Origin of the sequence: Streptomyces sp. HUAS CB01, from assembly GCF_030406905.1 — a bacterium.
Taxonomy (GTDB): domain Bacteria; phylum Actinomycetota; class Actinomycetes; order Streptomycetales; family Streptomycetaceae; genus Streptomyces; species Streptomyces chengbuensis.
Genome location: NZ_CP129137.1, coordinates 7,515,391 through 7,572,563 on the forward strand (window position 1 = coordinate 7,515,391; position 57,173 = coordinate 7,572,563).

Annotated in this window: 46 protein-coding genes and 3 pseudogenes (2 of these 49 only partly in view); 30 read left to right on the forward strand and 19 right to left on the reverse strand. The window is 73.8% G+C overall.

All coding sequences use genetic code 11. The features are described 5' to 3' along the window. A pseudogene (locus QRN89_RS32960) lies at positions 1-392 on the reverse strand (ABC transporter ATP-binding protein) (its annotated part extends 1,624 nt beyond the left edge of the window); the annotation flags it as partial. A 138-nt stretch (positions 393-530) separates the two neighbouring features. Here QRN89_RS32960 and QRN89_RS32965 point away from each other — a divergent pair. Continuing rightward, entirely contained in the window at positions 531-1,928 is a 1,398-nt protein-coding gene (locus tag QRN89_RS32965; protein WP_290353067.1) for a S1 family peptidase, read from the forward strand. 100 nt (positions 1,929-2,028) lie between these two features. Then, positions 2,029-3,429 carry an amidase gene (locus QRN89_RS32970; protein ID WP_290353068.1) on the forward strand — a complete coding sequence of 467 codons (1,401 nt, stop codon included), beginning with the start codon at positions 2,029-2,031 and terminating at the stop codon, positions 3,427-3,429. A gap of 201 nt (positions 3,430-3,630) precedes the next feature. Here the strand turns inward: QRN89_RS32970 and QRN89_RS32975 are convergent, their stop codons facing one another. Next, positions 3,631-6,732 (reverse strand): SpoIIE family protein phosphatase, encoded by a 3,102-nt coding sequence (locus tag QRN89_RS32975; protein ID WP_290353069.1) that lies wholly within the window; start codon positions 6,730-6,732, stop codon positions 3,631-3,633. Positions 6,733-6,988: 256 nt separating this feature from the next. Here QRN89_RS32975 and QRN89_RS32980 point away from each other — a divergent pair, with 256 nt between their 5' ends. The 3 genes from QRN89_RS32980 to QRN89_RS32990 all read left to right on the forward strand — a co-directional run bounded on the left by QRN89_RS32980 (position 6,989) and on the right by QRN89_RS32990 (position 10,146). Continuing rightward, positions 6,989-8,302, forward strand: coding sequence for an MFS transporter (locus tag QRN89_RS32980; RefSeq protein WP_290353070.1), 1,314 nt, complete (start codon positions 6,989-6,991; stop codon positions 8,300-8,302). Further along, positions 8,299-9,528 (forward strand): anhydro-N-acetylmuramic acid kinase, encoded by a 1,230-nt coding sequence (locus tag QRN89_RS32985; protein WP_290353071.1) that lies wholly within the window; start codon positions 8,299-8,301, stop codon positions 9,526-9,528. The genes QRN89_RS32980 and QRN89_RS32985 overlap by 4 nt, the downstream gene beginning before the upstream one ends. 108 nt (positions 9,529-9,636) lie before the next feature. Beyond that, on the forward strand, positions 9,637-10,146 hold the full coding sequence (locus QRN89_RS32990) for a SixA phosphatase family protein (RefSeq protein ID WP_290353072.1): 510 nt from the start codon (positions 9,637-9,639) through the stop codon (positions 10,144-10,146). A 367-nt stretch (positions 10,147-10,513) separates the two neighbouring features. Here QRN89_RS32990 and QRN89_RS32995 read toward each other — a convergent pair whose 3' ends face one another. After that, a complete protein-coding gene (locus tag QRN89_RS32995; RefSeq protein ID WP_290353073.1) occupies positions 10,514-11,350 on the reverse strand; it encodes a hypothetical protein in 837 nt (278 codons plus the stop codon). A gap of 429 nt (positions 11,351-11,779) precedes the next feature. Between QRN89_RS32995 and QRN89_RS33000 the strand changes: the two genes are divergently transcribed. The 5 genes from QRN89_RS33000 to meaB all read left to right on the forward strand — a co-directional run bounded on the left by QRN89_RS33000 (position 11,780) and on the right by meaB (position 18,405). After that, positions 11,780-12,469 (forward strand): acetate uptake transporter family protein, encoded by a 690-nt coding sequence (locus QRN89_RS33000; protein WP_290353074.1) that lies wholly within the window; start codon positions 11,780-11,782, stop codon positions 12,467-12,469. A gap of 120 nt (positions 12,470-12,589) precedes the next feature. After that, the gene (locus QRN89_RS33005; protein WP_290353075.1) at positions 12,590-13,135 is read left to right on the forward strand and encodes a hypothetical protein; all 546 of its coding nucleotides are present in this window, start codon (positions 12,590-12,592) and stop codon (positions 13,133-13,135) included. 174 nt (positions 13,136-13,309) lie between these two features. Further along, positions 13,310-15,163, forward strand: coding sequence for a methylmalonyl-CoA mutase small subunit (gene mutA / locus QRN89_RS33010; RefSeq protein ID WP_290353076.1), 1,854 nt, complete (start codon positions 13,310-13,312; stop codon positions 15,161-15,163). After that, the gene (gene scpA / locus QRN89_RS33015; protein ID WP_290353077.1) at positions 15,160-17,370 is read left to right on the forward strand and encodes a methylmalonyl-CoA mutase; all 2,211 of its coding nucleotides are present in this window, start codon (positions 15,160-15,162) and stop codon (positions 17,368-17,370) included. Before mutA ends, scpA begins: the two co-directional genes overlap by 4 nt. 6 nt (positions 17,371-17,376) lie before the next feature. Continuing rightward, entirely contained in the window at positions 17,377-18,405 is a 1,029-nt protein-coding gene (gene meaB, locus QRN89_RS33020; RefSeq protein WP_290353078.1) for a methylmalonyl Co-A mutase-associated GTPase MeaB, read from the forward strand. Positions 18,406-18,789: 384 nt separating this feature from the next. Here the strand turns inward: meaB and QRN89_RS33025 are convergent, their stop codons facing one another. Further along, a complete protein-coding gene (locus tag QRN89_RS33025; RefSeq protein ID WP_290353079.1) occupies positions 18,790-20,100 on the reverse strand; it encodes a diacylglycerol/lipid kinase family protein in 1,311 nt (436 codons plus the stop codon). An 863-nt stretch (positions 20,101-20,963) separates the two neighbouring features. Between QRN89_RS33025 and QRN89_RS33030 the strand changes: the two genes are divergently transcribed. Both QRN89_RS33030 and QRN89_RS33035 read left to right on the forward strand, forming a co-directional pair. After that, the gene (locus QRN89_RS33030) at positions 20,964-23,780 is read left to right on the forward strand and encodes a winged helix-turn-helix domain-containing protein (RefSeq protein ID WP_290353080.1); all 2,817 of its coding nucleotides are present in this window, start codon (positions 20,964-20,966) and stop codon (positions 23,778-23,780) included. A gap of 144 nt (positions 23,781-23,924) precedes the next feature. Continuing rightward, the gene (locus QRN89_RS33035) at positions 23,925-24,122 is read left to right on the forward strand and encodes a DUF8691 family protein (protein WP_290353081.1); all 198 of its coding nucleotides are present in this window, start codon (positions 23,925-23,927) and stop codon (positions 24,120-24,122) included. Positions 24,123-24,299: 177 nt separating this feature from the next. Here QRN89_RS33035 and QRN89_RS33040 read toward each other — a convergent pair whose 3' ends face one another. Next, positions 24,300-25,607 carry a cation:proton antiporter domain-containing protein gene (locus QRN89_RS33040; RefSeq protein ID WP_290353082.1) on the reverse strand — a complete coding sequence of 436 codons (1,308 nt, stop codon included), beginning with the start codon at positions 25,605-25,607 and terminating at the stop codon, positions 24,300-24,302. A 202-nt stretch (positions 25,608-25,809) separates the two neighbouring features. On the opposite strand from QRN89_RS33040, the gene QRN89_RS33045 reads away from it, so the two are divergent. Together QRN89_RS33045 and QRN89_RS33050 are read left to right on the forward strand one after the other, a co-directional pair. Then, positions 25,810-26,217, forward strand: coding sequence for an SHOCT domain-containing protein (locus tag QRN89_RS33045; protein ID WP_290353083.1), 408 nt, complete (start codon positions 25,810-25,812; stop codon positions 26,215-26,217). Positions 26,218-26,232: 15 nt separating this feature from the next. Continuing rightward, positions 26,233-26,649, forward strand: coding sequence for a DUF7144 family membrane protein (locus QRN89_RS33050; RefSeq protein ID WP_093654915.1), 417 nt, complete (start codon positions 26,233-26,235; stop codon positions 26,647-26,649). A gap of 21 nt (positions 26,650-26,670) precedes the next feature. Here QRN89_RS33050 and QRN89_RS33055 read toward each other — a convergent pair whose 3' ends face one another. Beyond that, positions 26,671-27,282, reverse strand: a complete 612-nt coding sequence (locus QRN89_RS33055) for a TetR/AcrR family transcriptional regulator (RefSeq protein WP_290353084.1) — start codon at positions 27,280-27,282, stop codon at positions 26,671-26,673. A gap of 85 nt (positions 27,283-27,367) precedes the next feature. On the opposite strand from QRN89_RS33055, the pseudogene QRN89_RS33060 reads away from it, so the two are divergent. The 4 genes and pseudogenes from QRN89_RS33060 to QRN89_RS33075 all read left to right on the forward strand — a co-directional run. Further along, positions 27,368-27,769 (forward strand): annotated as a pseudogene (locus tag QRN89_RS33060) (VOC family protein); the annotation flags it as partial. Positions 27,770-27,861: 92 nt separating this feature from the next. Next, a complete protein-coding gene (locus QRN89_RS33065; RefSeq protein WP_290353085.1) occupies positions 27,862-28,539 on the forward strand; it encodes an ABC transporter permease in 678 nt (225 codons plus the stop codon). Next, positions 28,536-29,210 (forward strand): ABC transporter permease, encoded by a 675-nt coding sequence (locus tag QRN89_RS33070; protein WP_290353086.1) that lies wholly within the window; start codon positions 28,536-28,538, stop codon positions 29,208-29,210. Before QRN89_RS33065 ends, QRN89_RS33070 begins: the two co-directional genes overlap by 4 nt. After that, positions 29,207-30,154 (forward strand): ABC transporter substrate-binding protein, encoded by a 948-nt coding sequence (locus tag QRN89_RS33075; RefSeq protein WP_290353087.1) that lies wholly within the window; start codon positions 29,207-29,209, stop codon positions 30,152-30,154. The genes QRN89_RS33070 and QRN89_RS33075 overlap by 4 nt, the downstream gene beginning before the upstream one ends. Positions 30,155-30,290: 136 nt before the next feature. Here QRN89_RS33075 and QRN89_RS33080 read toward each other — a convergent pair whose 3' ends face one another. After that, a complete protein-coding gene (locus tag QRN89_RS33080; RefSeq protein ID WP_290353088.1) occupies positions 30,291-31,454 on the reverse strand; it encodes a betaine/proline/choline family ABC transporter ATP-binding protein in 1,164 nt (387 codons plus the stop codon). 188 nt (positions 31,455-31,642) lie between these two features. Here QRN89_RS33080 and QRN89_RS33085 point away from each other — a divergent pair, with 188 nt between their 5' ends. The 4 genes from QRN89_RS33085 to QRN89_RS33100 all read left to right on the forward strand — a co-directional run bounded on the left by QRN89_RS33085 (position 31,643) and on the right by QRN89_RS33100 (position 36,640). Next, complete coding sequence (locus QRN89_RS33085) at positions 31,643-32,707, forward strand: glycoside hydrolase family 5 protein (protein WP_290353089.1); 1,065 nt, start codon at positions 31,643-31,645, stop codon at positions 32,705-32,707. A gap of 85 nt (positions 32,708-32,792) precedes the next feature. Continuing rightward, a complete protein-coding gene (locus QRN89_RS33090) occupies positions 32,793-34,091 on the forward strand; it encodes an alpha/beta fold hydrolase (RefSeq protein ID WP_290353090.1) in 1,299 nt (432 codons plus the stop codon). Between the two features lie 115 nt (positions 34,092-34,206). Continuing rightward, positions 34,207-34,962, forward strand: a complete 756-nt coding sequence (locus QRN89_RS33095) for a PIG-L deacetylase family protein (protein ID WP_290353091.1) — start codon at positions 34,207-34,209, stop codon at positions 34,960-34,962. A 160-nt stretch (positions 34,963-35,122) separates the two neighbouring features. After that, the gene (locus QRN89_RS33100) at positions 35,123-36,640 is read left to right on the forward strand and encodes an MFS transporter (RefSeq protein ID WP_290353092.1); all 1,518 of its coding nucleotides are present in this window, start codon (positions 35,123-35,125) and stop codon (positions 36,638-36,640) included. 157 nt (positions 36,641-36,797) lie between these two features. On the opposite strand, the gene QRN89_RS33105 is transcribed toward QRN89_RS33100, so the two are convergent. Both QRN89_RS33105 and QRN89_RS33110 read right to left on the reverse strand, forming a co-directional pair. Beyond that, entirely contained in the window at positions 36,798-38,246 is a 1,449-nt protein-coding gene (locus QRN89_RS33105; protein ID WP_290353093.1) for a carotenoid oxygenase family protein, read from the reverse strand. 79 nt (positions 38,247-38,325) lie between these two features. Continuing rightward, positions 38,326-39,159, reverse strand: coding sequence for a hypothetical protein (locus tag QRN89_RS33110; RefSeq protein ID WP_290353094.1), 834 nt, complete (start codon positions 39,157-39,159; stop codon positions 38,326-38,328). Positions 39,160-39,466: 307 nt separating this feature from the next. Between QRN89_RS33110 and QRN89_RS33115 the strand changes: the two genes are divergently transcribed. The 7 genes and pseudogenes from QRN89_RS33115 (at position 39,467) to QRN89_RS33145 (ending at position 46,581) form a co-directional block, all read left to right on the forward strand. Then, the gene (locus QRN89_RS33115) at positions 39,467-40,435 is read left to right on the forward strand and encodes an NADPH:quinone oxidoreductase family protein (protein WP_290353095.1); all 969 of its coding nucleotides are present in this window, start codon (positions 39,467-39,469) and stop codon (positions 40,433-40,435) included. Beyond that, positions 40,432-41,619: an acyl-CoA dehydrogenase family protein gene (locus QRN89_RS33120; protein WP_290353096.1), complete on the forward strand. Its 1,188-nt coding sequence runs from the start codon at positions 40,432-40,434 to the stop codon at positions 41,617-41,619. The genes QRN89_RS33115 and QRN89_RS33120 overlap by 4 nt, the downstream gene beginning before the upstream one ends. Continuing rightward, on the forward strand, positions 41,616-42,707 hold the full coding sequence (locus QRN89_RS33125) for an acyl-CoA dehydrogenase family protein (protein WP_290353097.1): 1,092 nt from the start codon (positions 41,616-41,618) through the stop codon (positions 42,705-42,707). Before QRN89_RS33120 ends, QRN89_RS33125 begins: the two co-directional genes overlap by 4 nt. 229 nt (positions 42,708-42,936) lie before the next feature. Beyond that, a pseudogene (locus QRN89_RS33130) lies at positions 42,937-43,381 on the forward strand (ATP-binding cassette domain-containing protein); the annotation flags it as partial. Between the two features lie 150 nt (positions 43,382-43,531). Then, positions 43,532-44,410 (forward strand): phosphatidylinositol-specific phospholipase C/glycerophosphodiester phosphodiesterase family protein, encoded by an 879-nt coding sequence (locus tag QRN89_RS33135; RefSeq protein ID WP_290353098.1) that lies wholly within the window; start codon positions 43,532-43,534, stop codon positions 44,408-44,410. Between the two features lie 141 nt (positions 44,411-44,551). Next, positions 44,552-44,746 carry a hypothetical protein gene (locus tag QRN89_RS33140; RefSeq protein ID WP_093654887.1) on the forward strand — a complete coding sequence of 65 codons (195 nt, stop codon included), beginning with the start codon at positions 44,552-44,554 and terminating at the stop codon, positions 44,744-44,746. Between the two features lie 182 nt (positions 44,747-44,928). Continuing rightward, positions 44,929-46,581 (forward strand): serine hydrolase, encoded by a 1,653-nt coding sequence (locus QRN89_RS33145; RefSeq protein ID WP_290353099.1) that lies wholly within the window; start codon positions 44,929-44,931, stop codon positions 46,579-46,581. Between the two features lie 573 nt (positions 46,582-47,154). Here QRN89_RS33145 and QRN89_RS33150 read toward each other — a convergent pair. Next, on the reverse strand, positions 47,155-47,946 hold the full coding sequence (locus tag QRN89_RS33150) for a VOC family protein (RefSeq protein ID WP_290353100.1): 792 nt from the start codon (positions 47,944-47,946) through the stop codon (positions 47,155-47,157). Between the two features lie 191 nt (positions 47,947-48,137). Then, positions 48,138-48,476: a DUF779 domain-containing protein gene (locus QRN89_RS33155; RefSeq protein ID WP_290353101.1), complete on the reverse strand. Its 339-nt coding sequence runs from the start codon at positions 48,474-48,476 to the stop codon at positions 48,138-48,140. Between the two features lie 689 nt (positions 48,477-49,165). Between QRN89_RS33155 and QRN89_RS33160 the strand changes: the two genes are divergently transcribed. Continuing rightward, positions 49,166-49,324 carry a response regulator transcription factor gene (locus tag QRN89_RS33160; RefSeq protein ID WP_290353102.1) on the forward strand — a complete coding sequence of 53 codons (159 nt, stop codon included), beginning with the start codon at positions 49,166-49,168 and terminating at the stop codon, positions 49,322-49,324. Positions 49,325-49,346: 22 nt separating this feature from the next. On the opposite strand, the gene QRN89_RS33165 is transcribed toward QRN89_RS33160, so the two are convergent. From QRN89_RS33165 to QRN89_RS33200, 8 genes are all read right to left on the reverse strand, one after another. Then, entirely contained in the window at positions 49,347-49,766 is a 420-nt protein-coding gene (locus QRN89_RS33165; protein ID WP_290353103.1) for a hypothetical protein, read from the reverse strand. Then, a complete protein-coding gene (locus QRN89_RS33170) occupies positions 49,763-50,776 on the reverse strand; it encodes an NAD-dependent epimerase/dehydratase family protein (protein ID WP_290353104.1) in 1,014 nt (337 codons plus the stop codon). The genes QRN89_RS33165 and QRN89_RS33170 overlap by 4 nt, the downstream gene beginning before the upstream one ends. A gap of 408 nt (positions 50,777-51,184) precedes the next feature. Beyond that, the gene (locus QRN89_RS33175) at positions 51,185-51,979 is read right to left on the reverse strand and encodes an HAD-IIA family hydrolase (RefSeq protein ID WP_290353105.1); all 795 of its coding nucleotides are present in this window, start codon (positions 51,977-51,979) and stop codon (positions 51,185-51,187) included. 109 nt (positions 51,980-52,088) lie between these two features. Continuing rightward, positions 52,089-53,327 carry a cytochrome P450 family protein gene (locus tag QRN89_RS33180; protein WP_290353106.1) on the reverse strand — a complete coding sequence of 413 codons (1,239 nt, stop codon included), beginning with the start codon at positions 53,325-53,327 and terminating at the stop codon, positions 52,089-52,091. Then, positions 53,324-54,346, reverse strand: coding sequence for an amidohydrolase family protein (locus tag QRN89_RS33185; protein ID WP_290353107.1), 1,023 nt, complete (start codon positions 54,344-54,346; stop codon positions 53,324-53,326). Before QRN89_RS33185 ends, QRN89_RS33180 begins: the two co-directional genes overlap by 4 nt. Beyond that, positions 54,343-55,230: an NAD(P)-dependent oxidoreductase gene (locus QRN89_RS33190; RefSeq protein ID WP_290353108.1), complete on the reverse strand. Its 888-nt coding sequence runs from the start codon at positions 55,228-55,230 to the stop codon at positions 54,343-54,345. Before QRN89_RS33190 ends, QRN89_RS33185 begins: the two co-directional genes overlap by 4 nt. Beyond that, positions 55,227-55,565 carry an antibiotic biosynthesis monooxygenase family protein gene (locus QRN89_RS33195; RefSeq protein ID WP_269727021.1) on the reverse strand — a complete coding sequence of 113 codons (339 nt, stop codon included), beginning with the start codon at positions 55,563-55,565 and terminating at the stop codon, positions 55,227-55,229. The genes QRN89_RS33190 and QRN89_RS33195 overlap by 4 nt, the downstream gene beginning before the upstream one ends. 509 nt (positions 55,566-56,074) lie before the next feature. Beyond that, positions 56,075-57,173, reverse strand: partial view of a low temperature requirement protein A gene (locus tag QRN89_RS33200; protein WP_290353109.1) — the 3' portion only. Its footprint extends 68 nt past the window's final position; 1,099 of the gene's 1,167 nt are visible here — the last part of the coding sequence; its start codon lies off the right edge, out of view — the gene reads right to left on this strand; its stop codon occupies positions 56,075-56,077.

Below are 57,173 nucleotides of genomic sequence, written 5' to 3' on the forward strand. Positions count from 1 at the left end.
CAGCACGCGAGCCCCGCGTTCACCACACCGACGACGCCCACGGTGACCAGCGCGGGCAGTGCCGCGTACAGCCGGTCGACCGGCGCGCCGCCGCTCAGCAGGGCGTGCATCACCGCGTTCACCGCCAGCAGTCCCACGGCGGCGGCGATGCCCTGCCCGATCTCGCTGACCGCGACCGCGACCAGCGCCGGTCGGTCCGCGCGCCAGGCCCGGCGCAGCGTTCCGCCGACCAGCCGCGGCATCGCCCGCACCGCGGACAGCGTCGACAGCTCCAGCCGCGCCCGTTCGTGCTCCGCCCAGCCCGTGTCGTACCGCAGCGGCCCGCCGAACAGCTCCCGCTCGCTCGCGGAAACCGCGGCCCCGGCCGCCCTCACCCGTCCGAACACCCTCATGGCGCCCCCTCCCGTGAGGCCATGGATACCCCGCTTGAACGGCGCCGCGCCGGGCCGCGTATAGACGGTGGGGCCCAGGCCGCTTCCTGGGCCCCGCACACCTGGTGACACCGTGTCGGTACGAACTTGGGGCCGCGGATGAGGCACGCACGACGAAACCTTCAGCGGATCGCCCGGCTGGCGGCGGTCGGCGGGCTGGTCTGCGGCTCGCTGATGGTCTCCGACGCCATGGCCGGGGAGACGAGAGCGCCGGGGACGGCCGCCGCCCCCACCACGCGCGCCGCGGACCCCGGTGGGGGAGTGGTCGGACGGCTCGGCACGTCCCGGACCGCCGGGAGCTGGATCGGGGACGACGGCCGCCCGGTGGTCGCCGTGACCGACCAGGGCGCCGCGGCCGAGGTGCGCCGTGCCGGTGCGAACCCCAAGGTCGTGCGCCACAGCATGGACGACCTCCGCTCGGCCACCGAGACCCTGAGCGGCGCACCCCGGGTGTCGGGCACCGCATGGGCGGTGAACTACCGCACCAACGAGGTCGTGGTGCGTGCCGACCGCACCGTCTCCGCCTCCGACTGGTCGCGGCTCACGGAACTCGCCGAGGACATCGGCGGCTTCGTCCGTATGGAACGGAACCCCGGCACCTTCACCACCCGGCTGAACGGCGCCTCGCCGATGTTCGGCGGGAACAGCCGCTGCTCCGCCGGCTTCAACGTCACCGACGGGCAGCAGTCGTTCATCCTCACGGCCGGGCACTGCGGGCCCGTGGGCACCACCTGGTTCGGCGACCGCGGCCGGAACGACCGGCTCGGCAGCACGGTCGCCGGCAGCTTCCCGGGGGCCGACTTCTCCCTGGTGCGGTACGACGACGGCGCCGCACCCGACCCGGCAGGCGCCGACATCGTGGCCATCGGAGAGGACCGGGGCGTACGGATCACCGGGGCCGCCGACCCCGCCGTCGGCCAGGAGGTCTTCCGCAGCGGCAGCACCACCGGGCTGCGCTCGGGTCAGGTGACCGCGCTCAACGCGACCGTCAACTATCCGGAGGGCACGGTCGGCGGGCTGATCGAGACGACCGTCTGCGCCGAATCCGGGGACAGCGGCGGCCCGTTGTTCGCCCAGGGCATCGCGCTCGGCGTCACCTCCGGTGGCACCGGCGACTGCGACAGCGGCGGCACGACGTACTTCCAGCCGGTCACCAGCGCCATGGCGTCGCTCGGGGTGGCACTCAGCGGCCAGGCTCCCGGAGCGCAGGGCGGCACGGGCGCGCAGCCCGCGGCGCCGGCCGACCCGTCGGCACCCGCCACCGACGGCCCCGCACCGGGTGCGGGAGCCGGAGGCGGTGCCGCGCCGCCGTGGGGCGGTACGTCGGGGCCGGGAATCGTCACCGACATCGCCGCCGAACTCGGCCCTCTCGGCGCCGTCGCCCCCGGCATCGGCGTCATCGGGGCGAGCCTCGTCCTGCTGGTCGTGAGCCGCTGGATCCAGACGGCCCAGGGCCGCAGGAACTACCGGGAGTACTACTCGCAGACCTGGGCCTGACCCCGCCGTCCACCCCACCTCCCTTGACGCGACGATGTGACGGGCATCACCTGCCGTGCGCGCTTCTTCGGCAGTGGCGCCGGGAGGTACGTTCCCCGTCATGACGGACGATCTTGCGTACGCGGGTGTCGCCGGACAGGCCGCGGCCGTGCGCTCCGGTGAGGTGTCGGCACGGGAGCTCACCCGACTGCTGCTCGACCGCATCGAACGGTACGACGGCGCCCTCAACGCCTTCACCGCCGTCATGGTGGAGGAGGCGCTGGCGGAGGCGGGCCGCAGGGACGCCGCCGCCCCGGACGAGCGCGGCCCACTGCACGGCGTACCGGTGGCGATCAAGGAGGAGAACGACGTCGAAGGCCGTGTGACGACCTTCGGTACCGCCGCCAACACCCGTCCCGCGCCGGCGGATTCCGAGGTCGTGCGCCGACTGCGCGCCGCGGGCGCGGTGATCATCGGCAAGACGAACATGCCCGAGTTCGGCCTGTTCCCGTTCACCGAGTCGTCGGCGCACGGCAGTACCCGCAACCCCTGGGCCCCGGACCGCTCCCCCGGCGGCTCCAGCGGCGGATCGGCCGCCGCGGTCGCGGCCGGACTGGTCCCGACCGCCATCGGTGGCGACGGCGGCGGCTCCATCCGGATCCCGGCGGCATGCTGCGGCCTGTTCGGTCTGAAGCCCACGCGCGGGCGGGTGAGCACCGCGCCGCAGCCGCACCTGTGGTGGGGGCTCGGCGTACTCGGTCCGCTGACACGCTCGGTGCTGGACTCCGCCGTCGTCCACGACGCGATCCGCGGCTCCCTGCCCGGGGACATGTTCCGCGCCGGCGAACCGGCCGGCCCCTTCGCGGCCGCCGCGACCGCCGAATCGCCCCGGCTGCGGATCGGCTGGTCCACCCGGCCCGTCGCGCGAGGAGTACGCCCCGCGCCGGAGGTCGTCGAGGCCGTGACGGCGACGGCGGGCGTGCTGGCCGAACTGGGCCACCACGTCGAGGAGATCGATCCTCGCTACCCGGACCCCACCGCCGCGTTCGTGCCGCAGTTCTTCGCCGGGCTGCGCACCGAGGCGTTCGCGATGGACGACTACGCCCGGCTGGAGCGCCGCACCCGCGAGACCGTCCGCCTCGGCGCCTGGGTCCGGCCCGGTGTCACACGCTGGGCCATCCGCCAGGGGGAGAGGACGGCGGTCAGGGCGAACCGCGTGTTCGACCGGGTCGACGTGCTGCTCACCCCGACGATCGCCGGACTCCCGCCCGGGGAAGGCAGGTTGACGGGTACCGGCACGGTGCGGGCGGCCCTGAGGTCCATGCCGATGATCGCGTACTGCGCGCTGTGGAACGTCACCGGGAACCCGGCGGCCTCGGTTCCCGCCGGGTTCACCGCCGGCGGCCTGCCCCTCGCCGTCCAGCTCGTCGGCCGCCGCGACGACGAGACCACCCTGCTGTCCCTGGCCGCCGAGCTGGAGAAGGCCCGCCCCTGGGCAGCTCGCAGGCCGCTGCCGGCCTGATCCGCCGGCACCGTTCCGCGTCGGTGTTGTTCGGCGTCGGCACCGTCGCCGCCGGGTGCCGTGCCGTGCCGCGTCGGTCCGTTCGGCGCCTGTGCCGATCCTTGCCGGGACCGCTCGCCGGCGACGAACGGGGACGGGCGGGTCGGCCGAGGCGTCCCCGTCCGGCGCGCCGGGCGCTTCGGAACACGGGAAGCCCACACGTCAAGTGACGTTCTGTTCGGCCCAGATGGTCTTGCCGTCCTCCGTGTAGCGCGTGCCCCAGCGTTCGGAGCACTGCGCCACGAGCAGCAGCCCCCTGCCGCCCTCGTCGGTCGTACGGGCGTGGCGCAGCCGGGGCGAGGTGCTGCTGCCGTCGGACACCTCGCAGGTCAGGACGTGGTCGCGGATCAGACGCAGCCGTACCGGCGCCCTCGCGTACCGGATCGCGTTGGTGACGAGCTCACTCGCGATCAGCTCGGTGGCGAACGCGGCTTCGTCGAGCGCCCACGCGGACAGCTGGCGGGTGACGAGCGAGCGGGCGGTGGAGACCACCGCCGGATCGCTCGGCAGGTCCCAGCAGGCGACCCTGCCGGGCCCCAGGGCGTGCGTGCGGGCCACCAGCAGGGCCGCGTCCTGCCGCGGATGGGCGGGGACCAGCGCCTCGAGCAGCATGCGGCACGTCTCGCGGACGGATCCCGGGGCGCGCGCGAGCGCGCCCAGGAGCCGTGCCCGGGCCGCCTCACGGCCGTCACCCGCGGCCACGCCGCCCTCGCCCGCGTTCCCGTCGTCACCGCCCTCACCCGCGTTCCCGCCCTCGCCCGCGTTCCCGCCCTCGCCCGCGTTCCCGCCGGACCCGTGCGCCGGGCCCGGTGCTTCCGCCTCTGCCGGCAAGGCGTCCGCCCCGGGCGCGACTCCTTCCGACGGGCGGCCGTCGTCGGCCTGTCCGGCCGTGCCGGTGGGCGAGCCGTCGTGTCCGTCGGCCTGTTCGGCCGTAGCGGTGGCCGAGACGCCGTGTCCGGGACCGTCGGCGCGGCCCGGCGCCTGCGCGGCCGGGGTCTGCGTGCCGGGAGCGCGTTCTCCCGAGTCGCCGTGGGCCTGTTCGGTCCGCCTTCGGGTCGATCCGTCCTCTCCGTACCCCTGTTCTCCCGACCGGCCGCGCTCGTCGGCCTGTTCGGCCTGTTCGGCCTGTTGGGCCTGTTCGGCCTGTTGGGCCTGTTGGGCCTCTTCGGACGCCCCCGCGGCCGGCTCTTCCTCTCCGTGGACCCGTTCCCCCGACGCGCCCGCCCCGGGTGTCCCCTCCGCGGCCTCGGGCGTCGCGCCACCCCGGGCCTGCAGCAGCCCCGGGGTGTACAGCACGAGCACCGCGTTCTCCGGCAGGTCCACCTCCGTTCCGCGGAACGGGGGCCCCGGGCGGCCCAGAGGTGCGCCCGCCGGGACGTCGAGGAACCGGACCGTGCCGTCCGGGTGCGCCACGGCCGGGGCCGGATGGCCGGCGCTCGCCATGGCGCAGCGCTGTGAGATCGGGTCGTAGATCAGGTACAGGCAGGTGCAGCCGGCCTCCTCGCCCGTGGCCGGGGCTCCGGCCGCCAGGGCGGCCGGTATCGCGTGCTCCTCGCTGCCGTCGGACCGCCGCCCGCCGAGGGGGTCCTCCGGGCCGTCGCGCCCGTCGAGGCGGCGCACCAGGTCGTCCATGCGCGCCAGCAGTTCCTCCGGTTCCAGGTCCAGGTCCGACAACGTGTGCACCGCCGCTCGCAGGCGCCCCATGGCGGCGGCGGTGGCGACGCCCCGGCCGGGGACGCTGCCGGCCACGAGCGCGACCCGCGCCCCCGACAGCGGGACGACGTCGACCCAGTCGCCGCCCGCGCCCGCGTGCACGTACTCGTGTGCCACCTCCACCCCGTGGTGGTGGGGGAGTTCCCCGGGCAGCAGACTGCGCTGCACCGCCATGAGCGAATTGCGCTCGCGCAGATATCGGCGCGTGTTGTCCAGGCACACCGCCGTGCGCCCGGCGAGCTCCGTCGCAAGGGTCAGATCGTCGTCCCGGAACGGTCCCTGCGCGCCCCAGCGGTAGAACGTGGCGAGGCCGAGGACCCGGTCCTGGGTGACGAGCGGTACGACCATCAGCGAGTGGATCTTGTCCTCGATGATCCGAGAACCGCGCACGGGGTCCTGGAGCACCCAGGCACTGTCGGCTTCCACGGAATCGACCAGCCGCGGCCGGAGATCGGTGAGCGCGTCGAGGGACGGGGCGGCGGGCGGAAACGTGCTGATCTCACCGTCGGCGTACACACCCGCCGGCTCCGCGGGACTGCTCGCGAGGGACGCGGCACGGCGGAGCACGGCCCCGGGGCGCACCGGCCCGGGAAAGAGCTCTTCTCCGGCCAGCACCTCCTCCAGGACCTCCACCGCCATGCTGTCGGCGAACCGCGGCACCGCCACCTCCGCCAACTCCTGCGCCGTGCGCATGACCTCCAGGCTCGTCCCGATCCGGGCCCCGCCCTCCGCGAGCAGCATGAGCCGCTCCTGAGCCCGCTGGCGTTCGGTCACGTCGATCGCGGCGTCGGCGACCCCGAGGACCCGGCCGGCGGCGTCCTCCAGCCGGAAGGAGGAGCTCGAGTAGACGTGCTCGTGGTCGGGGTCCCCGGGCGGCCTGCCGTGCTTCTCCCAGCCGATCACCGGCCGGCCGGTGCGGAGCACCTGCCCCATCACCCGCTCGGCGAGTTCCGCGCTGAACTCGGGCCACGCCTCCCCGGGCCGCTTTCCCAGGGCCTCCTCGACGGCCAGTCCCTGCATTCCCTCGGCCGCCGGATTGATACGGATGAGGCGGAGCTCGGTGTCCACGACGAACAGGCCCACCGGGGAGCGGCTGAACAGCGCCTCCAGCAGTGCCTTGTCGAGCTCGGTCTCGGGCGCCGGTCCCGCCGTTGCGGGACCGAGCAGCACCTCCCAGGCCGTGTTGGGCCCGCCGGCCGCCCGGGGACGGATGCCCACGCGGCAGGCGAGCAGCCCGCCGTCCCGGTGCCGCAGGAGTGCGGAACCGACGTCGGTGCCGGCCTCGGTGCCGGAGGCCTCGGGAGCGCCGGCGGGGGACGGGCGGGCGCCGGACGCCGGGGCCGCTCCGTGGGCGGCGGTCTCGTGCGCCCCGGCCAGCAGTTCCACGGCGGGGCGGCCCAGGACCTGGTGCGCCGGGTAGCCGAGCAGCTGCTGTGCCGCCGAACTCCACCCGGTCACCACACCCCGCGCGTTCACCACGACCTTGGCCCAGCCCTGCGCCGCGGCCTGCTCGCGCCCGTCACTGCGCCGGGTGACGCCGCTTGTGCCCATCGCAACCAGCCTCGCCTGAGTCGAAGGCCCGTCCGCTCCCGGTCTCTCGTCCCAGTCTCCTCCACGAAGGGGACGTCACCACTGGGGACGGGGCGGTCACACCGCGGCGCCGCGCGGGGGCCGGAAGCCGCCGCCGGACCGGTTCGCCGCCCCGGCCGACGGCCCCGCCCGGAGGCGTTCCCGTCCCGCGCCGGGCCGGGCCGGCACCGACCGGAAGAGACGATTCCGGGGGTGTTGTCGTGGGCACGTAGGAAGGATGACCGAACCCGCCCTGCGGCATCCCGCGCCGCCGCCGCCGCCGCCCGCCCGCTCCCGCCGTGCCCTGCTCGCGGGATCCGTCGGCAATTTCGTCGAGTGGTACGAGTTCGGCGTCTACGGCTACTTCGCCACCGTGATCGCCGCCAACTTCTTCACACCCGAGGGCGGCAGCGACGTCGAGGCCCTCGTCAAGACGTACGCCTCCTTCGCGCTGGCGTTCTTCTTCCGGCCGATCGGGGCCGTGCTCTTCGGCCGGCTCGGCGACCGCATCGGCAGGCGCCCCACACTGATCCTGGTCATCGGTCTGATGACGCTGGCCACCACGCTGATCGGTCTCCTGCCGACCTACGCCACCGCCGGTGCGGCGGCCCCCTGGCTGCTGACCCTGCTGCGGGTCGTCCAGGGCCTGTCCGCGGGCGGTGAGTTCGGCGGGGCCGTATCCCTGATGACGGAGTTCGCCCCGCCCGGCAGGCGGGGCCTGTACGGCTCCTGGCAGTCCTTCACCGTCGCCCTCGGCCTGCTCGGCGGCGCCGGTGCGGCCGCCCTGCTCGCCACCGTGCTCTCCGACGCGGCCCTGAACGACTGGGGCTGGCGGGTCCCGTTCCTGCTGACCCTCCCGCTCGGCCTCGTCGCCCTCTGGCTGAGGCTGCGGCTGGAGGAGACGCCCAGCTTCCGCGGCGCGGAGGCGGACGCCGCCGGAACGCCCCCGCCGTCCCGGGGCGAAGTGGCGCGCGCGATTGTGCTGGGCGCCGGGCGGATCATGGGCTGGGCGGCGGCCGGGTACACGTTCCTCGTCGTCCTCCCCTCCTACCTGCAGTCCACCCTCGGTGCCTCGTTCCGCGAGGCGCTGGTCGCCACCGTCCTCGCGAATCTCGGCTTCGCCGCCTCGATCATCCCCGCGGGGCTCCTCAGCGACCGCTTCGGCCGCCGGGCCGTGATGCTCACCGGCGCGGGCCTCGTCGTCCTGCTGGCCCTGCCGCTGGTCGACCTCCTGCAGGACCCGGGCGCCTCGACCGCCGCGAAGGGCGGGGCGGTGCTGGTCGCGGGAGCCGTCGTCGGGCTCATGGCCGGCCCCGGTCCGGCGATGCTGGCGGAGATGTTCCCGACCAGGGTCCGCTGCACCGGACTGGGCGTGGCCTATGCCTTGTCCAACGCGGTGTTCTCCGGATGCGCCGGGCTCGTCATCACCGAACTCGTCAAACGCACCGGCGACGCCGACATCCCCGCTTACTACGCGGCGGGCGCGTGCGCCGTCAGCGTCCTCGCCCTGCTCACCCTGCGCGGCGACGACCACCGGCGGCCGCTGCGATGAGGGTCGTCGGACTGATGTCGGGCACGTCGTACGACGCGATCGACGCGGCCGCCGCCGATCTCACGGTCGAGGACGGCGCCCTGGTCCTCGCCCCGCTGGGCATGGTGAGCGAGCCGTACGGCGACGAGGTGCGGGCACTGCTCGCCGGAGCCCTGCCGCCGTCCGCGACGACCCTGGCGGACGTGTGCCGGCTGGACACGCTCGTCGGGCGGGCCTTCGCGGACGTCGCCGTACGCGCCGACCGCGAACTCTGCGGCGGGACCGCGGAACTGTTCGCCTCCCACGGGCAGACCGTCTTCCACTGGGCGGAGGACGGCCGGGTGCACGGCACGCTGCAGATCGGCGAACCGGCGTGGATCGCCGAAGCCACCGGCCGGCCCGTCGTGTCCGGCTTCCGGACCCGGGACGTCGCCGCCGGTGGCCAGGGCGCCCCGCTGGTGAGCCTCGTCGACCTCATGTGGCTGCGCGGGCGGCCCGGCGTGCCCGCCGCACTGAACATCGGCGGCATCGCGAACGTGACCGTCCTGCCCGGCGGCGGACCGCCGGTCGCGTTCGACACCGGGCCCGGCAACGCGCTCATCGACGCCGCGGTCCACGAGCTGACGCACGGGCGGCTCGCCTACGACGCCGACGGGGCGCTCGCGGGCGCCGGCCGCGTCCACGAGCCCCTGCTGCTCAGCCTGCTCGACGAGCCGTACTACCGCAGGCCCGCCCCCAGGACCACCGGCAAGGAGCTCTTCCACCGCGGCTACCTGCACTCCGCGCTGGAGGGCTTCGGCGGGCTCGCGGTCGAGGACGTCGTCGCGACCGTGACCCGGCTGACCGCGCGGACCGTCGCCGGCGCCGTCCGGCCGCTGGGCGCGACCGAGCTGATCGTCTCCGGCGGAGGCACCCGCAATCCCGTGCTGGCGGCGATGCTCCGGGACGAGCTGACGGGAATCACCCTGCGGACGTCGGACGAACTCGGCCTGCCCTCGTCCGCCAAGGAGGCGTGCGCCTTCGCCGTCCTCGGCTGGCTCACCCTGCACGGCCTGCCCGGCAACGCGCCGTCCTGCACCGGGGCCCTCGGGGCCCGGGTCCTCGGTTCGATCACCCCGGGGAGCCGCCCCCTCCGGCTGCCCCGGACACCCGCCGAGGCGCCCGTCTCGCTGGTGGTGCGGGCGGAGCCGGCCCGCGATGACGGACCGCCCGGGAAGCACGTGAGCGCGTTCCCGGCGGCCGATTAGCGGCAACCGCGTGCGTGCACTGGCCCGGGCCGCCGGCTGGTGGAAAGCTGGCGGCCCACAGACTGTCGCCGCTCACCGACGGGTGGAGGCCCGACGGGTGGAGGCCCCATGACTCTCCGACGACTGGTCGTGCTCAGGCATGCGAAGTCCGCCCGGCCGCCGGGCGTGGCCGACGCGGAACGGCCACTGGCCGAGCGCGGGCTGCGCGACGCGCCGGCAGCGGGCCGCTGGCTGAGGGACGCCGACTGCGTCCCGGACCTGGTGCTGTGCTCACCCGCCGTCCGGGCCCGCGAGACCTGGGACCTCGCCGCCGGGGAGCTCCCCACCGGCCCCCGGACCCGCCATGACCCGCGGCTCTACGGCGCGGACGCCGAGGATCTGCTCGCCGTCGTGCGGGAAACCCCGGACGACGTGGCCACGTTGCTGGTCGTCGGCCACAACCCCGCCCTCGAGGAGTTCGTGCTGCTGCTCGCGTCGGAAGGGCTCGGCGACACCCTCCAGCGCGTCGAGGAGAAGTTCCCGACCTCGGCCATCGCGGTGCTCACCCAGCAGAAGGCGTGGCCCGAGGCGGCCCCGGGGGGCTCCCTGCTCACCGACGTCGCCGTGCCGCGCGGGTGACCCGCCGCGGCGCGGAGGTCCGACCGCGGCGAGGGTGACCGGCTCGGTGCGGGTGTCGGGCCTCGGTGCGGGTGACCGGCTCGGTGCGGGTGACCGGCTCGGTACGGGTGTCGGGCCTCGGTGCGGGTGACCGGCTCGGTACGGGTGTCGGGCCTCGGTGCGGGTGACCGGCTCGGTACGGCAGTCGGGCCTTGGTACGGGTGTCGGGCCTCGGTCCGGATGGCTGACTGCGGCGCGGGTGGGCGACCCCGGTACGGGTCACCGACCGCGGCACACGCGCCGCGCGTCCGCTCGGAGCCCTGCGGCGGCGGCCGAGAAGGCGGCTCCGGGAGACGCCGCCGGCAACCGTGCCGGCCGCCGCCGGCCGCTACGGCCGCTCGAACGCCTGGAGCACCCCGCCGACGCAGAAGCAGACGGCGCCGGTGAGCGTTCCCCAGTCGGCGATGTCCGTGTTCACCAGGGCGCCGGTGGCGGGCACGGTGAAGTCCGCCAGGGCCGCGATCATGAACAGCGCGGAGCCGAGCTGGTTGACGGCGACGATCCACCAGCCGAGGTCGTGCGGCAGGACTCTCGGCGACCCGTGGCTGACCTCCATCAGGGCCAGCCGGCCGGAGACGAGGAAGAGCAGACAGCCGATCATGTCGGGGGCCCAGATCAGCCGGTTCGCCTGCTGGGCCGTCAGCCCGTGCAGGAACGAGTCCAGCAGGTTGACGCCGAACACCAGCGTGCCCGCGAACAGCAGGAACGTGCCGACCCAGTCGATCCGCATCGGTTCGTACCGCCACCAGCGCCAGCGGCCGGACTCCAGCGTCCCGGCCGTACTCCCGGGCCGCGGCGCGTTGATCGCCTGGAGCAGCGAGGCATAGGCGCCGCCGGTGAAGAACAGACCTCCCACGAAGTACACCGACGCGCTCGTCGTCGCACTCGTGGAACGGAGGGCGAGCGCCGCGCCCAGCGCGAAGAGCGCACCGCCGATGACGAAGGACAGCGAGGCGATGAGGTTCAGCCGGCCCAGCCGGACCAGAGTCGCCCGGTCCGCCCGCTGCGGGACCGGCTCGCCGCGCTCGGCGGCCCTGACACCGAGCGTCCCGCGTCTGCGCGCCGCGCGCGACTCCCACACCGCGAGACCGCCTTCGGCGAGACGCCAGGTGAGGCGGGTCGTGAACGGTCCGGCGCCTTCCGCCCGTGCCTCGAGGTGTCCCACACGGGCCAGCGTACTGATCATTCCGCCCGGATCGTCCGAGCGTGCGACCGAGTGCTCGTGTCGTCGTGAAAGGTGCCCGGCGATCGGTCTTCCGTCCCTCAAATGCCCACGGGCGCCTGGATGTTCTTCCGCCCTTCGGCAGGAGACGTCGAGCTCGCCCGCACCGGTGGAGCGGATCGACCGGCAGGGAACCTCGGCGACGGATCCGACGGGACCTCGGCGACGGACCCGGCGGGACCTCGGCGACGGACCCGGCGGGACCTCGGCGACGGACCCGACGGGGACCCGTCGGCGCACCCTCAGGGGGACCGCCCCGGCCGGGCGCGACACGCCGCGTGGCGCTCCCGGCCGGTACCGGGCACGGTGGGACGGGCGGACCAGACTGTTCCGGGGCCGCCGGGCACGCGGCCCGGAACGGAGGCCACGGCGATGAACTCTGCACCGCCGGACCCGGCGTGCGAACCCGACGCACGGCGGCTGACCCGCATCAATCTGCGGCCGATCGCCTCGCCGCTGCCGCTCGGCTTCTACACGGTCGCGATCGCCTCCGCCCTCGGCGCCTGTCTCCAGCTCGGCGCGTTCGCTCCCGCCGACCGCGGCGCGGTCGGCCTGACGATCGTCCCGGCCTTCGTCCTGCAACTCCTCGTCAGCGTCCTGGCGTTCGGCGCCCGGGACGTCCTCGCGGCCACCGTGATGGGCTGCTTCGCCGGTCACTGGCTCGCCAACTCCCTCGTCCTGGCGGCCACCCCGCCCGGCGGCAGCAGCGTCCTCGGTGTGCTGAACCTGGTCTTCGCCGTCTTCGCCGTCCTCATGGCCACCGTCATGGGCCCCCGCCGGGCCGTCTGGCTGGTCCTCGTCGCGGCCGTCCCCTGGTTCGTCCTCTCCGGCACACACGAGATCGTCCGGGCCGGCTGGCTCGGCGCCTGCGCCGGCGCGGCCGGGCTGGTGCTCGCGCTCGTCGCGCTCTACACGGCCTACGCGATGATGCTGGAGGAGCTCCGCGGCGAGGATGTCCTGCCCGTCGGCCGCCACGGCCAGGCCCACACCGCGGTCCGGGGAGATCTGACCGACCAGCTCCGCGACATGGAGCGCCAGGCCGGCGTCCGCCGGACGCTGTGAGCGCGGTCCGTCTCCCGCGCCCCGGCCGGCGCCTCCCCCGAGCGGCCCAACCCCCGCGCTGCGCCCCGGCCGGACAGCGTACGGGCCCCTACGGTGTGCCCTCGGAAGGGCCGGTGATCCATGGTGGTGTCGGGACAGCAGGGTCCGGGGACGACTCCCGAGGCGGCGGCGACCGCCGCGCGGGCGGGCGACACGGCGGCGGCGCGACTCAAGGAACGCATCTACGCGACCATCACGCTCACCGCCGTCGTGGTCGCCCTCAGCGAGACGGCGCACCCCGAGCACCTGGAGTCCGCCCTCACCGTGGCCGTGACCGCGCTGGGGATCTGGCTCGCCACCCTCGTCGCCGACGAGCAGTCGCACCGGGCACTGACGGGGCGCGGGGCCACCGTGCAGGAGATCCGGGCGGCGCTGCACGTCTCCAGCCCGCTGCTGCTCACCGCGGCGGGACCGCTCGTGCTCATCGGGGTGTCGGCGCTGGGTGCGCTGGACCTGGGGACCGCGCTGCTGCTGAGCGCGGCGGTCGAGGTCGCCACCCTGTTCCTGTGGGGCTGGCGGACCGGCCTGCGGATGGGCAACGGCCCGCTCAGCGCCGTCCTCTCGGGAATCGTGGACACCGTCATCGGGGTGAGCGTCATCGCCGTGAAACTGCTCGCGGGCCATTGAGGCCGCATCGCACCGAATGTCCTCCGACGAGGCATCAGCAGCGGTCCGAGGGGGCACACACCGGACATCTCGCCCGTGTCCGGCGGTGAACGCGGCACTGAGTGCCAAATCAGCGAGCAAGGTCACAGCCGTCTCCTCTGCAGCTCATCCGTAACCCTGCCCTAGCATCCGAGCATGACGGTTCTGCCTGATGACGGGCTTACGCTCGCCGCCGAGTTCCCGGACGCCACCCAAGAGCAGTGGCAGCGCCTCGTCGAGGGTGTGCTGCGCAAATCGGGCAAGGACGTGTCGGGCGCGGCGGCGGAAGAGGCGCTGGCGACAGCCCTGGAAGACGGGCTCGTGGCGAGCCCCCTGTACACCGCGCGGGACACCGCGCCCGACGCCGGCTATCCCGGCTTCGCGCCCTATGTGCGCGGCGGCCGGCCCGTCGGCGGCTGGGACGTGCGCCAGCGCCACGGCCGGCCCGAGGCGGGCCGCACCAACGAGTCCGTGCTCACGGACCTCGAGAACGGCGTCACCTCGCTCTGGCTCACCGTCGGCACCGCCGGTGTGCCGGTGACGGGCCTCGCCCGGGCCCTCGACGGCGTGTACCTCGACCTCGCGCCCGTCGTCCTCGACGCCGGCCCGGAGACCGCGGCCGCCGCCGCCGAACTGCTGCGGCTGTACGCGGAGCGCGGCGTCGCCCGCGAGGAGGCGCGCGGCAACCTCGGCGCCGACCCGCTGGGCCTGTCCGCCCGCACCGGCGACCCCGTGGACACCGAGCCCGCCGTGGAGCTCGCCCGCCGCATCCACGACAGCCACCCGGGACTGCGGGCACTCACCGTGGACGCCCTGCCCTACCACGAGGCCGGAGCCTCCGCGGCCCAGGAACTGGGCGCGTCGCTCGCGACCGGTGTCGCCTACCTCCGGGCCCTCACCGCGGCCGGACTGACGACCGGGGCCGCCCTGCGGCAGTTGGAGTTCCGCTACGCCGCGACCGCCGACCAGTTCCTCACCGTCGCCAAGCTGCGCGCCGCGCGCCGGCTGTGGGCGCGCGTCGCCGAGGTGTCCGGCGCCGCCGGGGACACGGGCGCCGCGCAGCGCCAGCACGCGGTGACGTCGCCGGTGATGATGACCCGGCGCGACCCGTACGTGAACATGCTGCGCACCACGATCGCCTGCCTCGGCGCGGGCGTCGGCGGCGCGGACGCCGTGACCGTGCTGCCCTTCGACCACGAACTGGGCCTGCCGGACGCGTTCGCCCGCCGCATCGCCCGCAACACCTCCTCGATCCTCCTGGAGGAGTCGCACCTCGGCCGGGTCGCCGACCCCGCCGGCGGCTCCTGGTACGTCGAGCGGCTCACCGACGAACTCGCCCACGCCGCCTGGGCGTTCTTCCAGGAAGTGGAGCGCGCGGGCGGACAGGGCGAGGCCCTGCGCTCCGGCCTGGTCGGCGAGCGCATCGCCGCCACCTGGGAGGAGCGCAAGCGCCGGCTCGCCAAGCGCCGTGAACCCGTCACGGGCGTCAGCGAGTTCCCGTTCCTGGCCGAGAAGCCCGTCGAGCGCGAGCCCGCCCCGGAGGTCCCCCGCAGCGAGGGCGGCCTGCCCCGTGTGCGCCGCGACGAGGACTACGAGGCCCTGCGTGCCCGCTCCGACGCGCACCTGGCCGCGACCGGTGCCCGTCCCCGCGTCTTCCTCGCCGCGCTCGGCCCCGCCTCCGCGCACACCGCGCGGGCCGCGTTCGCCTCGAACCTGTTCCAGGCGGGCGGCGTCGAACCGGTCCACGACCCCGTGACGGTCGACGCCGCCACGGCCGCCGACGCCTTCGCGCGCAGCGGCGCCGCGGTCGCCTGCCTCTGCTCCAGCGACGCCCTGTACGAGGAGCAGGCCGAGGAGGTCGCCAAGGCCCTCAAGTCGGCCGGTGCACAGCAGGTCTACCTCGCCGGCCGGCCCGGCGAGCACGCCGGTGTCGACGCCTACGTCTTCGCGGGCTGCGACGCCGTCGGCGTCCTGTCCTCCGTTCTCGACCGCATGGGAGTGGCCCCGTGACGCAGATCCCCGACTTCTCCGAGGTCGCCCTCGGTCCGGGCACCCCGCCCGCCGGGGCCACGGAGGAGCAGTGGCGCGCCGCCGTGAAGGAGTCCACCGGCAGCAGCGCCGACGACCTGGTGTGGGAGACGCCGGAGGGCATCGGCGTCAAGCCGCTCTACACCGGCCGCGACCTGGAGGGCCTGGACTTCCTCGGCACGTACCCGGGCGTGGCCCCGTATCTGCGCGGCCCGTACCCGACGATGTACGTCAACCAGCCCTGGACCATCCGCCAGTACGCGGGCTTCTCCACCGCCGAGGAGTCCAACGCCTTCTACCGGCGCAACCTCGCCGCCGGCCAGAAGGGCCTGTCGGTCGCCTTCGACCTGCCCACGCACCGCGGCTACGACAGCGACCACCCGCGTGTCACCGGCGACGTCGGCATGGCGGGTGTCGCCATCGACTCGATCTACGACATGCGGCAGCTCTTCGACGGCATCCCGCTGGACAGGATGACCGTCTCGATGACGATGAACGGCGCGGTGCTGCCCGTGCTCGCGCTCTACATCGTGGCGGCGGAGGAGCAGGGCGTACCGCCCGAGAAGCTGGCCGGGACCATCCAGAACGACATCCTCAAGGAGTTCATGGTCCGCAACACCTACATCTACCCGCCGCGCCCCTCGATGCGGATCATCTCCGACATCTTCGCGTACACCTCGCAGAAGATGCCGCGCTACAACTCCATCTCCATCTCCGGCTACCACATCCAGGAGGCCGGTGCGACGGCCGACCTGGAGCTGGCGTACACCCTCGCGGACGGGGTGGAGTACCTGCGCGCCGGGCGCGAGGCGGGCCTGGACGTGGACGCCTTCGCGCCGCGCCTGTCGTTCTTCTGGGCGATCGGCATGAACTTCTTCATGGAGGTCGCCAAGCTGCGCGCGGCCCGGCTGCTGTGGGCCAAGCTGGTCAAGCAGTTCGAGCCGAAGAACGCCAAGTCCCTGTCCCTGCGCACCCATTCGCAGACCTCCGGCTGGTCCCTCACCGCACAGGACGTCTTCAACAACGTCACGCGCACCTGTGTGGAGGCCATGGCGGCGACCCAGGGCCACACCCAGTCCCTGCACACCAACGCCCTCGACGAGGCACTGGCGCTGCCCACGGACTTCTCCGCCCGTATCGCCCGCAACACCCAGCTGGTTCTCCAGCAGGAGTCCGGCACCTGCCGGGTCATCGACCCCTGGGGCGGCAGCGCGTACGTCGAGAAGCTCACCCACGACCTGGCACGCCGTGCCTGGCAGCACATCCAGGAGGTCGAGGCCGCCGGCGGCATGGCGCAGGCCATCGACGCGGGCATCCCCAAGCTGCGGGTGGAGGAGGCCGCTGCGCGCACCCAGGCCCGGATCGACTCCGGGCGGCAGCCGGTCATCGGCGTCAACAAGTACCGCGTCGAGAACGACGAGGCCATCGAGGTCCTCAAGGTCGACAACTCCTCCGTGCGCGCCCAGCAGATCGCCAAGCTGCGCCGCCTGCGCGAGGAGCGCGACGAGACCGCCTGCCAGGACGCGCTGCGCGCGCTGACCGAGGCCGCCGGACGGGACTCCGGGACCGGCCTGGAGAGCAACCTGCTCGCGCTCGCCGTGAACGCCGCCCGGGCGAAGGCCACCGTCGGCGAGATCTCCGACGCCCTGGAGAAGGTGTACGGACGGCACGCGGGCCAGATCCGTACGATCTCCGGCGTGTACCGCAGCGAGGCAGGGGAGTCGCCCTCCGTGGAACGCACCAGGAGCCTGGTCGACCGCTTCGAGGAGGCGGAGGGCCGTCGCCCGCGCATCCTCGTCGCCAAGATGGGCCAGGACGGCCACGACCGCGGCCAGAAGGTGATCGCCTCCGCGTTCGCCGACCTGGGCTTCGACGTGGACGTCGGCCCGCTGTTCCAGACCCCGGCCGAGGTGGCCCGGCAGGCGGTGGAGGCGGACGTGCACGTCGTGGGCGTCTCGTCGCTGGCGGCCGGTCATCTCACCCTCGTCCCGGCGCTGCGCGAGCAGCTCGCGGAGGAGGGCCGCGACGACATCATGATCGTCGTGGGTGGGGTGATCCCGCCGCAGGACGTGCCGACCCTGCTGGAGATGGGCGCGACCGCGGTCTTCCCGCCGGGCACGGTCATCCCCGACGCCGCCCACGACCTGGTCGAGCGCCTGGCCGCGGCGCTGGGCCACGACGAGCTGTAGCCGCGGATGGCCAGGGAAGTCGACATCGACGCCTACGTCAAGGGTGTGCTCGACGGGAAGCGCGCGGCCGTCGCCCGCGCCATCACGCTCGTCGAGTCCACCCGGCCCGACCACCGCGCCTCGGCGCAGCGGCTGCTGACCGAACTGCTGCCGCACAGCGGCAACGCCCGGCGGATCGGTGTCAGCGGAGTGCCGGGGGTGGGCAAGTCCACCTTCATCGACGCCTTCGGCACGATGCTGACCGGGCTCGGCCACCGGGTGGCGGTGCTGGCCGTCGACCCGTCCTCCACCCGCACCGGCGGCTCCATCCTCGGCGACAAGACGAGGATGGAGCGGCTGGCCGTGGACCCGGCGGCCTTCGTCCGGCCCTCGCCCTCGGCGGGCACACTCGGCGGGGTGGCCAAGGCGACCCGCGAGTCCATGGTGGTGATGGAGGCGGCCGGCTACGACGTCGTCCTGGTGGAGACCGTCGGCGTCGGCCAGTCCGAGACGGCCGTCGCCGGGATGGTCGACTCCTTCCTGCTGCTCACCCTCGCCCGGACGGGCGACCAGCTCCAGGGCATCAAGAAGGGCGTCCTGGAACTGGCCGACGTCCTCGCGGTCAACAAGGCGGACGGGCCGCACGAGCGCGATGCCCGCACCGCCGCGCGCGAACTGGCGGGCGCGCTGCGGCTGATGCGTCCCCCCGCCCACCACTCGGCCGGAGCCGGGGAGACCCCGTCGGCCGACGCCGTCTGGACCCCGCCGGTGCTGAGCTGCAGCGCGCGGGAGTCGACCGGGCTCGACACGGTCTGGGAACGGTTGGAGCAGCACCGCGCCCTTCTCGACGCGGGCGGCCGTCTCGCCGCCAAGCGCCGAGACCAGCAGGTCGAGTGGGCGTGGGCGATGGTCCGGGACGAACTCCTCGGCCGTCTCCGCGCCCATCCGGCCGTACGGGCCGTCGGCCCCGCCCTCGAACAGCAGGTCCGCGACGGTGAACTGACGGCCACTCTCGCGGCGGAACGCATCCTGGAGGCGTTCGCCGAGGAGGCGTGACCCGGCGCGTACGCCGCGTGTGGCCCACGGTCCGCACTTTCGCACATCCGTGCGATGCGTACGTCCGGCCCGGAGCGGGGGAGTCGGGCGGCTGACGTCCGCCGGCCCCGGAGACGGGCGGGCCCGGCAGCATCCCGCCGCCGGGCCGTTCCGCGTTCCCCTTGGACGGCGTGGACGGTGGGGATCGCGACGGCCACGTCGACTGCGGGGTGCGGGAGGGCCGCATGGACTGTGGGCCGTGTAGCGAGCGGGGTCCGTCGGGCGCCACGGCCGGCGGGCCGAGCCGAGGTGACGGGTCGGCGCCGTGGACGCCCCGACTTCCCGACGCCCTGCGGAGGGCTGCCCGTCGGCCGGGGGCCCGGCCCGCCGCGGGCGTACGCGCGCTCAGCGCGCCAGGGCCAGCATCGCCAGCCGCCGCCAGTTCAGCCGGGGCCGGGCGAGCGGGACTCCGGGCCGGTGGCGGGGGACGCGGACACGCAGCGCCCCGGGCCTGACGGTGCACCGCACCGGCACGGCCATCATCAGGGCCTCTCCGTCCACGCCGACCTGCACCTCCGGCGCGTCGGCCTCCACGACGACCTCGTGGGCGGTGAGGGCGGTGAACCCGGGGGAGCGGTCGCCGCGCAGCAGCCCGGCGGCCTGGGCGGCACTCTCCACCGTGACGCTCACGACGCCCAGAACGCCCCGGTCGAGGCGGTCCCGGCGCGCGGGAGCGGCCCGGTCCCCGGCGCGGTACGGGTTGTTGCTCACGAGTACGGCCTGCGGGGAGGCGAGCGTCGTCCTCGCCGCCCGCACGGTGAGCCGCGGGCCCGCGCGGTGCGTCAGCACGTCGGGGAACAACTGCAGGGCGGTCCCGACCTTGTCGTCGCGGTACGCGTCGCTCTGTACGACCAGCGCGTACGCCCCGAACGAGGCGTTGTTGACGAAGACCCGGTCCCCGGCCATGCCCAGGTCGACGGTGAGTTCGACCCCGTCGGTCAGGGCCTCCAACGCCCGTGACGGGTCGTCCCGGTCGAGCCCCAGATCCAGTGCGAAATGGTTCCGGGTCCCGGCCGGGACCACCACGAACGGGACGCCGTGCTCCGCCGCCACGCCCGCCACCAGCGCCTGCGTACCGTCCCCGCCGGCCACGCCGAGCAGGTCGGCGCCGTCGGCGACCGCCGCGCGCGCCACGGACGCGACATCGCTGGGGTGGTCCGGGTCCAGCAGGAACACCTCCGCCCCGGCACCCTCGGCCTTCTCCTTGAGCCCGAAGCGCTCCACCTTCCCGCCGCCCGAGCGCGGGTTCATGATCAGGAACGGCCGTGCGGCAGGGGCCACCGCCACCGTGGGCTGGGCCTTGCGCCGCGCGTCCAGGGCGAGCGCCTCCCACCCGGCCCAGGCGGCCACCGCGCCGAGGGCGAGACACAGCAGCATGACCCACAGCACCCCCGAACGGACCTGCAGCCAGACGACGGTCAGCGGGGCGGCCACCGCCAGCAGCACGGCCAGCACCCGCACGAGCCCCCGCCGGGTCAGCGCCCACCACAGGGCAGCCGCCGTCACCACCGTCCCGGCCAGCACCAGGAGCACCATCGCGACGCCGCCGAGACCGGACGCCACCAGCAGCACGACGGCCGCGGCGGCCGCGAGGACCGCGAGCCGTGCGCTCCAGCGCTGGGCCCGGACCGCGCGTGTCTTCCCGTCGTCCTCCATGGCACCTCCGGTCCGTGTCCGTCCTACCGCCATTGCACAACCGCACGGAGAGAGCCGCCTCTCCGGCCGCCCCACGGCCGTGTGGCATTGGTTCCCGCGGGCGTGTGCGCCCCGCCGGCCCCTCGGCCCTCGGAGCTGTCTCGTCGTCCGCGCTCGCGTTGGGTGCCTCGCCCGTGTCGGCTTCGCGCCCGTGCCGGCTTCGCGCCCGTGTCGGCTTCGCGCCCGTGCCGGCTTCGCGCCCGTGTCGGCTTCGCGCCCGTGCCGGCCCCGGCGCTCGCGTTGGTTCCCGCGCCCGTGTGCGTCCTGAGGGGGTGTCGGCTTCCGGCGGCGGGTGCGTCCCGCCGGCCCGTCGGTCCTCGCAGACGTCTCGGCTCACGCGCTCGCGTGGGGTGCCTCGCCCGTATGCGCCCATCGGGCGTGTGCCCCACGGCCGTGTGTGCCCCGAGCGCGCGTTGGTTCCCGCGCCCGAGTCGGTGCCTCGCCCATGTCGACGCCGCGGCGGTGTGCGCCGAGCGGCCCATCGGTCCCGCTTCGACTGCGCCCGCGTGTGCGTCAAGCAGCACCTCGGTCGCGCTCTCGCTCCCGCGCCGTGTCGGCCCTCGCTCCCGCGTCGGTTCCCACGCCCGCGCCCCCTGATCGGCCCGGGCGCGTCGACCTTCGCGCCCGTGCCCGCGCCGGCCTCCGCAGCCGCCTCCGCCCCGCGCCTGCGACCGTGTACGGCCCGGTGCGCGGTGCCCGGCGCGTGGCCGTCCCGGGCGGAGGCGTGCACACCGTCCGGCCCCACGCCCCGCCCGCCGTTGGCGATCATGAATGGCCGCTGGGATCATGAGGGCTGACGAACGGACGGCACGGCGGTGGAACCCATGGCCGAGGACGCCCAGCTGCACCCCAGCGGCGACCCGCTGCTGGCCGCGAAGTTCGCGGTACCCGCCGTACCGCCTGCCTTCGTGGCCCGGCAGCGACTCCTGGACCGGCTCACCGAGGGCGCCCAGGGCCCTCTCACGGTGATCACGGGTCCCGCAGGCGCGGGCAAGACCACGCTCGCCGCCTCCTGGTGGGAGGCCGACCTGGCGCCCGGACCGGTCGTCTGGCTCACGGTGGAGAGCGACGACAACGCGCCGGGCGTGTTCTGGGCCTATGTGCTCGGTGCCTTCCGTTATCACCGGGTGCCGCTGCCCGACGGCGTGGGCAGCCCGTCGAGCGCCGACAACGTCGACCACTCCCTGATCGTGCGGCTCGCCTCCGCCCTCGCTCAGCTGCCGGAGCCGGTGGTGCTCGTCCTCGACGGGCTGGAACACACGGGCGTCCACGACATCGCCGCCGAGCTGGACTTCGTCCTCTCCCACGCCGGGCCGTCGCTGCGACTGGTCCTCATAGGGCGCGTCGATCCCGCGCTGCCCCTCCACCGCTACCGAGCCGAGGCACGGGTATGCGAGATCCGCCGGTCCGAACTCGCGTTCACCCCGCGGGAGACGGCGCAGCTGCTGCGCTGCCACGGGCTCACCCCCTCCCAGGAGAGCGTCGGGGCCCTCACCGACCGTACCCAGGGGTGGGCCGCCGGGCTCCGGCTGTGCGCCCTCGCGATGCAACGGACCGAGGACGCCGAGCACTTCGCCCAGTCGTTCGCCGCCTCGCAGAACGCCGTCGCCGACTATCTGACGGCCGAGGTGCTGGCGGCCCAGCCGGAGGCGACGCAGGACCTGCTCATCCGGACCAGCATCCTCTCCCACGTCCATCCCGGGCTGGCCGACGCCCTCACCGGACGGGACGACGGCGAGCGCATCCTCGGCAGGCTCGTCCGCGACAACGCGTTCGTCGAGCCGATCGGCGACACCTCCTGGTACCGCTGCCACCCGCTGTTCGCCGAGGTGCTCCGGGCCCATCTGCGCAGCCGCAGCCCCGCGCTCGGCGCGCCGCTGCACCGGGAGGCCGCCCGCTGGCTCGACGGTCACGACAGGCTGACCGACGCGATCGAGCACGCGGCCGCGGCGGACGACTGGCCGTACGCCGCCGGTCTCCTGGTCGACCGGCTCGCCGCCGGGCGCCTCCTCACCGGACCGGACAGCCATCGTCTCGAACGGCTGTTCAGTGCGATGCCGGACGGACTGCCCGGCACGGCGCCCGCCCTCGCCGCAGCCGCCTGTGCCCTGGCCCGCGGCGACGCCGCCGCCGGGCGCAAGCACCTCGCGGGTGCCCGTCCCGGCGCCGACGCCGCGCCCGAGAGTCTGCTCACCCAAGCGCTGCTGCGGCTCCTCACCGACCCCGGCACCGGCACCGACCCTGGCACCGGCACCGACCCTGGCACCGGCGCCGGCACCGGCGCCGGCACCAGGGGCCCCCGGGCATCCGCCTCCGCTGAGGACGGTGACGACCGCGAGCCTGCCGCGGCGGACCCGGGCCCGGACCGCGGGACCCCGGACCCCGACCGCGAGGTGCGGACGCTGATGGACCGGGTCGACCGCGACCGGCTCGCCCGGCACCCCGAGATCGAGGCGCTCCGGAGGTACGGCCGCGGCCGCGCCCTCCTCGCCGCGGGACACCGGTCCGAGGCACGGGAGGCGTTCGCCGCCGCGCTCGACGCCGCCACGGACGAGCAGACCTGGACGGTCCGCTACCACTGCCTCGGGGCGCTGGCCCTCGCCGAGGCCGTCGACGGACTGCTGCGGCCGGCCGAGACCCACGCCCGGGACGGGCTCAAGGCCGCCGAGGAGCACGGCATCCCCGTCGACCGCCGCACGGCACGGTGCCATCTCGCGCTCGCGTCGGTCGCCGCCGACCGGGGGGACCTCACCGCCGCCGGCCGGTACCTCGCGGCCGCCCGGGCCCAGCCGCTGGTCCGCGACGTACCGGCCGCCGCCGAGGCCGCGGTGCTCCGCTCCCGCCTCGAACTCGCCCGCGGACGTGCGGCGGCGGCACTGTCGGCGCTCGACGAGGTGCCCGTTTCCGCCGACGGTCCGGCCGCCGCCGGGGGAGAGGCGGCGGGCCGGATCGCCGTCGCCCGCTGCTCCGTCCACCTCGGACGCGGTGATCCGGCGGCCGCGCTCGCCGCACTGGGCGAGGCGCCACCGGGCGGCCCCGCCCTTACGGTCGCGTCGGCCGCCGCCCGGCTCGCGGCCGGGGACGGCGGACAGGCGCGCCGGCTGCTCGCCGGGCTCCCCGGCGGCGACCGTGTCCCCCCGGCGGTCCGGGTCCGTGCGCAGCTCCTCGAAGCGCAGTCGACGGCCGTCGAGGGGGACGGCGCGAAGGCGGCGGCGCTCGTGGCCGTCGCCGTACGCACCGCGCGGCCGCACGGACTGCGGGCCCCGTTCACCGAGGCCGGCCCGTGGCTGCGGCACCTGCTGTCCCGCGCGTCCGGACTCGCGGACGCCCGGGCCTGGCTGACGGGCCGACCGGCGGACGCCGAGAAACAGGCCGGTCGCGGCACCGGCACCGGCGACGGCAGTGGCTCCGGCACGGGGGACACCGCGGACGCGGTTCCGCTGCTCGTCGAACAGCTCAGCCCCCGGGAGCGCGATGTCCTGCGGTGCGCCGCCGAGATGATGTCGACGGACGAGATCGCCGCCGAGCTCTTCCTCTCCGTCAACACGGTCAAGACGCATCTGAAGAGCGTCTACCGCAAGCTGTCGGTGTCCCGACGCAGTGAGGCCGTGCGCCGTGCCCGGGACGCCGGCCTGCTCTGAGGCCCGTCCGGCCCGCGCCCGGCGGCCGTGCTCCGGGCCGTCCCGTGAGGCCGCGTACCGGGTCACCTCGCTCGGGTGATGCGGCCCGGCCGCCCCCGGCGGGACCATGCAGCAAGAGCCCTCAGCGCACGGGGAAGTGCTCGCATGCGATACGAGTTCCGCGTCTCCGGTCATCTGTCACCGGCCGTCGCCGGTGCTTTTCCCGAGCTCGACGAAGTGACGGTGCCGGAGGAGACCGTTCTGTTCGGGCCCGTCACCGACGAGGCCCATCTGTACGGACTGCTCGTACGCTTCCAGGATCTCGGCCTGCACGTGGTGGAACTGCGCCGGCTGCCCGACTGACCCGCGCCGCGGGCCAAAGGGCCCCGCGCGGAGCGGCATGCCCCGCGACGGGCCGGGCGCCGCTGCGTGCGCCTCCCGCCCCGCGACCCGGGCCGCTCGAGAGGTGGCGGACGTCGGGCAGAGGCCCTGGCGGGTTCGCCGCAGAGGCCGAGGGGGCAGGGGGGAAGGCCCGTGTCGTCAGCCGGCCGGTTCGCCGTCGGCGACACGTTCCCGCAGCCCCGGGTCGCGGCCCGACGCCTTCGCGTACCAGGCCCCGTACCGCTCGCTCAGCAGGACGGACGTCACCCCGTGCGCCAGCACGCTCAGGCCCACGGTGACGGCCACGACCCGGCCGGGCAGGGCCGCCCCGGCGCCGTACTCCTTCACCACGAGCAGAGCCAGGACCAGCGACGCCAGACCGCGTGGCCCGAACCAGCCCACGTACGCCACGGTCGGCAGCCGCAGTCCGCTGCCGGCCAGGGCGAGCGCGACCGGCACCATCCGCACCACGGTGAGACTGAGCAGCGCGTAGGCGACGGTCCGCCGGTCCAGGTGCTCCAGGGCCGGGCCCAGCAGCACGGCGCCGAACACCAGGAAGCTCATCGCCGCGAGCAGCGCCGCCACGTTCTCGGTGAACTCGTGGCCCCCGGCGAACCCATGGCTCCGGGCGCCCTCCGGAGACGTCTCCGCCGGTACGTCGCGGCGCATCAGGACGGCGAAGGCGATCCCCGCCGCCCAGACGGCGATGAACCCGCTGCCGTCGACGAGCCGCGCGAGCGCGAAGGAGGCCAGGACGGTCGACAGGATCATCAGCTGGTTCCCCTCCCTGCTCACCCATCCGGCGGAGCCCGCCCGTCTCAGCAGCAGGGCGGCCGCGACCCCGCAGGCGACCCCGAGTGCCGCGCTGAGCACCAGCGAGCGCCAGAAGATGCCCACGTGGTCCTCCTCGGCGGCGCCGGGCAGGGCGGCGAGCAGCAGGACGAAGACGGGGAGCACGATGCCGTCGCCGATGCCGCACTCGGCGTTGAGGCCGCTGCGCACGAGCGGCGGTACCCGCGGCGAGGAGAGGGCGGTCCGGCACACCGCCGCGTCGGTGGGCGCGAGGATCGTGGCGATCAGGGCCAGCTCCCACACGGTCAGCCCGGGCAGCAGCGGCCAGGCGAGCAGCCAGCCGGCCGCGATCGTCAGCGGCAGGCCGATGGCCAGCAGCCGCACGGGGAGGAAGCGGCCCCGGTGCAGCTGGCGGCCGCGCAGGCTCATGGCGTCGGTGAACAGGACCAGCGCCAGGGCCGTCTCGACCAGGACGAGCACCGGCCCCGCGCTGTGCTCGAGGCCGAAGAGGCCGAGCCCCGCGGGCCCGATGAGCACCCCGCATGCGGTGAAGAACAAGGGGGCGGTGACCACCGTGGCGGCGATGCGCCGCGACACCAGCGCGTATCCCGCCGTGACCACCGCCACGGCCACCCCGGTCAGCGCGTTCCCGCCGCTCACGTACCCATCACCCACCCGGCCAACGGCACCACGGACCGGTTCATCGTCGGGCACGGCGCCGTACCGCCCCGGCACCGACACGGCCCGGGCCCGCCGGCCCCCGTGGTCCGGCAGGGCCTCCGATTCACCCGTGCGGGGTGAGGGAACCGTCCGCCCGCCGCCCCACACTGACGGCGAGCGGACTCCGAGGTCCGACGGCTACGGCAGGAGGACGGCTATGCACGACACGGTCTATCTCGCTTACGACTATCCGGTTCTGGGCGCGTTCTGGACCGTGATGTGGCTCTTCCTCTGGGTCGTGTGGCTGGTGCTGCTCTTCCGTGTCTTCGTGGACATCTTCCGTGACCACGAGATGAGCGGCTGGGCCAAGGCGGCCTGGCTGATCTTCGTGCTGCTGATCCCGTTCCTCGGCGTGCTGGTCTACGTGATCGTCCGCGGCAAGGACATGGGCAGGCGCGAGATCAAGCACGCGCAGGAGCAGCAGGAAGCGTTCAACGCGTACATCCGGCAGACCGCCAAGGGCACCGGAACGGGGGACGAGCTTGCCCGGCTCTCCGAGCTCAAGGCCAAGGGTGACCTGAGCGAGGAGGAATTCCAGCGAGCCAAGCAAAAGCTCCTGAGTTGAGGACGAGGGGACATCATGACCCAACCGACCACCGGACACTCCAAGAGCTACTTCGCCTGGGCCGGAGGCCTGACGATGTTCGCGGGAGTGGTCCTGATCATCGCCGGATTCCTCGATTTCTTCCGCGGAATCATGGGAATCGCGAACGACGACGTGTTCGTGGCGACGCCCGGCTACGTCTTCCGATTCGACCTCACCGCATGGGGCTGGCTGCATCTGATCTTCGGGATCGTCGCCGTCGCGGCCGGTTTCGCCCTCTTCAAGGGCGCCCTGTGGTCGCGGATCCTCGGCATCGCCCTCGCAGGGGTGCTGCTGGTCGTCAACTTCCTCTCCCTGCCGTACTACCCGCTGTGGTCCCTCGTCGCGATCGCCCTGTATATCGCGATCATCTGGGCCCTGTGTGTCGGACGGTCGCCGGAGGAGAAGATCTGACGGGCGGCCGGGACCGCCGGCTCACCGGGCCGGCGGTTCCGCCCGCAGCGCTTCCAGCATCCGTGACAGTGCCGCCCAGGTGTCGTCCAGGTCCGTCGGGCCGTGGGAGGAGGCCAGCCACAGGGCGGCCTCGTTCATTGCCCCGGACAGCAGGCGGGTCAGGGGCTCCACCGGCTGCGGGGGGATCTCTCCCGCGGCGGTGAGGCCGGCGAGCGCCTCGGTGAGATGGCGTGCGGACGCCGCCTCGTCGAGGGCCCGCCACTCGTTCCACCCGAGCACCGCGGGACCGTCGAGCAGCATGATCCGCTGGACCTGCGGGTCCGTACCGGCGGTGAGGAACGCCCGGCAGCCCGCGGTCAGCTGTGCCCACGGGTCGTCCTCGGCGCCTGCCGCCGCCGCCACCCGGCCGGCGACCTCCTGCTGCACCTCTTCCAGGACGGCGCGGAACAGCGCCGCCTTGCCGTCGAAGTGGTGGTACAGCGCGCCCTTGGTGACCCCCGCGGCGCGCACGATCTCCGCGAGGCCCACGGCCGCGTAGCCCTCGGCCGCGAACAGCCGGCGGCCCTCGCGTACCAGTGCCCCGCGTGTCAGCTCCCGCTGCCTGGCCCGTGTGGTGTGGTGCGCGTCCGGCATGGTTCCCGCTCCCGCCTTTTGACATACCGATGGTACGCGAATAGCGTACTTCACATACCATCGGTATGCGAAAGGAAGGTCCGCCATGCTGACCAGCTTCTATCCCGTGATCTGCACGCCCCGGATCCAGGAGTCCCGCGCCTTCTACATCGATCTGCTCGGCTTCGCACCGACGTTCGAGGCCGACTGGTACGTCAGCCTCCGGCGCCCCGGCCCGCTCCCGTACGAACTCGCCCTGCTCGACCCCGCCCACCCGACACTGCCCGAGGCCTACCGCACCCCCGTGCGCGGACTGCTGCTCAACCTCGAAGTCGAGGACGTGGACGCCGAGTGGGAGCGACTGGTCGTGGGGGAGGGGCTGAAGCCGGAGCTGGAGCTGCGCGACGAGGACTTCGGGCAGCGGCACTTCATCGTCGCCGACCCCGGCGGCGTCCTCGTCGACGTGATCACCCCCATCCCGCCCTCGGGGGACTTCGCCGCGCAGTACGTCCCGGCCGGCGACCGTCCGGATGCGCCGACGCGCACTCGGACAGGTGTGCACAGCGCGCGCGACCAGGACCCCCGGGCTGCAATGGACGGGTGACGGCCACCCCCGACGACTGCCTCGCCCGCAACGAGTGGATCTGCGGCGACTACCTCTCCAGCCGCCGCGAGATCCTCTGGGACGCCACGCTCCAGCACCTCCACCTGACGTTCGTCTCCGTGGCCCTGGCGCTCCTCCTCGCCCTGCCCCTGGCCGTCGCGTCCCGGCGGTGGCGCTGGACCGCCGGCCCCGTGCTCGGGGTGACGACGATCCTCTACACGATCCCTTCGCTGGCGATGTTCTCGCTGCTGCTCCCGGTGTACGGGCTGTCCGCCTCACTGGTCGTCGCCGGACTCGTGCTGTACTCCCTCACCCTGCTGGTCCGCAACATCCTCGCGGGTCTCCGCTCCGTACCCGCGGAGACCCGGCAGGCCGCACGCGGCATGGGCTACGGGCCGGCGCGGCAGCTCCTGGCCGTCGAGCTGCCGCTCGCCCTGCCCGCCGCCATGGCCGGGCTGCGGATCGCGACCGTGTCCGCCGTCTCGCTCGTGACCATCGGCGCGATCGTCGGCTTCGGCGGGCTGGGCAACCTCATCTACTCGGGGATGAACACCTATTTCAAGGCCCAGGTGCTGACGGCCTCGGTGCTCTGCGTGCTCATCGCCGTGGCCGCCGACCTCGTGCTGCTGGGCGTCCAGCGGGCGCTCACCCCGTGGACGCGGGCCGCCGCATGAACACGCTCGCGCAGACCTGGGACTGGCTGACCGGCTCCGCCAACTGGTCCGGCGAGAACGGGGTGTGGCGCCGGCTCGGCCAGCACCTGTACCTGACCTCGGTCTGCCTCGTGATCAGCTGCGCCGTCGCGCTGCCCGTCGCCCTCGTCCTGGGGCACCTCGGCAAGGGCGGCGCGCTCGCCGTCAACATCTCCAACGTCGGCCGTGCCGTGCCCACCTTCGCGGTCCTCGTCCTGCTGCTCCTCAGCCCGATCGGTACGTGGGGCGACTGGCCCACCATCGTCGCGCTGGTCCTGTTCGCCGTGCCGCCGCTGCTGACCAACGCCTACGTCGGCATGCGCGGTGTCGACCGGGACGTCGTCCGCGCCGCGCGGGGGATGGGCATGACGGGCGGCCAGACGCTGTTCCGTGTCGAACTCCCGCTCGCGACACCGCTGGTCCTCACGGGGGTACGGATCGCCGCCGTCCAGCTCGTGGCCACCGCGACCGTCGCGGCGCTGGCGGGCGGCGGCGGGCTGGGCCGCATCATCACGGCGGGCTTCAACCTCGCCTCCACCCCCCAGGTGGTCGCCGGCGCGGTGCTCGTCGCCGCCCTCGCGGTGGTGGTGGAGGGTGTCTTCGTGGCCGTGGAACGGTCCGCCCCGGCACGGACCCGGGCAGCGGCGCCATGAGCCGGCTCCTCGCCCTGCTCGGCGCGGCCCTGCTCCTGGCGGTCGCCGCCTGCACCACGGGCCCCTCCCTGGAGGACCGAGGGCAGGTGACCGCGCCGCCCGGTGACAGCAGGCATCTGACGATCGGCTCCGCCGGCTTCACCGAGAGCGACCTGCTCGCCCGGATGTACGCGCTGCTGCTCGAGCACGCGGGGTACCGGACGAAGGTCATCTCCGTGACCAACCGGGAGATCTACGAACCCGCCCTGGAGAGCGGCCAGATCGACGTGGTCCCCGAGTACGCCGCCACCTTCGCCGACTGGCTGGGCGCCAAGGCCCACGGCCCCGGCGCCACGGCCGCCGGCTCGCCCGACCTCGACGCCACCATGAGCGCCCTGCGCTCGCTCGCCGACCCGCGCGGGTTGAAGGTCCTCGACCCGGGGCGGGCCGTGGACCAGAACGCCTTCGCCGTCACCGAGGAGTTCGCCCGCGCCCACCGGCTGCGGACCCTCGGCGACCTCGGCCGATCGGGCGTCCCCGTACGCCTCGCCGCCGGTGACGAATGCGTGCAGCGGCCCTACTGCGCGCCCGGGCTGGAGAAGACGTACGGCATCCGCATCAGCGGTATCGACCCCAAGGGCGTCGGCACCACACAGGCCAAGCAGGCCGTCCAGTCGGGCCAGGACCAGATGGTCCTCACCACCACCACGGACGCCACCCTCGACGACTTCGGCCTGGTGCTCCTGGAGGACGACAAGAAGCTCCAGAACGCCGACCACATCGTCCCCGTCGTCAACCGGGCCCGCGCCGGCGGCCCCCGGGTCACGAAGGCACTCGACAAGCTGAACTCGGTCCTGACCACGGAGGACCTGGCCCGTCTCAACGAGCAGGTGGACAACTGGCGCCGGCTGCCCGAGGACGTCGCCCGGCAGTACCTGCGGTCCAAGGGCCTGCTCCCGAAGTGACCCGGGCGGCGGCCGCTCCGTACCGCCCCCGGGCAACGCCCGCCCCGCCCCGGACGGCTGCTTGCGACCGGCCGGACAGGAGCCCGGACCGCCCCGGACGGCAACGCCCGCCCCGGACGGCCGGTCCCGCAGTGGCTCAGGCGTCCGCCACCGAGTCGAAGTCCACCTGGTCCCTGGCCACGCCCCGGGCCTCGGAGTCCACCGAACGGCGCAGTGCCTCGTGGAGTTTGGCCGGTGTCAGCACGCCCGCGAACCGGGCCCCGTCCACCACGGCCACCCATCCGGCGTCGTGCTGCAGCATCTCGCTGAACGCCTGCTTCAGCGGCGCCCCGAGCGGGACCCACGCCTCCATCCGGCGGGCCAGCTCGCCGACCGTGCCCCGGTCCGCGGCGCGCGCCAGCGACTCGGCCGACACCCAGCCGTGCAGATCGCCCCCGGCGTTGAGCACGACGGCCCAGCGCGCGTCCGCCGCCCGCAGCCGGGCCGACGCGGCGCCGGCGGGCTCGTCCAGACGCGCGACCGGCGGCTGCTCCAGGCCGTCCTCCTCGATCGTGGTCACCGAGAGGCGCTTCAGCCCCCGGTCCGCGCCCACGAACCGGGCCACGTAGTCGGTCGCGGGCGTGCCGAGCACCGCGCCCGGCGTGTCGAACTGTTCGATGCGGCCCTGCCCGTAGACGGCGATGCGGTCGCCCATCCGCACCGCTTCCTCGATGTCGTGGGTGACCAGCAGGACGGTCTTGCGGACCGTCGCCTGGAGGTTCAGGAATTCGTTCTGCAGCCGCTCCCGCACCACCGGGTCGACCGCGCCGAACGGCTCGTCCATCAGCAGCACGGGAGGGTCCGCCGCCAGCGCCCGGGCCACCCCGACCCGCTGGCGCTGACCGCCCGAGAGCTGTTGGGGATAGCGGTCGCCGTAGGTCTTCGGGTCGAGGCCCACCAGATCGAGGAGTTCGGCGGCCCGCGCCCGCGCCCGGCGCTTCTTCCAGCCCAGCAGGGACGGCACGGTCGCGGTGTTGTCGAGGACCGTCCGGTGCGGGAACAGTCCGACCTGCTGGATGACGTAGCCGATCCGGCGGCGCAGCCGGACCGGGTCCACCCGGGAGATGTCCTCGTCCCCCACCAGGATCCGCCCCGACGTGGGTTCGATCAGCCGGTTGACCATCATCATCGTGGTGGTCTTGCCGCAGCCCGAGGGGCCGACGAGAGTGACCAGTTCGCCCTCGGCGACCTCGAAGGACAACCCGTCCACGGCGGTCGTGCCGTCCGGGTAGACCTTGCCGACCTCCTCGAACCGGATCATGCGTCCACGCTAGGCGCGCCGTGCGCGACGCGCACACGGGCCGGGTCCGAAGCGGGCCGCCCGCGCACCATCGGGGTCAGCCCGCTGAACAGCGTCTCTTTCGCTGACTCTTGCGGGCCGGTGGAGCCCCTGCTATCCATCCGTTAGGAAAGTTTCCTTCCAGTCATCCCCCCACTCGCGGAGACCCCATGAGACCCGCACCCTTCTCGTTACGCGCCCTGCGCACCACGGCCGCCGCGGCCCTCGTCCTGCTCCTCGGCCTCGGAGCGGCCCCCGCCGCACCGGCCGCACCCGCCCCCGCACCGGCCGCGAGCACGCCCGTCGACGCCAACGGACAGCTCACGGTCTGCGGGACCAAGCTCTGCAACCGGCACGGAAAGCCGATCCAGCTCCGCGGCATGTCCACCCACGGACTGCAGTGGTACGGCCAGTGCGTGACGTCCGGTTCGCTGAACGCCCTCGCCGGCGACTGGCGGGCCGACGTCCTGCGCGTCTCCATGTACATCCAGGAGGGCGGCTACGAGACCGACCCGCGCAGGTTCACCGACCTGGTCCACTCGGCCATCGAGCAGGCCACGGCCCGCGGCCTGTACGTGATCGTCGACTGGCACATGCTCAGTCCGGGCGACCCCCACCACAACCTCGCCCGCGCCCGCACGTTCTTCACCGAGATCGCCCAGCGCCACCAGGGCAGGAACAACCTGCTGTACGAGATCGCCAACGAGCCCAGCGGCGTCTCCTGGGCCCGCGTCAAGGACTACGCCGAACAGCTCATCCCGGTCATCCGCCGCCACGACCCCGAGACCCCGGTGCTCGTCGGCACCCGCGCCTGGTCCTCGTTCGGCGTCTCCGAGGGCGCGGACGAGACCGAGGTGGTCCGCAACCCCGTGAACGCCTCGAACATCATGTACACCTTCCACTTCTACGCCGCCTCGCACCGGGAGGAGTACCTGGACACCCTCGCCCGCGCCGCCGCCCGGCTGCCCGTGTTCGTCACGGAGTTCGGCACCCAGAACTACGCGGGCGAGGAAGCGAACGACTTCGCCATGTCCCAGCGCTACCTCGACCTCATGGCGAGCCGGAAGATCAGCTGGGTGAACTGGAACTTCTCCGACGACCATCGCAGCGGCGCCGTCCTCAGACCCGGCACCTGCGCCGCCAACGGCCCCTGGACCGGGACCGGCCCCCTGAAGCCCGCCGGGGTCTGGATCCGCGAGCGGGTCAGGACCCCGGACGACTTCCCGGCCGGCTGATCCTCGGTGCGACCCCCGCCCGGCCGTGTGATGCACTGGGCGGGCGGGGAACGCACCATCAGCCACCACACAGCAGGAGCGCGCAGTGACCAGCTACCGGCAGCCGGGCCTCGTCCTCACGGACCGCCACTTCACCGTTCCCCTGGACCACGACGACCCCTCGGGGGAGCAGATAGCCCTCTACGGCCGCGAGATCGTCTCCAGCAGCCGGGCCGGAGCCGATCTGCCGTGGCTGGTCTACCTGGAGGGCGGCCCGGGCTTCGGGGCGCGGCGGTTCCCCGGCAAGCAGGCCTGGCTGGGACGCGCGGTGCAGGAGTTCCGCGTCCTCCTCCTCGACCAGCGCGGCACCGGACTGTCCTCGCCCGTCAACCGGCAGACGCTCCCCCTGCGCGGCGGCCCCGAGGAGCAGGCGCGCCATCTCTCGCACTTCCGCGCCGACAGCATCGTCCGGGACTGCGAGGCGGTCCGCGCGCAGCTGACGGGCGGGGCCCGCTGGACGGTCCTCGGCCAGAGCTTCGGCGGATTCTGCGCCACCCACTACCTCTCCACGGCGCCGGAAGGGCTGAAGGCGGTGCTGATCACCGGCGGACTGCCCTCCCTGGACGCCGGCGCCGAGGACGTCTACCGCGCCGCGTACCCCCGCATCCAGCGCAAGAACGAGGCGCACTACACGCGCTACCCGCAGGACGTCGACCGTGCCCGGCGCATCGCCGAGCACCTCGTCTCCCGGCGGACCGTCCTGCCCGGCGGCTACGTCCTTACCCCCGAGGCGTTCCAGTCCCTGGGCATCCAGCTAGGCACCGGGGACGGCAGCCACCAGCTCCACTACCTGCTGGAGAACGCCTTCGTGCGCACGGCCGACGGCGACGAGCTCTCCGACGCCTTCCAGCAGGGCGTCCTCACCGCGCTCTCGTACGCCGCCCATCCGCTGTACGCCGTGCTCCACGAGGCCATCTACGCCCAGGGCCAGGCCCCCACGGCCTGGGCCGCCGAGCGGGTGCGCGCCGAGTTCCCGCAGTTCGACGCGGAGAAGACGCTCGCGGGCGACGGACCGCTGCTCTTCACCGGCGAGTCCGTCCACCCCTGGCACTTCGTGACCGACCCCGCCCTGCGGCCCCTGCGCGAGGCCGCGGAGATCCTGGCCGCCCGCACCGACTGGCCCGCGCTGTACGACGCCGAGCGACTGGCCGCCAACGAGGTCCCGGTCGCCGCGGCCGTCTACCACGACGACATGTACGTCGACACCGCCCACTCCCTTGTGACAGCGCGCGCCATCCGGGGACTGCGCACCTGGGTCACCGACGAGTACGAGCACGACGGCGTCCGGGCGTCCGGCTCCCGTGTGCTCGACCGGCTGCTCGCGCTGGTGCGCGACGAGGTGTGACGGCGGGTGCCGTGACCCGGCACCGACGAGCGGGCGCGAACGGCGGCGGCACGGGTCCCGACCCGTGCCCGGAGTGGACGCCGGCACGCGCGACCGCCGCGGATACGCTGCCCGTATGACCGAACTGACCGAACCTCAGCTCGCACCGGTGCCGGACGACTGGCAGCGGGCGCTCGCCGTCGTCGCCCACCCCGACGACCTCGAGTACGGCTGCGCGGCGGCCGTCGCCGGCTGGACGGACGCGGGCAAGGACGTGACGTACCTCCTCGCCACCCGGGGCGAGGCCGGCATCGACACCCTCGACCCCGCCGAGTGCGGCCCGCTGCGCGAGCGCGAACAGCGGGCGAGCGCCGCGGTCGTCGGGGTGGGAGCGGTGGAGTTCCTCGGCCACCGGGACGGTGTCATCGAGTACGGCACGGCGCTGCGCCGTGACATCGCGGCCGCGATCCGGCGGCACCGCCCCGAGCTCGTCGTCACCCTCAACCACCGTGACACCTGGGGCCCGGCCGTCGGCGGCGCCTGGAACTCGCCGGACCACCGTGCCGTCGGCCGGGCCACGCTGGACGCCGCCGGTGACGCGGGCAACCGCTGGATCTTCCCCGAACTCCTCACCGAGCACGGGCTCGAGCCGTGGAACGGCGTCCGGTGGGTGGCGATCGCCGGCTCGTCGACCCCGACCCACGCCGTGGACGCGACCGCCGGACTGGAGCGCTCGGTGCAGTCGCTGCTCCAGCACCGCAGCTACATCGAGGTCCTGACGGACAAGGACCCCGAGGCGTACTGCCGGGAGTTCCTGGTGGGCAACGCGGAGGCGGTGGCCCCCCGGTTCGGCGGCAAGCCCGCGGTGGCCTTCGAGCTCTTCGGCCGCTGACGGCCCGTCGGTGCCCGTACGGGGCGCGGCATGTCCCGTCGCGGCCCGTACGGCAGGCCGTCGACCCCCCGGTTCGGCCGGGCTGCCCTGCCGTTTGTCGCCGAGGCCCCCGGGTAACCGCCGCGTGAGCCGCGACGGAGCGTCCGCAGGGAGCGATGCGATGACTGAGATGGGCACGGCCCGCACCGGCACGGTCACCACGAAGGTACCGGCCCGTCTCGACCGGCTGCCCTGGTCCCGGTGGCACTGGACGATCGTCATCGGGCTGGGCACGGTGTGGATCCTGGACGGTCTCGAGGTCACCGTCGTCGGCAACGTCGCCGGGCGCCTCGCCGAGGAGGGCAGCGGTCTCGCCATCAGCGACGCCCAGGTCACGGGGCTCGCCGCCGCGCTGTACGTGGCGGGCGCCTGCCTCGGGGCGCTGTTCTTCGGCCGGCTGACGGACCGGTACGGGCGCAAGAAGCTCTTCCTCGTCACGCTCGCCGTCTATCTGGCGGCCACCGCGCTGACCGCCCTGTCGACCTCGGCCTGGTGGTTCTTCCTCTTCCGCTTCCTCACCGGCTTCGGCATCGGCGGGGAGTACGCGGCCATCAACTCCGCGATCGACGAGCTCATCCCCAGCAAGTACCGGGGACGGGTCGACCTCATCATCAACGGCAGCTTCTGGCTCGGTGCCATGGCGGGCGCCCTGCTCTCCGTCCTCGCCCTGAACACCGACATCTTCCCCAAGGACATCGGCTGGCGCCTCACCTTCGCCCTCGGCGTCGTCCTCGGCCTCGTCATCCTGCTGGTCCGCCGCAACGTGCCGGAGAGCCCGCGCTGGATGTTCATCCACGGCCGGGAGCGGGAGGCCGAGGACCTGGTGGCCGAAGTCGAACGCGACGTCGAGCGCGGGACGGGGAAGCCGCTGCCCGAGCCGGAGACGTCGATCACCGTCAACCAGCGGCACAGCATCGGTTTCGGCATGATCGCCAGGACGGTGTTCCGTTCCTACCCCAGGCGCGCGGTGCTCGGGCTCGCGCTCTTCATCGGCCAGGCGTTCCTCTACAACGCCATCACCTTCGGCTTCGCCTCCATCCTCATCACCTTCTTCGACGTCCCCACCGGTGCGACCGGTTACTACTTCACCGTGATCGCTCTCGGCAACTTCCTGGGTCCACTGCTCCTCGGGCCCCTGTTCGACACCGTGGGGCGCAAGCCGATGATCGCGGGCACGTACATCACCTCGGGCCTGCTGCTGTTCGCCACCGCCTGGCTGTTCGACGCCGGCCGGCTGGACGCCCTGACGATGACCGCGTGCTGGTGCGTCGTCCTCTTCTTCGCCTCGGCCGGGGCCAGTTCCGCGTACCTGACCGTGAGCGAGATCTTCCCCATGGAGACCCGGGCGATGGCGATCGCGTTCTTCTACGCCGTCGGCACCGCGGCGGGCGGCATCTCCGGGCCGCTGCTCTTCGCCGAGCTGACGTCCAGCGGAGTCGTCGCGGACACCGTCCTGGCCTTCTGCGTGGGCGCGGCGCTGATGACGGCGGCCGGGCTGGTCGCGCTGTTCCTCGCGGTCAAGGCGGAGGGCAGGTCCCTGGAGTCCATCGCCACCCCGCTGTCCGCGCAGACCGCCCGTGGTGCCGCCGCACCCGTGGTGGGTGCGGCGGGCGGGAGCGGACCGGCGGCGCGGACCTGAGGTGCCGGTCCGGCGCCGCGGGTGCCGGACGGGCCGCCGCGCCGCGCCGTCCCGCCGGCGGCGGAGGTGCGCGACGGCGGGTGCGGACGGCCCGGACCGGATCCCCGACGGGCCGGCGGCGTCCCCGACCGGGCCGGCCGCTCCGGGGAAGGCCCCCTCATTCCTCCGTGGGCAGCCAGGCGCCGTGCAGCCCGAGCGGGACCCTGACGGGGATGCGCACCCGGGCCACCGGCCCGGAGGCGGGATCCTCGGCGGAGAGGACGAGCAGCCGGGACGTCCCGTCGCTACGGTCGGTCGCGAACACCAGCCAGTGGCCGCGGTCGTCGCCCGTCCGACCGGGCGAGGGCGCGAACACGGGCTCGCCGACCGAGTCGTTCCCGGCGCACCACTTCCGCACGCCGGCGCCGCCCGACGGAGCGGATGTGTCGTACCAGGAGATGCCGTCGTACTCGCCCGGCAGCAGGTCCACCGTGCCCGACTCCGTGGCGATGGCGATGTGCCGGTGCCGCCTGCCGAGACTGCGGTCGTCGATGCGCGGGAACTCCATTCGCGCCTCGTCGAGCACGGTGCGCCGCATCGTGCCCGAGGCGGGGTCGATCACGGCCCGCACCAGGGCGCTCCTCGCCGGTTCCGATCCGGGCCCGCCCGGTCCGAGGCTCAGCTTCGACCACTGGACGTACTCCAGCACCACCTCGTCCCGCGGACCGGGCCCGGCGTCGTACGCGTTCGCCGTGTGCCAGATCCAGAACGCGTCGTCGTGCGCCCAGCGAACCGGTGAGCCGTCGCGGGGGAGGAGCGCGACCCGGGTGCCCCGCTCGGGCCGCCAGGCGAGGAGCGAACCACCGCTCACGGCCGCCGCGATGTCGAAGAAGGCGGGCGCGAGCACCACCACGAGGTAACGATCCGTCAGCGCCATGTCGTGGATCATCACCGGTTCGTCGGCGCCTTCGACCGGAGTGGGGCCCCGCCGCACCGAGCCGTCCGGACCGATCAACGACCAGGTGAGGTAGGGCGGTTCGATGTCGTAGCAGAAGACGGCCATCTCGCCCGTGAGGGGATCGATCTTCGGGTGGGCGGTGATGCCGGCCGGCAGCCGTCCGTCGAAGGTCTCGCGTCCCACGGTGTCCAGTCCGGGCGTCATCCGGAACGGGCACGCGGACTCGGCGAGCGCCAGTATCCGCCCGGCGTGCCGGACGACGTTGATGTCGGGCAGGTCCTTGAAGGTGTTCGCCAGCCCGGGGCACACCTCGTCGGGACCGGGCATGATCATGGACTCCAGGCCGCCCCACAGCGCGTGGCCCGCCTTCTCCTCCGCCCGCAGGGCGGGAGTGCGGACGAAGCGGTTGCGGTAGCGCGCCCTGCCCCCGGAGAGCCACACCCCGTGGACCATCCCGTCGCCGTCGAGCGGGAAGAGGTACGAACCGATGGGCGAGAAGCGCGGGTTGGGGCCGTTGCGCAGGTACACGCCGTCCAGGTCGTCCGGCAGTTCGCCCGACACCTCCAGGTCGACCGCGTCGACCTCCTCGGTGACCGGGGCGAACAGCCCCGACAGATGGGGGACCCGGGTCGGGTCGAAGGCGGCCGGCGGAGCGGTGTGCCCGGTCATGACGGATCTCCCGGCGGTGGATCGGGTTCCCGACGGTGATTCCCGCGGCGCCCGTGCCCGCGGGCTCCCGCCGCGGCGCTCACTCGGCATCGCGGCGCGACTCGGTGGCCCGCTCGCCGTTCGCGTCGAGCTTGAACGCCCGTACGAGCAGGACTCCGAGGACGATCAGGGCGATGCCCAGCCAGGTCGGCCCGGAGCCGAGGGCGAGCACGACGATCCCCACCGGTACGAGATAGCCGGCGAAGGGCATGAACAGGGCGCCCACGGACGTAGGGCTGCCGCGGGACGGCCTGCCGCCGTGGATGCGCTCCCGTACGACGGGGGGATACCACTCGGTGAAGCGCAGGGCGACGATGATCGCCCCGATCTGGATGACCCAGTTCGTCCAGATGTTGTCGGGCTGACGGAGCACGAGGTCGCCGACGAGGCCCGCCACGGCCGCCACGAGGAAGGCCAGGCCCCACACGGCGGTGATCACGTAGTTGGTGTGCAGGAAGCCGCGGGTCTTCCACAGCGACCGGTCCACCTGTTCGCGCGCGTACTGCACGGTGAAGGGCTCCCGGACGGCCATCGAGCCGAAGGCGATGGCCACCAGCGCGAAGTTGGACAGCTCTCCCGAGTACGTCTCCAGCCAGTGCAGCGTGCCTGCCGATGCGAAGAGGCCGACGATCGCCAGCGCCGCGAAGAAGACGACGTCGGAGACCTCGAGGATCTTGACCGACGTACCGGGGCGCCTCAGCCGGTCCACGACGAGGACGAGCAGGGCGATAGCCAGCGAGACCGCCACGGCGAACTCGAACCGGCCGGGGCCGACCAGGACCGAGAACACGATCCACGGGAGCATCCCGACGACGGGGCTGTCGAGGAAGCCGGAGAGACGGCGCCCCGCCTCGGTGTCAGCGATCGCGTTCATGGACACGCCCTTCGGGAGACGGCCTACTGTCCAGCGTGCTCCCGGACCCGCCGTCCCGCGACGCGGCCGCACCGGACCCCTCCGTCCCGCGACGCGGCCGCACGGGCCCGGCGTGCGGGCGCGGGGCGGGAACGCCGACGGTGACGAGCGACGGCCCCGGCCCGGTGCGGGCCGGGGTCCCGGCGCGGGGCGCCGAGCGGGGGGAGGGAGTCGGGCGCCGGCCGGAAGGGGCTGTTCCCAGAACAGCAAGCGACCGCTTAGTATGCGGCCGAGCAGTGGTACGCCCTACACACCGCGGAGGCCCAGAATGCAGGCATGGCGAGTGCACCGGAACGGCGAGCCGGGCGAGGTGATGCAGCTCGAGGAGACCGGCCGCCCGGAGCCCGGCGAAGGGCAGGTCCTGCTCAGGGTGCGGGCCGCCAACGTCAACTTCCCCGACGCGCTGCTCTGCCGTGGCCACTACCAGGTGACACCCCCGCTGCCCTTCACGCCGGGCGTGGAGATCTGCGGCGAGACCGAGGACGGCCGCCGCGTCATCGCCACCCCGGCCCTGCCCCACGGCGGCTTCGCCGAGTACGCCGTCGCCGACGCGGCCGCGCTGCTCCCGGCGCCCGACGCCCTCGACGACGCCGAGGCCGCGGCGCTGCACATCGGCTACCAGACGGGCTGGTTCGGACTGCACCGCCGCGCGAACCTCCAGGAGGGCGAGACGCTGCTCGTGCACGCGGCGTCCGGCGGCGTCGGCAGTGCGGCGGTCCAGCTCGGCAAGGCCGCGGGCGCCCGCGTCATCGGCGTCGTCGGCGGGCCGGAGAAGGCCGCCGTGGCCCGCGAGCTCGGCTGCGACCTCGTCGTCGACCGGCGCGAGGACGACGTCGTCGCCGCCGTGAAGGACGCCACCGGCGGACGTGGTGCCGATGTCGTCTACGACCCGGTCGGCGGCGATGCCTACGCCAAGTCGGCCAAGTGCGTCGCCTTCGAGGGCCGCATCCTCGTCGTCGGCTTCGCGAGCGGCGGCATTCCCAGCCCGGCGCTCAACCACGCGCTGGTGAAGAACTACTCGATCGTCGGACTGCACTGGGGCCTGTACAACCGGAAGGACCCCCGGGCCGTGCTCCGCTGCCACGAGACCCTCACCGGTCTCGCCGCCGAGGGGCTGATCAAGCCCCTCGTCAGCGACCGCGTCCCGCTGAAGGACGCCGCCCACGCCGTCCAGCGCGTCGCCGACGGCACCACCACCGGACGCCTCGTCGTCGTCCCGGAAGGAGCGGCCGCATGACCGACGTCGCCGAACTGCGTGCGCGCACCCGCGAGTTCCTCGCCGCGCACCCGCCCGCGGCCACGCCCCGCGGTGACTTCCTCGCGGCACGCTTCGACGCCGGGCTCGCCTGGGTGCACTACCCGGCCGGACTCGGCGGACTCGACGCGCCCCGCTCGCTGCAGGCCGTCGTCGACGCCGAGCTGGAGGCCGCCGGCGCCCCCGACAACGACCCCCGCCGCATCGGCATCGGCCTCGGCATGGCCGCCCCCACGATCCTCGCGTACGGCACCGAGGAGCAGAAGCGGCGGTTCCTGCGACCGCTCTGGGTCGGCGAGGAGGTCTGGTGCCAGCTGTTCAGCGAACCAGGCGCCGGCTCCGACCTGGCGGCCCTCGGCACCCGCGCCGTCCGGGACGGTGCCGACGGCGACTGGGTCGTCAACGGCCAGAAGGTGTGGACCTCCAGCGCCCACCTCGCCCGGTGGGCCATCCTCATCGCCCGCACGGACCCGGACGCGCCGAAGCACCGCGGCATCACCTACTTCCTCTGCGACATGACCGACCCCGGTGTCGAGGTCCGGCCGCTGCGCCAGATCACCGGCGAGGCCGAGTTCAACGAGGTCTTCCTCACCGATGTGCGGATTCCCGACGACCGCCGTCTCGGCCCCGTCGGCGAGGGCTGGAAGGTCGCGCAGACCACGCTCATGAACGAACGCGTCTCCATCGGCGGCATGCGGCTGCCGCGCGAGGGCGGAATGATCGGGCCGGTCGCCGCCACCTGGCGCGAGCGCCCCGAGCTGCGCACCCACGACCTCCACCAGCGACTGCTGACCCTGTGGGTGGACGCGGAGGTCGCCCGGCTCACCGGCGAACGGCTGCGCCAGCAGCTCGCCGCCGGCCAGCCCGGCCCCGAGGGCTCCGGCATGAAGCTCGGCTTCGCCCGGCTGAACCAGGAGATCAGCGGCCTCGAGGTCGAACTCCGCGGCGAGGAGGGCCTGTTGTACGACGACTGGACCATGCGCCGCCCCGAGCTGGTCGACTTCACCGGCCGCGACGCCGGTTACCGCTATCTGCGCTCCAAGGGCAACTCGATCGAGGGCGGCACCAACGAGGTGCTGCTCAACATCGTGGCCGAACGGGTGCTCGGACTGCCCGCCGAGCCCCGCAACGACAAGGACGTCCCCTGGAAGGACCTCGCGCGATGAGCACCCAGCCCGACCTTCTCTACTCCGAGACCGAGGACGACCTGCGGGCCGCCGTGCGCTCCCTGCTCGACGACCGGTCCGACCACACGGCCGCCCTCGCCCGCGCCGAGGAGGGGTCGCCCTACGACGAGGGGCTGTGGCAGTCGCTCGCCGCCGGGATCGGCGCCGCGGGACTCCTCGTGCCCGAGGAGCTCGGCGGCCAGGGCGCCGGTCACCGCGAGGCCGCGGTCGTCCTCGAGGAGCTCGGCAGGGCGGTCACCCCCGCGCCCTACCTCACCAGTTCGGTCATCGCCACCGAGACGCTGCTCGCGCTCGGCGGGGCCGGCGACGGGGCGACGGGGCTTCTGAAGGGCCTGGCCGCCGGCCGGACCGTCGCGGTCCTCGCCCTGCCCCTCTCCGCCTCCGCCTCCGCCGGGGCCGGCCGTCCGCCGGGACCGACCGTGACGGGTGTCGCCGACGCCGCCGCCGCCGACGTACTCCTCGTACTCCGGGAGGACGGCCTGCACGCCGTGGAACGCGGCGACGCCACGGTCGAACCGCTCACCCCGCTCGACCTCACCCGCCCCCTCGCCTCCGTCACCACGGCGGAGGGCTCCGGCACCCGGCTCGCGGACGCGGAGCAGGCCCGTGCCGCGGTGCGCCGCGGACTGCTCGCCGGGGCCGGGCTGCTCGCCTCGGAGCAGCTGGGGGTCGCGGAGTGGTGCCTGGAGGAGACGGTCCGGTACACGCGCGACCGGTACCAGTTCAACCGGCCCGTGGGCTCGTTCCAGGCGCTGAAGCACCGGATGGCGCAGCTGTGGCTCGACGTCGCGGGAGCGCGTGCCGCGGCGCGGAACGCCGCGGACGCGCTCGCGACGGGGAGCGACGAGGCGCCGCTCGCGGTCTCCGTCGCCCAGGCGCACTGCTCCCGGGTGGCGGTGCGCGCCGCCGAGGAGTGCGTCCAGCTCCACGCCGGCATCGGCATGACCTGGGAGCATCCGGCGCACCTGTATCTCAAGCGGGCCAAGGCCGACGAGATCGCCCTCGGCACCCCGGGCCGCCACAAGGAGGTGCTGGCGGAACTCGTCGCGCTGCCCGGTCCGCGGTGAGGCGGCCGGACGTCCGGGGCCGGTCCTCACCGAGCCTGACCGGGTAAGGAGCTGGGACGGGTGGCGGAAGCAGCTCCGTCCGCCCGCGGCGCGGGGTCTGCGGCGTCCGGTGCGTGCGAGCGCACGGCGGAGGGGCATCCTCGTACGGGACGTACTCGGATGACTCCGACAACGCGGCGAGCGTGCGTGCCAGGGCGTCGCGGGCCAGGAGGGACTTTCGCAACCGGCACAGCAGTCGAGGACTTCGGCTGACCCCCGGCTGCGGGTGCGCGGCCTCGTCGCCGAGCCGCCGCGCGCCACCGGCCGCCGCGCCGGGGCCGCCGAGCGGGTGGCCGAACTCGCCCCGGCCGTCGGCCTCACCGACGACCTCGCGGCCGCCGCCCCCACGAGGTCAGCGACGGCCGGCTCCAACGCGCCTGCCCCGACCGGGCCCTGGTGCTCCGCCCCCGCCGGCTGAGCTGCGACGAGACGACCGCCGTGCTCGACGCCTCCACCACCGCGGCCCTGGTCGCTGTCGTGGGGGACTACCGGGCGGCGACCGCGGCAGGGCTGCTCGCCGTCGGCCACGACCGCACCGCCTGCGGCGCTGGTGCGACCGCACCGCCGACCGGGCGGACCTCCGGCCGCCCGAGAACGGGCGGAACCGCGCGGACGGGAGCCTGCGTCCGGGCTGACGGTCACCGGCGCCCGCCGGGCGCAACCCCGTTGAGCGGCAGATGACTTCTGGCCGAACTCTTTCCCGGCCCCCTGCCCCCGGCGGCCCCACGGCACCGATACTCGCCCTGTCCCGGCACCCCGCCCGCACCGCAGAGCCCGGAGGCACCATGGTCCCCACCACCCGTCGCCGCGCCGTCACGACCTTCGCCGCGGCCCTCGCCGGAGCCCTTGCCACGACCGTGCCCGCTCAGGCCGCCGTACGCCCCGCCGGGGCGAGGCCGGTCGGCGTGCGCCCGCTGCGCCGGGCCCACGCCCACAACGACTACCTCCACACCCGGCCCCTCCACGACGCGCTGGACCACGGCTTCACCAGCGTCGAGGCCGACGTCTTCCTGGTCGACGGCGAACTCCTGGTCGCCCACGAACCGGCCCAGCTGGACCCCCGACGCACGCTGGCACGGCTCTATCTGGAACCCCTTCTCGCCCGGATCAGGGCCAACCACGGCTCCGTGTACCTCGGTCACCACCGCCCCGTACAGCTCCTGATCGACATCAAGAACGACGGCGTGAACACCTACCGGGAACTCCACCGCCAACTGGCCGCCTACCGCATGATCCTGACGACGTACGCCCACGGCCGCGTCCGTCCGGCCGCCGTGACCGCCGTCGTCTCGGGCGACCGCGCCGCCCGCGCGCCCATGGAGGCCCAGCACCTCCGCCACGCCTTCTACGACGGCCGCCTCGACGACCTCGCGGCCCCTGCCCCGGCGCCCGCCTCCTTCATCCCGCTGGTCTCCGGCAACTGGACCCAGAGCTTCACCTGGCAGGGCGACGGACCGTTCCCGGAGGCCGAGCGGGCCCGGCTGGACTCCATCGTCTCCACGGCGCACTCCCGCGGTCAGCGCGTCCGCTTCTGGGCCACCCCCGACGCCCCGGGCGCCGCACGCGACGCCGTGTGGCGCGAACTTCTCGCGGCGCGCGCCGACCACATCAACACCGACGACCTGGCCGGTCTGCGGCGCTTCCTCCGCGCCCACGACCGCTGACCCGCGCCAACACCCAAGGTCAACAGCCGATTTGACGACCACCCGATCGGCGGACACGCCAGTCGTCCGTCCGGCGCCTCCACTCCGCCACACTGGCGCCCGAATGCCGCACAACCCCGGTGCGGCGGAGGGAGGCCGGCCATGGCCATTTCGGTTTCGGTGGTACTGCTGCTGCTCGTCCTCGCGGTGATCTTCCTCCGCAACGGCGGGCTGAAGCTCTCGCACGCACTCGTGTGCGCCCTGCTCGGGTTCTTCCTCGCGGGCACGAGCATGGCGCCCACCATCCACGACGGTGTCTCCGCGACCGCCGAGGTCGTCGGCAAGCTCAGCCCCTGACCGCTGCGGCGTTCGGCGGCCCCAGCCCTCGGACCGCCGAGGTCGCCGGTGAACTCGGCCCCTGAAACCGCGGCCTCCGGCAAGCCCATCCCCCGACCACCGCGCTTCGGCGGGCCCTGACCCCGGTCGCGAGGCGGCCGTCTCCGGGCGACAGAGTCCTCCTTCGGGCGTTCAATGGGTCCATGTACGCCGCGAAGCGTCCGCGCCGTGGCCGCCCGCTCGCCGTGTCGGGCCTGGCCGCGCTGCTCCTCGCGGCGACGGCCCTGACCTCGGGCGCCGCCGACCCGGACACCCCGCCCGGGCCCACGCCGACGCCGTCCGAGGCCGCCCCGAAGCCGCCGTCGGACCAGCCCCCACCGCTGCTCACCCGGGCCGACGTGGACCGCGCCGTCGCCCGGCTCGACGGCGTCGTCCAGGGCATGATGAAGGAGACCGGCGTCCCCGGTGTCGCGGTGGGCGTCGTGCACAAGGACCGCGTCCTGTACCTGAAGGGCTTCGGCAGGCGGCACGTCGGCGAGCCCGCCGCCGTCGACCCCGACACCGTCTTCCAGCTGGCCTCGCTCTCGAAGCCGATCGGCTCGACCGTCGTCGCGGGAGCCGTCTCCGGCAAGGGGACCGACGGCCGGAGCGCCGGCTGGGACGAACCGGTCGCCCGGCACCTGCCCGGCTTCGCCCTCAAGGACCCCTGGGTGTCCGGCCACGTCACCGTCACCGACCTCATGTCCCACCGCAGCGGACTCCCGGACCACGCGGGGGACCTCCTGGAGGACCTCGGCTACGACCAGGCGTACATTCTGAGCCATCTCCGCGACGAGCCACTCGCTCCCTTCCGCGCCTCCTACGCGTACACGAACTTCGGCTTCACCGCCGGCGCGGAGGCCGTCGCCCGCACGAGGGGTGTCAGCTGGCAGAAACTCGCCGAGGACACCCTCTTCCGGCCCGCCGGCATGGACTCCACGAGCACCACCTTCGCCGACTACGAGAAGGCGGCGAACAGGGCGGTGACCCATGTGCCCGGCCCCGACGGCACCTGGCAGGCCAAGTACGTCCGCGACGCGGACGCCCAGGCGCCCGCCGGAGGGGTCAGCTCCAGCGCGACCGACATGATGCGGTGGCTGCGGCTGCAACTCGCCGGAGGGAAGCTCGACGGCGAGCAGATCATCGACGCCGCGAGCCTGCGGCACACGCATCTCCCGGAGATCGTCTCCCAGCCGCCGACAGCCCCCGCCGGGCGCACCGGCTTCTACGGTCTGGGCTGGAACGTGAACTACGACAACCAGGCCAGGCTGCGGCTCAGCCACTCCGGGGCCTTCGAGCTCGGCGCCAACACCAATGTGACCATGCTGCCCGGCGAACAGCTCGGCATCGTCGTGCTCACCAACGGCAAACCCGTCGGGCTGGCCGACTCCGTCGCCGAGGACTTCTTCGACACCGCCCAGTACGGCAAGCCCACCCGTGACTGGCTCGCCCTGTTCTCCGCGCTGTACACGCAGATGGACGAGGCCGGCGTGTCCCCCACCGACTACGCCGCCCCGCCCGCCGCGGCCAAGGCCGCCCGTCCCGACAGCGCGTACACGGGCACGTACGACAACGCCTACTACGGCAGGGCGACCGTCACCACGGGCCCCGACGGCCTCGTGCTCGAACTCGGCCCGGAGCCGAAGCGTTTCCCGCTGCGCCACTACGACGGGGACACCTTCAGCTTCGAGACGACCGGCGAGAACGCCGTGGGACTCACCGGTGTCACCTTCGCCTTCGGCGAGGGAGACACGGCGGGGAAGCTGCGCGTCGAGTACCTCGACGAGACCGGCCTCGGCACCTTCACCCGCCGCTGAACGCGCCGAACGGCCCCCCGGCCCAACCTGTTGCACGATCATGAACGGCCCGTGCAACCGCCCGCGCGCGTGGACACTTCGTGGCCATGGCTCCGGCGTCGGACGGCGGCGCGACTGACACACCGTCAACAAGGAGCCGTGTGTCCCGGAGAGCACTCGCCCGCGTACTCGCCCTCGTCGTGGCCCCGTCCGTGTGCACTGCCGCCGCCGCACACGGCCGACGAGATCCCCGACCCCCCGGACACCGGCTGTCAGCTCCTACGAGGGGGCACCGGCCACGGCCCGCCCCGTCCCCGGCACGCCGCCGCAGCAGCACCCGTCCCCGGCGCGCCGCCGCCGCAGCACCCGTACCTCGCGCCGAACGGCCGCACCGGCATGCTCGCGGCCGCGGCCGGCAGCGGCACCACCCGGCCCCGCTCGGCGACGAACCGTCGGTCACCAGCCGGCGGATCGCCCCGCTCGGCGGGTCGCGACCGCAACCGCGACCGCAACCGCGAGGACGGGTAGCGGGACGCCTGCGCAGACGGATGCCCGGCACCGCGCGCGGAGCGGTGCCGGGCATCCGCGGGAGGATCAGGTGAACGTCGGCAGCTCGCCCTCGGTCGTCGTGGTGTCGATGACGGCGAACGGCGCGCCCTGGGGATCGATCACGGCGGCGTGGCGTCCGAAGGGCATCGTCATCGGCCCGAACACCAGCCTGCCGCCCAGCTTCTGGACGGTCGCCACCGCGGCGTCGCAGTCCGCCACGGTCCAGTAGACCTGGACGTAGGAGGGCACCTCGGCGGGGAACTCCTCGTCCGTCATCCGCATCCGGCCGAGGACGGGGTCGCTGCCCAGGTCGAACACCTTGAAGTCCATCCCGGGGTCCGCAACGGCCTTCGCGCCGTAACCGAACACCGCGGGGAAGAACGCGTCGGACTTCCCGGGCTCACGGGTGAAGATCTCCGCCCAGCAGAAGGAGCCGGGGACGTTCGTCGCCTCGAAGCCCTTGTGGGTACCCGGCTGCCAGACACCGAAGGCGACCCCGCCCGGGTCCTGCGCGAGGCACATGGTGCCGAACTCGCCCACCCGCATCGGCTCCATCAGCACGGTGCCGCCGTTCTGCCTGATCTTCCCGGCGGTGGCGGCGGCGTCCGGGGACGCCAGATAGAGGCACCACTGGGACTGGCCCTCCTGCCCGGGCATGGGCGGGACCACCGCGGCGACGGCCTTGCCGTCCGCGTACGCCTGCGTGTAGTTGCCGTACTCCGACGACGACTCGCCGAACGTCCAGCCCAGGACCTCGCCGTAGAAGGCCTTGGCCCCCTCCAGGTCGGAGAACATCGCATCGGCCCAGATCGGCGTGCCTTCGGGTGCGTCTGCCATGACGGTGACTCTCTTCCGTGCGGGATGTGAGGCTCGGAGGCTCCCCGCCGGCCACGCTAGCCACCCTCGCGCCGTCCCGCGCGGCGACGCGGCGCCCACCGCCGGAAGAGCCCCGGGCGCCGCCGGGGGCTCACCTCCGCGGTGCACCGCTCACACGGCACGGCCGGGGCGCCGCGGATCCGACGGCGGGTTCACGTACCGAGCACCCGGGAGCGGATCAGGAACCGCACGCCCTCGGGGGCCTCCAGCGAGAACCCGCTGCCGCGCCCCTCGACCACGTCGACGATCAGACGCGTGTGGCGCCACACCTCGTACTGGCTCACCGACATCCAGAAGCACACCGGCGCTGCGACACCCTCGACGGTCAGCTCCGCCAGGAGCACGTCCGAGCCACCGGTCCGGAACTCGCCCTCCGGATAGCACATCGGAGCGCTGCCGTCACAGCAGCCTCCCGACTGATGGAACATCAAGGGCCCGTGGGCCGCGGTCAGCCGTCGCACCAGGTCGGCCGCGGCGGGGGTCAGCTCCACGGGCGCGACCGCATCCGTCCCGGCGCTCACGACACGACGTCCGGGGTGCGTGCCGCCTGCCCGCGCACCGGGCGTCGCTTCACATGACGCAGACACACGTTCCGCCCCTTCCCCGCCGCGCTGCTCCGCGCGGCGCGCAGGCGGCCCAGTCAACTCCGCGCGACGTTGCGACGGGGTTGCACGCGCCGGCACCGCGGGCTCCGCCCGCCCAAGCCCGCGTCGCACCCGCCCTCGCTGCCCCACGGGATCCCGGCACGGGTACGCCCCGCCACCGGGGCCGTCATGGCCGGACGTGTGCCGCGCATGTCCCGAACGGTGGCCTTCACCGCGGCGGGACCGCCGGCGAGCCCGTCCCGGACGACCGTGCCGGGGTAGCGCGCCGGACACCGCGAGGATCAGCGGGACGACTGCGCCGGCCAGCCGGCGGGGTCGGGCCGTGGCACTGGCCGCGACGACGGCCTGCGGGCCGGTGCGAGCGGATTCCTCGTCAAGGACGGACCGGCGGACTCGCTGGTGGTGGCGATCCGTGCCGTCGCGGAGGGCGATGCGGTCGTCTCCCCTCGTGTCACACGCAGACTCCTGGACGCTTCGCCCGGCTCGCGGAGCAGAGCGCGCCCGTTCCGGTGCCGCGCGGCCTCGACGCGCTGACGGGACCTGAGCTGGACGTGTTGCGGGCTCTGACACGGGGGTTGTCCAATGCCGAGATCGCCAGGGATCTGCACGTCAGCGAGGCGACCGTGACGACGCACGTCGCTCACCTCCACGAGAAGTACGCGCTCAGGGACCGGGTGCAGGCGGTCATCCTCGCCTACGACACCGGACTCGTCCGGCCCTCGGGCACCGGGTGACCGGCACGGCCGGGCGCGGTCGTCACCCCGCGGGCTCGGTGGTCGTCGCGAACCCCCGGCGGCGGAGGTGCAGAGCCAGGAACTCCATCTCCACGAGCGTGCCCGTGAGTTCGCCGTCCGACAGCAGGCGGGCACGTTCGCGGGCCTCCTGCAGCGACAGGTCCGCCGCCTCGCGCAGTGCGGCCATCACCCGGGCCGCACGGGCCTCGCCGTCCGTCAGGCGAAGCCGAGCCGGTCCGTGGGCACGCAGCAGCGTCCGTCTGATCCAGTGGGGCGTCACCGGTCCGGTGTCGCGGTCGCACCCCGCGCGCGGGCAGTTCTCGCACCGCTCCTCGCCGCCCCACCAGAGCCTGTCGCGCTCGATGAACTGGCCGACGTCGCGGCGCAGTTCGCCGCCGCAGTCCTCGCACACATCCGTGACGACGGTTCCTTGAGTGATCACCCGGTCCCCCCAGCCGGCCGTTCCGCCCGCAGGGCGTCGAGCAACTCCCGTTCGCGCGCCGCGCCGAGTCCCGCCCGGCGCTCCCGGTCCAGCCCCTGACCGCGTTCCCACACCAGCGTGTCCGCGAGCAGCTCCGTCCTGGGCCGGTGCCGGAGCCCGGCGGCACGTGCCGCGGACCCGTCGCGGGCCGAGAAGCCCTCCCAGCCCGGCTCGTCCAGCCACATCGGCAGCGAATCCGGACCCATGAACCCCGCGACCTCGTGGGCGCGCAGCCACGCCGAGCCGGCCGGAGCCACCGGACCGGTGTGCCCGCCGGCGGCGCGGGACAGCTCGATCCACTCGCCGAGCGGAACGACCGGACCAACGGCGTCGTACGTCCCGCACCGCCCGGCCTCCGCCGAGTCGAGCAGCCACGCGGTGAGGTCCCGCACGTCGATCGCCTGGGTCGGCATGGCGGGCGCGTCCGGAACCAGCATCGTGCCGCGCGGGTCGCGCGCGGCGCGGGCCGCCCAGTAGCCGGAGCGTCCGCTGTGGTCGCCCGGCCCGCCGATGAGTCCGGCGCGTGCGACGAGGAGCCGGTCGCCCACGGCGGCGGCCGAAGCCCGTTCGCAGGCGACCTTCGCCTCGCCGTAGAGCGTGCGGTCCGCTTCGTCCCGGTCGGCCGGAGCCAGCAGGGCGGAGGACTCGTCCGCGCCCGCCGCGGCATGGGAGGCATAGGCGCTGACCGATGACACATACGTCCAGTGACGCGCCCGCCCGGCCAGGGCGTCCAGCGCTCCGCGTACGAAGCCCGGCTGCCACGACACCTCGAGGACCGCGTCCCAGTCGCGGTCGAGCAGAGGCTCGTACGCCGAGGGGTCGCGACGGTCGGCCGCCACCAGGCGGGCGCCGTCCGCGACGTCACCGCTCTCGCCGCGCGCGAGGCACGTCACCCGATGCCCCCGCTCGAGCGCCCGCAGCGACAACTCCCGGCCCACCCAGGCCGTTCCTCCCAGCACCAAGATCTCCATTCGGCCACCCAAGCACCATGCGCCCGGCCCGCCCAGGGCGGTTCGCCGACAGCGGACGTCGAACGAGCCCCGCCGGAACGGCCGATGGAGCACCGTGTGCCCCAGCCGCTCCGGCGGGCACACGCCGCTCCATCGGCGACCGGCCGCGTCAGTGCCGGACCGGCTCGGCGGTGGCGTACTCCGCGTCCGGACCGGCCACGTCCGTGCCCGTCGCGCCGTCCGGGCTCCGCCGCAGCCGCTCGCCGCGGAGGCCGGCGATCCCCAGCCCGTAGGAGGAGAGGTCCCGCCGTCGTCCGCAGCGGTGAGAAGGCGCGCCCTCCGCATCAGGTGTCTCATCCGGACGGACGAGGAGAGCCCTCGGCCGTCCCGTTCCTCGATCGTCAGCCGTCAGCCGTCAGCCGTCAGCCGTCAGCCGTCAGCCTCCAGCCGGTCCAGCAGTCCCGGCAGGTCCGCGAAGGAGTCCAGCACATGGTCCGGGGTCCCCGACGCGTCCCGGTGGGTCTCGGGCCGGTACTTGCCCGTCCTGACCAGAACGCCGGTCAGCCCCTGGCGCTGGGCCGCGAGGACGTCGGACTCGATGTCGTCGCCCACCATGAGCGTCCCGGCGGGATCGGCGCCGAGACGTGCCAGCGCCGTGGCGAAGAAGGCCGCCGAAGGCTTGCCGAGCACCGCGGCCTCCGTGCCCGCGGCCCGCTCCAGACCGGTCAGGAAGGCGCCCGAGTCCAGCTGGAGCCCCGCCTCGGTCCGCCAGTACAGATTGCGGTGCATCGCGACCAGGCGTGCGCCGCGCTGGAGATGGGCGAACGCCCGGTTCAGCGCCGCGTAGCCGAACTCGGGGCCCGCGCCGCCGACGACGACCACGTCCGCCGGGGTGTCGTCCTCCGGGCCCATGACGGTGACCCCTTCGAGATCCCCGGCGATGTCACCGCTGTTGAGCAGCAGACAGCGCGCACCGGGGAAGTGCCGCGCGAGATGGGCGGCGGTCGCGGCGGGAGCGGTGAGGATCTCGCCGTCGGTCACGGGGAAGCCCGCTCCGGACAGCGTGGCGGCGATGGACTCCCGCGTGCGCGCCGTGGTGTTGGTGACCAGGGCCAGCGGAACGCCCCGCTCCCGCAGCCGTTCCATCGCCCCGACCGCGCCCGGCAGGGGCTCCCAGGAGACGGTGAGCACACCGTCGATGTCGATGAGTACCGCGCGTCGCATGCAACCGACCGTACCCATCGGCACGGGACGGGGCACCGCGACAGGGGGCCGCGGTGCGAGCCCGGCTCGGGGGGTACGGGCTCGCACCGCGGCGTCAGGGGCGCCGCCGTCAGGAGGCGGCGGGTCCGAGCACGACCGGGAGCTCCGTCAGGCCGCGGAACGCCGGGAACGGGACCTCCATCCAGGCCGGCGCGGCCTGCGGGTCGGCCAGGGCGATCCTCGGGAACCGCCCGAACAGCCCGTTCAGCGCCAGCTGCATCTCCAGCCGGGCCAGCGGCGCTCCGAGGCAGTAGTGACCTCCGTGCCCGAAGCCGATGTGGGCGGCCGTGCCCTGGCGGTGGACGTCGAACTCGTCGGGGTTCTCGAACTTCAGCGGGTCGCGGTTGGCCGCGAGCAGCGAGATCTGCACCAGGGAGCCCTTCGGGATCCGGGTGCCGCCGATCTCCACGTCCTCGGTCGCGTACCGGAAGGTCGCGCTCTCGACCGAGCCGTCGAAGCGCACCAGCTCCTCCACCGCCGGCCCGGTCAGCTCCGGGTCCTTCTGCACGGCGCGGAGCTGCGCGGGGTTGGCCAGGAAGTGGTACACGGCGTTGCCGATGAGGTACGCGGTCGTCTTGTGGCCGGCGAACATCAGCAGGAAGGCCGTGGAGACGAGTTCGTTCCCGGTGAGCCCGCCCTCCTGGTCCTGCGTCGCGGCGAGGGCGCTGAGCAGGTCGTCACCCGGCTTGGCGCGCTTGCGCGCGATGAGTTCGGTGAAGTAGGCGTGGAGGTTCTCCTCCGCCTGCTGCTGGGCCCGCTTGAACTCCTCGCCGAAGCCCGTCTGCGCCACCGTCGTGGACAGCTCCTGCATCAGCGACCGCTCCTCCGGCGGCACGCCCAGCAGCTCGCAGATCACCGTGATCGGCACCGGGAAGGCGAACGCCGGCAGCAGGTCGAACGGTGTCCCGGTCGGGCACGCGTCGAGCAGCTGGTCCACGATGTCCTGGATCTTCGGCCGCAGTGCCTCGACCCGGCGCGGGGTGAACTCGGAGTTGACGAGCTTGCGCAGCCGGGTGTGCTTGGGAGCGTCGGAGTTGAGCATGTTGTCGTCCAGCGCCACCGACGAGTCACCGAAGATCCTCCGGTACGCGTCCATGGCCCCGTACATGTCCTTGCTCAGCCGGGGGTCCGACAGGGCCGCGCGGGCGTCCTCGTACCGGGTGATCAGGTACGTCTCGATGCCGTGCGGCGGTGTCATCGGGCAGACGGGTGCGGTGTCCCGGAGGTGGGCGTACACCGGGTGCGGGTTCCGCCGGAACTCCGCGGTGCACCGCTCGGCTGCGGCGACGGGGTCGTGCGTCGTGGTCACGGACGGCTCCTGAGGTCGAAGAGGGCCTCGGCGTTGCCGCCGAGGATGCGCTGCTGGGCCGCCTTGTCGACGGGCAGCTTCTCGATCATGCGGATGAGGTCCTCGAGCGGCACGGACAGCGGCGGCGAGTCGGTGCCGAAAAGCATCCGCTCGGGTCCGAGGACCTCCGCGTTGAGGCTCAGGTGCGCCGGGCTGAACGGGCTGGTGTCGACGTACGTGCGCTGCAGTGCGGCGCCCGGGTCGGGCGACGCCTGGACGGTCGGCTCCGGGCCCCCCGCCGGCCGGCCGGCCGGGGGCCGTCCGGCCCCCGTACGGCCGGCCGCCGGCGGTGCGGAGGGCGGCGCGCCCCCGCCCCAGTGCCGGGGGCGCGCCGCCATCTGCAGGCGTTCCGGCAGCAGGGCCATGGCACCGCCACCGGTCGCGCCGATCAGTCGCAGACCGGGGTACTTGTCCAGCCACCCCGCGAAAGCGATCATGGCCATGCCCATGGTGACGTCGCCGAAGCGGCCGATCTGCTCGACGAAGGCGATGTTCTCCACCCGCTCCGTGCCGATCGGTTCGGCCGGCGCGTGCACCATGACGGGTACTCCTGCCTCGGCGGCCAGCGCGAAGAAGGAGTCCGCCCGCGGCGAGCCGAGCAGCTCGCCGTGCACGCTGGAAGTGGTGATCAGGCCGACGAAGGCGGGGTCCGCCAGCGTCTCCCGTACCCCTTCCAGATGGTCGTCGTCCCCGAACGGGTTCGCGTACACGTACCCGCGCAACTGGTCCGGGAACTTGGTGATCAGACCCGACATCCACGCGTGGAAGCCACGCAGCCGGTCGCGCGGTTGCTTGTAGTTGTCCACGCCCGGGACCCGCGCCATCGCCCCGGCGCCGACGGGGCTGCCGATGATGGTGAGGTCGATTCCGGCCTGGGCCCGGGCGGCGAGCATTCCGTCCACGTCGGTCAGGCTGGGGGGCATGGGGAAGCGTTCGGCCGCCTCCGGCGGGGACAGGTGTCCGTGGATGTCGATGATCATTTGTCGGTTCCCGGTTTCCGTGTGAGGGCGCGGGTGACCGCGGCGCAGTCCTCGTCACCGAACCCCTGCTCGGTGGCGCGGACATGGGTCTCCGCGGCCGCCGCGGTGAGCGGCAGGCTCAGGCCGGAAGCTGCGGCCTGCTCCTTTGCGAGCATGAGGTCCTTGGCCATCAGCCGCAGCCGGAAGTCCGGCTCCTCGAAGCGGCCCGAGGCGAGGCGCCGGGACTTGAACGACATGACCGGTGACGCGAAGCCGCTGCCCGCTATCGTGCGCAGGACCTGCTTCCGGTCGAGTCCGGAGGCGTCCGCCAGCTCGGCGGCCTCGGCCATCGCCTGCACCTCTATGCCCATCAGCAGGTTGAGGAGCAGCTTCATCCGCATGCCGGAACCGAGTGCGCCCAGATGGACGACCTCCTTGGCCAGCATCTCCAGCAGCGGCCGGCCGGCCGTGAAGACCCGCTCCTCGCCGCCGACGAACAGACGCAGTTCGCCGTCACGGGCGTGGTCCCGGTTGCCGAGCATGCCGACGTCCAGGACGGAGGGCGCGTCCCCGGCGAGGCGGACGACCTCCTCGGGCGCGACGGTGCTGGCGCAGATCAGGGAGCCGGGATAACCGCCCCGGGCCAGGATCCCGTCCGGGCCGCGCAGCACGGTCCGCAGGGCGTCGCCGTCGGCGACGGTGCAGATGGCGGCACTCGTGCCCTCGACCGCCTCGCTCGGGCGGGACGCGGCGAAGGCGCCCGCTCTGGCGAGCGACTCGGCACGCTCCGGGGTGCGGTTCCAGACGCGCACCTGTATGCCTTGATCGAGGAGGCGTGAGGCCAGGCCGCTGCCCATGGTGCCGAGACCGAGGACGGCGACGGGGCCGTTCGTGGTGTTCGTCATGACGTCTCCTTCACGGTCTCCTTGACGACCCGGAACCTCAGGGACTGCGTCGAGTCGACCCACTCGCGGAGCGGGGCCACCAGGGCACGGTGGTCCTCGCTCTGCTGCCAGGCGAAGAAGTGTTCGGGAGTCTCCCACTCGCTGGTGATCACCCACTGGCGGGAGTCGTCGACGGGCTCACCGAGCCGCTCGACGATGTGGCCGGGGGTACCGGCAACGGATTTCCGGAGTTTGTCGTACATCTCCAGGAAGCCCTCTTCGCCGCCCTCGATGACCCGGACCGCGAAAACCACGGACAGCCTGTCGTTCTGTCGGCTGTTCTGCACAGTGCCCATGTCTCCTCCTGATGGTGAGAACCGGCGGGACACGCTTTCTAAGGACTCATGGCCCCCGGGGGGCTGCAACTCCGAATGGCCGACACCCCAATGGGCGCAGGGGTTCTCGCTCCGTGATTAGTCCATGCGGGTGAGTGACCAAAGGGCCCCGGACGTGGGGTTCGAGGGTCCTCCGGGACCCCATGAACCGAGTTCTGTTCCCCTTTTGACGACCGGTCGCCACACAGGTGGGCGGCTTGCCCACCGTTCGGCCGTACGAAAGACGCCCGATGGGCCAATGACCTGGTCAGACGCCTTCGCCGGCGCGGGGCGCGGGCGGGAGGGCTCCACCGGGTCTCGGACGTCGGCCGGTCGGGTGTCCTCGCCGTGATGCGGCGGGTCAGCCGGTCGGGCGCTTCCGCGGGGTCTCGGTGGGCCGCCCGTTCGGGCGGTTCCGTCGCGGCTCGGGGACGGCCGTTCGGGCCGGCGCCGCCGGCTCGACGGGCCGGCAGCTCGGGCGCCGCCGGGCCTCAGTGGAACAGCCGCTCGGGCGCCGCCCTGTCCGTCGCCCGGCGCTGTACCCGGTTCCCCACCGTCACCGCGACGCACAGCACCGCGGCGGCCGCCGCCAACTGGGCCAGCGCGACCGTGAACAGGCCGACCGGGACGGTCGCGAGCACCGCTGCCGCGGCGCCGATCCGCAGCCAGGGGCCGCCCAGACGCAGGGTGCGGCGGAACCACGCGTGTCCGCACAGGAAGAGCGCGAGTCCCACCCCCACGTACAGCGCCCCGGCCGGGGTGGCGGGCTCCAGGGCGTGACCGGGCACCTTCTTCACTCCGGCGGCGAAGACGACCACGCCGAGCAGCAGCGGGATGTGCGCGTAGTTGTACGCGTTCACGGCGGCGACGGCGCGCGCCGTGTCGCACTCCCGCGCCAGCGCCTTCTCGGCCCGCACCACGTCCGGCCGGAAGTACACCCACCACAGACAGGCGGCGACGACCAGCGTCAGCACCGCGGTCGCGACCAGGGAGAAGTCGAACGGCAGTCCGGAGGCGCCGATCGCGATCGCGATCAGCGCCTCCCCGAACGCGATGATCATGATCAGCCCGTGGCGCTCCACGAAGTGCTCCGGCCGGATGGTGAATCCGGCGAGCCGGCCGTGCAGCCGCGGCGCCAGCGCCTCGATCAGCAGCGCCACGGTCCACAGCAGGAACTGCGCCGTACCGCCGAGGAACGCCCCGAGCAGCACCAGTGCCGCGCTGGTGAGGTTGAACGGCGCCAGCCGCAGGATCGCCCGGCTCGCCGCGGCGCTGCTGGTACGCGAGAACAGTCCCGCGTGGACGACCACGACCAGGGCGTATCCCGACGCGAACACCTTGGCCTCGGCGCCCTCCTCGAAGGCCCGGGGAATGGCGAGCGCCATCACCAGGAACCCCACCATGCTGGCGAACAGCAGCAGCCTGCGGCGGTCCGTGCACGGCGGGAGCTCGTTGGTGAGCCACACGTAGGCGTTGAACATCCACCAGATCAGCCCGAACACCACCACCGCCCAGGCGGCTCCGCCGAAGGTGGTGTCCTCGACGAGCACCTCCGTGAGCTGGGTGGCGGTGAAGACGAAGACGAGGTCG

Bases quoted from the DNA above. Each gene is read 5' to 3' on its own strand.
- QRN89_RS32965 (WP_290353067.1), top strand. From the start codon at position 531: ATGAGGCACGCACGACGAAACCTTCAGCGGATCGCCCGGCTGGCGGCG.
- QRN89_RS32970 (WP_290353068.1), top strand. From the start codon at position 2,029: ATGACGGACGATCTTGCGTACGCGGGTGTCGCCGGACAGGCCGCGGCC.
- QRN89_RS32975 (WP_290353069.1), bottom strand. From the start codon at position 6,732: ATGGGCACAAGCGGCGTCACCCGGCGCAGTGACGGGCGCGAGCAGGCC.
- QRN89_RS32980 (WP_290353070.1), top strand. From the start codon at position 6,989: ATGACCGAACCCGCCCTGCGGCATCCCGCGCCGCCGCCGCCGCCGCCC.
- QRN89_RS32985 (WP_290353071.1), top strand. From the start codon at position 8,299: ATGAGGGTCGTCGGACTGATGTCGGGCACGTCGTACGACGCGATCGAC.
- QRN89_RS32990 (WP_290353072.1), top strand. From the start codon at position 9,637: ATGACTCTCCGACGACTGGTCGTGCTCAGGCATGCGAAGTCCGCCCGG.
- QRN89_RS33000 (WP_290353074.1), top strand. From the start codon at position 11,780: ATGAACTCTGCACCGCCGGACCCGGCGTGCGAACCCGACGCACGGCGG.
- QRN89_RS33005 (WP_290353075.1), top strand. From the start codon at position 12,590: ATGGTGGTGTCGGGACAGCAGGGTCCGGGGACGACTCCCGAGGCGGCG.
- mutA (WP_290353076.1), top strand. From the start codon at position 13,310: ATGACGGTTCTGCCTGATGACGGGCTTACGCTCGCCGCCGAGTTCCCG.
- meaB (WP_290353078.1), top strand. From the start codon at position 17,377: ATGGCCAGGGAAGTCGACATCGACGCCTACGTCAAGGGTGTGCTCGAC.
- QRN89_RS33025 (WP_290353079.1), bottom strand. From the start codon at position 20,100: ATGGAGGACGACGGGAAGACACGCGCGGTCCGGGCCCAGCGCTGGAGC.
- QRN89_RS33030 (WP_290353080.1), top strand. From the start codon at position 20,964: ATGGCCGAGGACGCCCAGCTGCACCCCAGCGGCGACCCGCTGCTGGCC.
- QRN89_RS33035 (WP_290353081.1), top strand. From the start codon at position 23,925: ATGCGATACGAGTTCCGCGTCTCCGGTCATCTGTCACCGGCCGTCGCC.
- QRN89_RS33045 (WP_290353083.1), top strand. From the start codon at position 25,810: ATGCACGACACGGTCTATCTCGCTTACGACTATCCGGTTCTGGGCGCG.
- QRN89_RS33050 (WP_093654915.1), top strand. From the start codon at position 26,233: ATGACCCAACCGACCACCGGACACTCCAAGAGCTACTTCGCCTGGGCC.
- QRN89_RS33055 (WP_290353084.1), bottom strand. From the start codon at position 27,282: ATGCCGGACGCGCACCACACCACACGGGCCAGGCAGCGGGAGCTGACA.
- QRN89_RS33070 (WP_290353086.1), top strand. From the start codon at position 28,536: ATGAACACGCTCGCGCAGACCTGGGACTGGCTGACCGGCTCCGCCAAC.
- QRN89_RS33075 (WP_290353087.1), top strand. From the start codon at position 29,207: ATGAGCCGGCTCCTCGCCCTGCTCGGCGCGGCCCTGCTCCTGGCGGTC.
- QRN89_RS33080 (WP_290353088.1), bottom strand. From the start codon at position 31,454: ATGATCCGGTTCGAGGAGGTCGGCAAGGTCTACCCGGACGGCACGACC.
- QRN89_RS33085 (WP_290353089.1), top strand. From the start codon at position 31,643: ATGAGACCCGCACCCTTCTCGTTACGCGCCCTGCGCACCACGGCCGCC.
- QRN89_RS33095 (WP_290353091.1), top strand. From the start codon at position 34,207: ATGACCGAACTGACCGAACCTCAGCTCGCACCGGTGCCGGACGACTGG.
- QRN89_RS33100 (WP_290353092.1), top strand. From the start codon at position 35,123: ATGACTGAGATGGGCACGGCCCGCACCGGCACGGTCACCACGAAGGTA.
- QRN89_RS33105 (WP_290353093.1), bottom strand. From the start codon at position 38,246: ATGACCGGGCACACCGCTCCGCCGGCCGCCTTCGACCCGACCCGGGTC.
- QRN89_RS33110 (WP_290353094.1), bottom strand. From the start codon at position 39,159: ATGAACGCGATCGCTGACACCGAGGCGGGGCGCCGTCTCTCCGGCTTC.
- QRN89_RS33115 (WP_290353095.1), top strand. From the start codon at position 39,467: ATGCAGGCATGGCGAGTGCACCGGAACGGCGAGCCGGGCGAGGTGATG.
- QRN89_RS33120 (WP_290353096.1), top strand. From the start codon at position 40,432: ATGACCGACGTCGCCGAACTGCGTGCGCGCACCCGCGAGTTCCTCGCC.
- QRN89_RS33125 (WP_290353097.1), top strand. From the start codon at position 41,616: ATGAGCACCCAGCCCGACCTTCTCTACTCCGAGACCGAGGACGACCTG.
- QRN89_RS33135 (WP_290353098.1), top strand. From the start codon at position 43,532: ATGGTCCCCACCACCCGTCGCCGCGCCGTCACGACCTTCGCCGCGGCC.
- QRN89_RS33140 (WP_093654887.1), top strand. From the start codon at position 44,552: ATGGCCATTTCGGTTTCGGTGGTACTGCTGCTGCTCGTCCTCGCGGTG.
- QRN89_RS33145 (WP_290353099.1), top strand. From the start codon at position 44,929: ATGTACGCCGCGAAGCGTCCGCGCCGTGGCCGCCCGCTCGCCGTGTCG.
- QRN89_RS33150 (WP_290353100.1), bottom strand. From the start codon at position 47,946: ATGGCAGACGCACCCGAAGGCACGCCGATCTGGGCCGATGCGATGTTC.
- QRN89_RS33170 (WP_290353104.1), bottom strand. From the start codon at position 50,776: ATGGAGATCTTGGTGCTGGGAGGAACGGCCTGGGTGGGCCGGGAGTTG.
- QRN89_RS33175 (WP_290353105.1), bottom strand. From the start codon at position 51,979: ATGCGACGCGCGGTACTCATCGACATCGACGGTGTGCTCACCGTCTCC.
- QRN89_RS33185 (WP_290353107.1), bottom strand. From the start codon at position 54,346: ATGATCATCGACATCCACGGACACCTGTCCCCGCCGGAGGCGGCCGAA.
- QRN89_RS33190 (WP_290353108.1), bottom strand. From the start codon at position 55,230: ATGACGAACACCACGAACGGCCCCGTCGCCGTCCTCGGTCTCGGCACC.
- QRN89_RS33195 (WP_269727021.1), bottom strand. From the start codon at position 55,565: ATGGGCACTGTGCAGAACAGCCGACAGAACGACAGGCTGTCCGTGGTT.